General features: G+C 66.8%; 53 protein-coding genes and 2 pseudogenes (2 of these 55 only partly in view). 22 read left to right on the top strand and 33 right to left on the bottom strand.

Annotated elements, in window-relative coordinates; all coding sequences use genetic code 11:
* The 3 genes in view from ACSLGO_RS13820 to ACSLGO_RS13830 are tightly spaced (at most 8 nt apart) and all read left to right on the top strand, a layout consistent with a single transcriptional unit that may run on beyond the window.
* Positions 1 to 725 carry the 3' portion of a carbohydrate kinase family protein gene (locus ACSLGO_RS13820; RefSeq protein ID WP_436401307.1) on the top strand. Its footprint begins 217 nt before the window's first position, so 725 of the gene's 942 nt are visible here — the last part of the coding sequence; its start codon lies beyond the left edge, outside the window; its stop codon occupies positions 723 to 725.
* Positions 726 to 733: 8 nt separating this feature from the next.
* On the top strand, positions 734 to 1,777 hold the full coding sequence (locus tag ACSLGO_RS13825) for an amidohydrolase family protein (protein ID WP_436401308.1): 1,044 nt from the start codon (positions 734 to 736) through the stop codon (positions 1,775 to 1,777).
* Positions 1,778 to 1,779: 2 nt separating this feature from the next.
* Entirely contained in the window at positions 1,780 to 2,541 is a 762-nt protein-coding gene (locus ACSLGO_RS13830; RefSeq protein ID WP_436401362.1) for a glucosamine-6-phosphate deaminase, read from the top strand.
* Positions 2,542 to 2,583: 42 nt separating this feature from the next.
* On the opposite strand, the gene ACSLGO_RS13835 is transcribed toward ACSLGO_RS13830, so the two are convergent.
* Entirely contained in the window at positions 2,584 to 2,961 is a 378-nt protein-coding gene (locus ACSLGO_RS13835; RefSeq protein ID WP_436401309.1) for a VOC family protein, read from the bottom strand.
* Between the two features lie 116 nt (positions 2,962 to 3,077).
* Here ACSLGO_RS13835 and ACSLGO_RS13840 point away from each other — a divergent pair, with 116 nt between their 5' ends.
* Genes ACSLGO_RS13840 through ACSLGO_RS13850 form a run of 3 tightly spaced genes read left to right on the top strand, consistent with a single transcriptional unit; the run spans position 3,078 to position 5,554 of the window.
* A complete protein-coding gene (locus ACSLGO_RS13840; protein WP_377956093.1) occupies positions 3,078 to 3,944 on the top strand; it encodes an aldo/keto reductase in 867 nt (288 codons plus the stop codon).
* 45 nt (positions 3,945 to 3,989) lie between these two features.
* A complete protein-coding gene (locus ACSLGO_RS13845) occupies positions 3,990 to 4,691 on the top strand; it encodes a type 1 glutamine amidotransferase domain-containing protein (RefSeq protein WP_091607185.1) in 702 nt (233 codons plus the stop codon).
* Positions 4,692 to 4,711: 20 nt separating this feature from the next.
* The gene (locus ACSLGO_RS13850) at positions 4,712 to 5,554 is read left to right on the top strand and encodes an SDR family oxidoreductase (protein WP_400504378.1); all 843 of its coding nucleotides are present in this window, start codon (positions 4,712 to 4,714) and stop codon (positions 5,552 to 5,554) included.
* A gap of 26 nt (positions 5,555 to 5,580) precedes the next feature.
* On the opposite strand, the gene ACSLGO_RS13855 is transcribed toward ACSLGO_RS13850, so the two are convergent.
* The 5 genes from ACSLGO_RS13855 to ACSLGO_RS13875 all read right to left on the bottom strand — a co-directional run bounded on the left by ACSLGO_RS13855 (position 5,581) and on the right by ACSLGO_RS13875 (position 11,768).
* Positions 5,581 to 7,053 (bottom strand): amidase, encoded by a 1,473-nt coding sequence (locus tag ACSLGO_RS13855; RefSeq protein WP_436401310.1) that lies wholly within the window; start codon positions 7,051 to 7,053, stop codon positions 5,581 to 5,583.
* The gene (locus ACSLGO_RS13860) at positions 7,050 to 8,309 is read right to left on the bottom strand and encodes a M20 family metallo-hydrolase (protein WP_386886655.1); all 1,260 of its coding nucleotides are present in this window, start codon (positions 8,307 to 8,309) and stop codon (positions 7,050 to 7,052) included. The genes ACSLGO_RS13855 and ACSLGO_RS13860 overlap by 4 nt, the downstream gene beginning before the upstream one ends.
* 53 nt (positions 8,310 to 8,362) lie before the next feature.
* On the bottom strand, positions 8,363 to 9,706 hold the full coding sequence (locus ACSLGO_RS13865) for an MFS transporter (protein WP_091607196.1): 1,344 nt from the start codon (positions 9,704 to 9,706) through the stop codon (positions 8,363 to 8,365).
* A 330-nt stretch (positions 9,707 to 10,036) separates the two neighbouring features.
* The gene (locus ACSLGO_RS13870) at positions 10,037 to 10,951 is read right to left on the bottom strand and encodes a LysR family transcriptional regulator (RefSeq protein WP_152274846.1); all 915 of its coding nucleotides are present in this window, start codon (positions 10,949 to 10,951) and stop codon (positions 10,037 to 10,039) included.
* A 130-nt stretch (positions 10,952 to 11,081) separates the two neighbouring features.
* Complete coding sequence (locus ACSLGO_RS13875) at positions 11,082 to 11,768, bottom strand: DUF2848 domain-containing protein (RefSeq protein WP_263128445.1); 687 nt, start codon at positions 11,766 to 11,768, stop codon at positions 11,082 to 11,084.
* Between the two features lie 139 nt (positions 11,769 to 11,907).
* On the opposite strand from ACSLGO_RS13875, the gene ACSLGO_RS13880 reads away from it, so the two are divergent.
* A complete protein-coding gene (locus tag ACSLGO_RS13880) occupies positions 11,908 to 13,266 on the top strand; it encodes an MFS transporter (RefSeq protein WP_226802511.1) in 1,359 nt (452 codons plus the stop codon).
* Here ACSLGO_RS13880 and ACSLGO_RS13885 read toward each other — a convergent pair.
* Positions 13,263 to 13,919: a GntR family transcriptional regulator gene (locus ACSLGO_RS13885; protein ID WP_091607206.1), complete on the bottom strand. Its 657-nt coding sequence runs from the start codon at positions 13,917 to 13,919 to the stop codon at positions 13,263 to 13,265. The two genes, ACSLGO_RS13880 and ACSLGO_RS13885, sit on opposite strands and share 4 nt — an antisense overlap.
* 33 nt (positions 13,920 to 13,952) lie before the next feature.
* On the opposite strand from ACSLGO_RS13885, the gene ACSLGO_RS13890 reads away from it, so the two are divergent.
* Positions 13,953 to 14,756, top strand: a complete 804-nt coding sequence (locus ACSLGO_RS13890) for a carbon-nitrogen hydrolase family protein (protein ID WP_091607209.1) — start codon at positions 13,953 to 13,955, stop codon at positions 14,754 to 14,756.
* 67 nt (positions 14,757 to 14,823) lie between these two features.
* Here the strand turns inward: ACSLGO_RS13890 and ACSLGO_RS13895 are convergent, their stop codons facing one another.
* Entirely contained in the window at positions 14,824 to 15,279 is a 456-nt protein-coding gene (locus ACSLGO_RS13895) for a DUF3817 domain-containing protein (RefSeq protein WP_091607211.1), read from the bottom strand.
* A gap of 93 nt (positions 15,280 to 15,372) precedes the next feature.
* A complete protein-coding gene (locus ACSLGO_RS13900) occupies positions 15,373 to 16,293 on the bottom strand; it encodes a DUF5996 family protein (RefSeq protein WP_387005470.1) in 921 nt (306 codons plus the stop codon).
* A 227-nt stretch (positions 16,294 to 16,520) separates the two neighbouring features.
* Here ACSLGO_RS13900 and ACSLGO_RS13905 point away from each other — a divergent pair, with 227 nt between their 5' ends.
* From ACSLGO_RS13905 to ACSLGO_RS13920, 4 genes and pseudogenes are all read left to right on the top strand, one after another.
* Positions 16,521 to 17,804: a multidrug effflux MFS transporter gene (locus ACSLGO_RS13905; RefSeq protein ID WP_387005473.1), complete on the top strand. Its 1,284-nt coding sequence runs from the start codon at positions 16,521 to 16,523 to the stop codon at positions 17,802 to 17,804.
* Between the two features lie 201 nt (positions 17,805 to 18,005).
* Positions 18,006 to 18,053: pseudogene (locus ACSLGO_RS13910) on the top strand (chloramphenicol resistance leader peptide); the annotation flags it as partial.
* Positions 18,054 to 18,081: 28 nt separating this feature from the next.
* Positions 18,082 to 19,257: a Cmx/CmrA family chloramphenicol efflux MFS transporter gene (locus ACSLGO_RS13915; protein ID WP_436401311.1), complete on the top strand. Its 1,176-nt coding sequence runs from the start codon at positions 18,082 to 18,084 to the stop codon at positions 19,255 to 19,257.
* Positions 19,257 to 19,491, top strand: a pseudogene (locus tag ACSLGO_RS13920) (IS481 family transposase); the annotation flags it as partial. The gene ACSLGO_RS13915 and the pseudogene ACSLGO_RS13920, both read left to right, overlap by 1 nt.
* 345 nt (positions 19,492 to 19,836) lie before the next feature.
* Here ACSLGO_RS13920 and ACSLGO_RS13925 read toward each other — a convergent pair.
* A complete protein-coding gene (locus tag ACSLGO_RS13925; protein WP_436401312.1) occupies positions 19,837 to 20,865 on the bottom strand; it encodes a LacI family DNA-binding transcriptional regulator in 1,029 nt (342 codons plus the stop codon).
* Positions 20,866 to 21,029: 164 nt separating this feature from the next.
* Here ACSLGO_RS13925 and ACSLGO_RS13930 point away from each other — a divergent pair, with 164 nt between their 5' ends.
* Genes ACSLGO_RS13930 through ACSLGO_RS13950 form a run of 5 tightly spaced genes read left to right on the top strand, consistent with a single transcriptional unit; the run spans position 21,030 to position 27,571 of the window.
* Complete coding sequence (locus ACSLGO_RS13930) at positions 21,030 to 22,340, top strand: ABC transporter substrate-binding protein (RefSeq protein WP_325786905.1); 1,311 nt, start codon at positions 21,030 to 21,032, stop codon at positions 22,338 to 22,340.
* A gap of 12 nt (positions 22,341 to 22,352) precedes the next feature.
* Positions 22,353 to 23,306, top strand: coding sequence for a carbohydrate ABC transporter permease (locus ACSLGO_RS13935; protein WP_325786904.1), 954 nt, complete (start codon positions 22,353 to 22,355; stop codon positions 23,304 to 23,306).
* Positions 23,307 to 24,125: a carbohydrate ABC transporter permease gene (locus ACSLGO_RS13940; RefSeq protein ID WP_152274853.1), complete on the top strand. Its 819-nt coding sequence runs from the start codon at positions 23,307 to 23,309 to the stop codon at positions 24,123 to 24,125.
* Between the two features lie 3 nt (positions 24,126 to 24,128).
* Positions 24,129 to 26,528, top strand: a complete 2,400-nt coding sequence (locus tag ACSLGO_RS13945) for a beta-glucosidase family protein (protein ID WP_436401313.1) — start codon at positions 24,129 to 24,131, stop codon at positions 26,526 to 26,528.
* Positions 26,529 to 26,539: 11 nt separating this feature from the next.
* Positions 26,540 to 27,571, top strand: coding sequence for an acetylxylan esterase (locus ACSLGO_RS13950; protein WP_386916931.1), 1,032 nt, complete (start codon positions 26,540 to 26,542; stop codon positions 27,569 to 27,571).
* On the opposite strand, the gene ACSLGO_RS13955 is transcribed toward ACSLGO_RS13950, so the two are convergent.
* The 10 genes from ACSLGO_RS13955 to xylA all read right to left on the bottom strand — a co-directional run bounded on the left by ACSLGO_RS13955 (position 27,520) and on the right by xylA (position 36,938).
* Positions 27,520 to 27,960, bottom strand: coding sequence for a hypothetical protein (locus ACSLGO_RS13955; protein WP_386916929.1), 441 nt, complete (start codon positions 27,958 to 27,960; stop codon positions 27,520 to 27,522). The two genes, ACSLGO_RS13950 and ACSLGO_RS13955, sit on opposite strands and share 52 nt — an antisense overlap.
* Positions 27,957 to 29,060, bottom strand: coding sequence for a serine hydrolase domain-containing protein (locus ACSLGO_RS13960; RefSeq protein WP_436401314.1), 1,104 nt, complete (start codon positions 29,058 to 29,060; stop codon positions 27,957 to 27,959). The genes ACSLGO_RS13955 and ACSLGO_RS13960 overlap by 4 nt, the downstream gene beginning before the upstream one ends.
* A gap of 1 nt (position 29,061) precedes the next feature.
* Positions 29,062 to 29,571 (bottom strand): ArsR/SmtB family transcription factor, encoded by a 510-nt coding sequence (locus ACSLGO_RS13965; RefSeq protein ID WP_152274858.1) that lies wholly within the window; start codon positions 29,569 to 29,571, stop codon positions 29,062 to 29,064.
* A gap of 47 nt (positions 29,572 to 29,618) precedes the next feature.
* Positions 29,619 to 29,915, bottom strand: a complete 297-nt coding sequence (locus ACSLGO_RS13970; protein ID WP_152274859.1) for a cytoplasmic protein — start codon at positions 29,913 to 29,915, stop codon at positions 29,619 to 29,621.
* A 98-nt stretch (positions 29,916 to 30,013) separates the two neighbouring features.
* Complete coding sequence (locus ACSLGO_RS13975) at positions 30,014 to 30,634, bottom strand: GNAT family N-acetyltransferase (RefSeq protein ID WP_436401315.1); 621 nt, start codon at positions 30,632 to 30,634, stop codon at positions 30,014 to 30,016.
* 110 nt (positions 30,635 to 30,744) lie between these two features.
* Positions 30,745 to 32,142, bottom strand: a complete 1,398-nt coding sequence (locus tag ACSLGO_RS13980) for an ABC transporter substrate-binding protein (protein WP_226802514.1) — start codon at positions 32,140 to 32,142, stop codon at positions 30,745 to 30,747.
* Positions 32,143 to 32,209: 67 nt separating this feature from the next.
* Positions 32,210 to 33,112, bottom strand: coding sequence for a carbohydrate ABC transporter permease (locus ACSLGO_RS13985; protein ID WP_436401316.1), 903 nt, complete (start codon positions 33,110 to 33,112; stop codon positions 32,210 to 32,212).
* Positions 33,109 to 34,050, bottom strand: coding sequence for a carbohydrate ABC transporter permease (locus tag ACSLGO_RS13990; protein ID WP_091607246.1), 942 nt, complete (start codon positions 34,048 to 34,050; stop codon positions 33,109 to 33,111). Before ACSLGO_RS13990 ends, ACSLGO_RS13985 begins: the two co-directional genes overlap by 4 nt.
* A 224-nt stretch (positions 34,051 to 34,274) precedes the next feature.
* A complete protein-coding gene (locus tag ACSLGO_RS13995) occupies positions 34,275 to 35,687 on the bottom strand; it encodes a xylulokinase (protein ID WP_377956073.1) in 1,413 nt (470 codons plus the stop codon).
* A 63-nt stretch (positions 35,688 to 35,750) separates the two neighbouring features.
* A complete protein-coding gene (xylA, locus tag ACSLGO_RS14000) occupies positions 35,751 to 36,938 on the bottom strand; it encodes a xylose isomerase (protein WP_263128425.1) in 1,188 nt (395 codons plus the stop codon).
* 174 nt (positions 36,939 to 37,112) lie between these two features.
* Between xylA and ACSLGO_RS14005 the strand changes: the two genes are divergently transcribed.
* The gene (locus ACSLGO_RS14005) at positions 37,113 to 38,321 is read left to right on the top strand and encodes an ROK family transcriptional regulator (RefSeq protein ID WP_436401317.1); all 1,209 of its coding nucleotides are present in this window, start codon (positions 37,113 to 37,115) and stop codon (positions 38,319 to 38,321) included.
* A gap of 78 nt (positions 38,322 to 38,399) precedes the next feature.
* Here ACSLGO_RS14005 and ACSLGO_RS14010 read toward each other — a convergent pair whose 3' ends face one another.
* The 4 genes from ACSLGO_RS14010 to ACSLGO_RS14025 all read right to left on the bottom strand — a co-directional run bounded on the left by ACSLGO_RS14010 (position 38,400) and on the right by ACSLGO_RS14025 (position 44,738).
* The gene (locus ACSLGO_RS14010) at positions 38,400 to 39,470 is read right to left on the bottom strand and encodes an NAD(P)-dependent alcohol dehydrogenase (RefSeq protein WP_433123068.1); all 1,071 of its coding nucleotides are present in this window, start codon (positions 39,468 to 39,470) and stop codon (positions 38,400 to 38,402) included.
* Between the two features lie 72 nt (positions 39,471 to 39,542).
* On the bottom strand, positions 39,543 to 40,817 hold the full coding sequence (locus tag ACSLGO_RS14015; RefSeq protein WP_436401318.1) for an ion channel protein: 1,275 nt from the start codon (positions 40,815 to 40,817) through the stop codon (positions 39,543 to 39,545).
* A 154-nt stretch (positions 40,818 to 40,971) separates the two neighbouring features.
* Positions 40,972 to 42,870, bottom strand: coding sequence for an FAD-binding monooxygenase (locus tag ACSLGO_RS14020; RefSeq protein WP_419243008.1), 1,899 nt, complete (start codon positions 42,868 to 42,870; stop codon positions 40,972 to 40,974).
* Between the two features lie 212 nt (positions 42,871 to 43,082).
* A complete protein-coding gene (locus tag ACSLGO_RS14025; RefSeq protein ID WP_436401319.1) occupies positions 43,083 to 44,738 on the bottom strand; it encodes a bifunctional metallophosphatase/5'-nucleotidase in 1,656 nt (551 codons plus the stop codon).
* A gap of 505 nt (positions 44,739 to 45,243) precedes the next feature.
* Between ACSLGO_RS14025 and ACSLGO_RS14030 the strand changes: the two genes are divergently transcribed.
* Positions 45,244 to 46,173 carry an EamA family transporter gene (locus ACSLGO_RS14030; RefSeq protein WP_436401320.1) on the top strand — a complete coding sequence of 310 codons (930 nt, stop codon included), beginning with the start codon at positions 45,244 to 45,246 and terminating at the stop codon, positions 46,171 to 46,173.
* Here ACSLGO_RS14030 and ACSLGO_RS14035 read toward each other — a convergent pair.
* The 4 genes from ACSLGO_RS14035 to ACSLGO_RS14050 all read right to left on the bottom strand — a co-directional run bounded on the left by ACSLGO_RS14035 (position 46,136) and on the right by ACSLGO_RS14050 (position 48,764).
* A complete protein-coding gene (locus ACSLGO_RS14035; protein ID WP_436401321.1) occupies positions 46,136 to 47,011 on the bottom strand; it encodes a hypothetical protein in 876 nt (291 codons plus the stop codon). The genes ACSLGO_RS14030 and ACSLGO_RS14035 overlap by 38 nt on opposite strands.
* A gap of 158 nt (positions 47,012 to 47,169) precedes the next feature.
* Positions 47,170 to 47,661 (bottom strand): hypothetical protein, encoded by a 492-nt coding sequence (locus tag ACSLGO_RS14040; protein ID WP_436401322.1) that lies wholly within the window; start codon positions 47,659 to 47,661, stop codon positions 47,170 to 47,172.
* Between the two features lie 41 nt (positions 47,662 to 47,702).
* A complete protein-coding gene (locus ACSLGO_RS14045) occupies positions 47,703 to 48,308 on the bottom strand; it encodes a hypothetical protein (protein WP_436401323.1) in 606 nt (201 codons plus the stop codon).
* Positions 48,309 to 48,353: 45 nt separating this feature from the next.
* A complete protein-coding gene (locus ACSLGO_RS14050) occupies positions 48,354 to 48,764 on the bottom strand; it encodes a RidA family protein (RefSeq protein ID WP_377956068.1) in 411 nt (136 codons plus the stop codon).
* A 107-nt stretch (positions 48,765 to 48,871) separates the two neighbouring features.
* Between ACSLGO_RS14050 and ACSLGO_RS14055 the strand changes: the two genes are divergently transcribed.
* From ACSLGO_RS14055 to ACSLGO_RS14065, 3 genes are all read left to right on the top strand, one after another.
* Complete coding sequence (locus tag ACSLGO_RS14055) at positions 48,872 to 49,477, top strand: TetR/AcrR family transcriptional regulator (protein ID WP_377956067.1); 606 nt, start codon at positions 48,872 to 48,874, stop codon at positions 49,475 to 49,477.
* A 157-nt stretch (positions 49,478 to 49,634) separates the two neighbouring features.
* Positions 49,635 to 50,681 (top strand): agmatine deiminase family protein, encoded by a 1,047-nt coding sequence (locus ACSLGO_RS14060; RefSeq protein ID WP_436401324.1) that lies wholly within the window; start codon positions 49,635 to 49,637, stop codon positions 50,679 to 50,681.
* Entirely contained in the window at positions 50,681 to 52,390 is a 1,710-nt protein-coding gene (locus tag ACSLGO_RS14065; protein WP_436401325.1) for an amidase, read from the top strand. The genes ACSLGO_RS14060 and ACSLGO_RS14065 overlap by 1 nt, the downstream gene beginning before the upstream one ends.
* Before the next feature lie 804 nt (positions 52,391 to 53,194).
* Here the strand turns inward: ACSLGO_RS14065 and ACSLGO_RS14070 are convergent.
* The 5 genes from ACSLGO_RS14070 to ACSLGO_RS14090 all read right to left on the bottom strand — a co-directional run.
* On the bottom strand, positions 53,195 to 53,641 hold the full coding sequence (locus tag ACSLGO_RS14070) for a hypothetical protein (RefSeq protein WP_436401326.1): 447 nt from the start codon (positions 53,639 to 53,641) through the stop codon (positions 53,195 to 53,197).
* Complete coding sequence (locus ACSLGO_RS14075) at positions 53,632 to 54,213, bottom strand: hypothetical protein (protein WP_386916916.1); 582 nt, start codon at positions 54,211 to 54,213, stop codon at positions 53,632 to 53,634. Before ACSLGO_RS14075 ends, ACSLGO_RS14070 begins: the two co-directional genes overlap by 10 nt.
* Positions 54,164 to 55,156 (bottom strand): hypothetical protein, encoded by a 993-nt coding sequence (locus ACSLGO_RS14080; protein WP_436401327.1) that lies wholly within the window; start codon positions 55,154 to 55,156, stop codon positions 54,164 to 54,166. The genes ACSLGO_RS14075 and ACSLGO_RS14080 overlap by 50 nt, the downstream gene beginning before the upstream one ends.
* Complete coding sequence (locus ACSLGO_RS14085) at positions 55,153 to 55,653, bottom strand: hypothetical protein (RefSeq protein ID WP_436401328.1); 501 nt, start codon at positions 55,651 to 55,653, stop codon at positions 55,153 to 55,155. Before ACSLGO_RS14085 ends, ACSLGO_RS14080 begins: the two co-directional genes overlap by 4 nt.
* Before the next feature lie 162 nt (positions 55,654 to 55,815).
* Positions 55,816 to 55,952 carry the 3' portion of a hypothetical protein gene (locus ACSLGO_RS14090; RefSeq protein WP_433123052.1) on the bottom strand. The gene runs 475 nt beyond the window's last position, so the window shows 137 of its 612 coding nt (coding positions 476-612); its start codon lies off the right edge, out of view; its stop codon occupies positions 55,816 to 55,818.

The following is a 55,952-nucleotide window of genomic DNA, read 5'->3' on the forward strand; positions in this document are numbered from 1 at the left end:
GCCTGGTGGAACAGGAGCTGGCCCTGCCCGGACTCTGGGCAGAGCTGGTGCGTGACGCCGGGCTGCCCAGCGGCATCACCGTCGCCGTGGAGGCACCCGGGCGGGACCGGGCGTTCATTTCCTCCCTCGGAGCCATGGCGGAGCTGACCCCGCAGGACGTTCCTACCTCCGCCTTGGGGGCCGGGACCGTGGTGCTGGCCGGCTATTTCCTGCTGCCCAAACTGCGCGGGAACGCCGCCGTTGAGCTCTTCGCCGCAGCACACGCCAACGGGGCCCTCACGGTGCTGGACACCGGCTGGCCTGCCGAAGGCTGGACCGGGGACGTCCGCACGGAGGTCCACAGCGTGCTCGGCTCCGTTGACCTGTTCCTGCCGAACAGCGACGAGCTGGCCGGCCTGACCGGAAACCCGGATCCGCAGGACGCCGCCCTGCAGCTGGCACAGCAGACGTCCACGCTGGTGGCCGCGAAACTCGGAGCCGACGGCGCCGGGCTGGCACTTCCGGACGGAACCTGGCTTCACTCCGCGGCCCGACCGGTGACCCCGGTGGACAGCACCGGAGCCGGAGACGGATTCAACGCCGCGTTCCTGGCCTGCCTCGCCCGCCGGGACACGCCTGCCCAGGCCCTGGCCGCCGCGGTCAGCTACGCCACCGAGCTGGTGGCTACCGCTCCCGAACGCCGCAGCGCCGTCGTACTCCCCGAACCCCAGCCGCTGTCCCTGTAGGAGGAACCGTGCACGTCTCCCGGATCGGGAACCGCCCTGTGGTGCAGGGCCTGTCAATCATCGACTTCCATCTGCATTTCCGGATGCCGTTCGATCCACTGACCCGGCAGCTCTCCGGCGGCCAGTTCGCATGCGAGGAATCCAGCCCCGCCGCCGCGGAGCGGGCCGCCAAGGTGGCCGGTATGTCCGCGCAGTGGCGGCGCAGCTGGGACTTTGCGGACCCGGAAAGCGCCGCCCAGGACACCGGGTGGGAAGCGGAAGCCGAGCGCTGGACCGCTGAACTGGACCAGCACCACATTGAACACGCGGCATTTGTCACCGCCGGCGGGAATCGGGAAATGGCTGCCCTGGTGGAACGTGGTGCCGGGCGTTTCCTGGGCCTGGCCGCCATGGCCGATCCCTTCGCGCCGGGTGCAGTGGAGGAATTCCGCCGGGCGGTCCGCGACGACGGTCTGCGCGGCCTGAAGCTCTTCGCTCCGCTGATGTCCTCCCGGGTCGACGATCCCGCTGCGGATCCGCTCTGGCGTGTTGCGGCGGAGTACCAGGTGCCCGTGCTGATCCACTTTGGGCACTGCGGCTCCGCCGGCGGGATTGCGCACAACGCGATGATTGAACCCGCGTGGCTGGAGGCTGTGGCCAAACGGCATCCGGACGTGACGTTCGTGGTGCCGCACTTCGGCATCCAGCACGTGCAGCAGGTGCTGTTCCTGATGTGGGCCTGCCCCAACGTACTGGTTGACACTTCCGGCTCAAACCAGTGGGTCCGGTTCATGGCCCAGAAGCTCACCCTCGAGGACCTTTTCCGCCGGTTCTACGAGACTCATGGGCCGGAACGGATAGTCTTCGGCACCGACTCGTCCTGGTTCCCGCGCGGCTACGCCCGGCGCTACCTGGTGGACCAGCTGCGGATCTGCTGGGAAATGGGCATGCCCGCAGCTGACGTGCAAAAGATCTTCGGGGCCAACGCCGCCGGTCTGCTGGGCCTGGCGGACTGGGCGCCGGCTGACCCGGAGCTGGCACGCTCCCTTTCCCGGGAAGGAACCCGGGCATGAGCGTGCAGGTCCTGGTTGCCGCCTCCGCCCTGGACCAGGGCGTGGCCGCTGCGGATGCCGTCCTGGAACGGCTGGCTGCACGTGCCCGTCCAGTCCTCGGCATTGCCACCGGTTCCTCCCCGCTGCCGCTGTATGAGCAGCTGGCCCGGCGGGCACGGGAGCTGCCGCAGCTGCGTGGATTCGCGCTGGACGAATACCTCGGCCTGCCCACGGGCCACCCGCAGAGCTACCGCGAGGTGGTGCGCCGGGAAGTCGTTGAGCCGCTGGGCCTGGACCCGGCCCGGATCCACGTGCCGGACGGCGGCGCCCCTGACCCGGAGCACGCAGCAGCCGCCTACGAGGAACTGATCCGCGCTGCGGGCGGCATTGACGTGCAGGTCCTGGGCATCGGCGGAAACGGGCACCTGGCCTTCAACGAACCCGGCTCGGCACTGGATTCCCGCACGCGCGTGGTCGAGCTGACAGCCGGCACCCGGAAAGCCAACGCCCGCTTCTTCCCCTCACCCGGTGACGTTCCGACGCATGCGCTGACGCAAGGACTGGGCACCATCCGGGAAGCACGGTCCCTGGTGCTGCTGGCCTCCGGTCCGCAGAAAGCGGACGCGATTGCCGCCGCGCTGAGCGGTCCGGTAACGCCGAAGATGCCGGCGTCTCTCCTGCAGCTGCACCCGGATGTGACCGTGCTCCTTACCGGCGGGGCCGAGGCCGGGCTGGACCCGGAGAGTTACCGCCGGGTGCGGGAAAACAGTACCGCCGGACGCTGACCGCTCCACTTCCGGTGCCCTGCTGCTTCCGGCCCTGCGCCCCTACGCTGCGGGCCGGGCCGGAGGCTCCTGCAGTGACCACTGGTTGCCGTCCGGGTCGCTGAAGTAGACAAAGGTTCCCCATTCAAGCGGCGTCACCTCGCTGACCCCTGCCACGCCGCCCTCGAGCAGGTGCCGGCGGGCTTCGACGGCACTGGGCACCACTATCTGGATCCGCTGGGTGCCGGGAACCATGTCCGTAGTCCCCTCACCGATCACCACGGAACAGGCCGAACCCGGCGGTGTGAGCTGCACGAACCGCAGGGATTCATCCACTCGCTGGTCATGGTCGGCTGCAAAACCGACCTGGTTCACGTAGAAGTGTTTCGCGGCGTCGACGTCGGACACCGGCACGGGAACAAGCTCTATTTTCCAGTCCATGCGCAGGAACATACGCCCCGGCGCGAACCCAAAAAAACACCTGCCCGGACAGCTTCGGTCCGCATTTGCCACGCAAAAAAGGAATAAGCCTGCTTAGTATTGGGTTGTACCCCGACATGACTGAGCAGAGGAACAACACCTTGTCCGCAACCATCGACTTGAAGGACCTGGGCACCGTGAACCGGCTTGGCTTCGGTGCCATGCGCATCGTCGGCCCCGGCGTCTGGGGCGAGCCCGAAAGCCGCGGCACCGCCGTCGAGGTGGTGCGCCGCGCCGTCGAACTCGGCGTCGACTTCATCGACACCGCAGACTCCTACGGCCCCAACATCAGCGAAGAAATCATTGCCGAAGCGCTCTACCCCTATCCGGACGGACTGAAGATCGGCACCAAAGCCGGGTTCGTGCGCACCGGCCCGGACGAATGGATTCCGCTGGGACGCCCCGAGTACCTCCGCCAGCAGGCCGAGCTGAGCCTGCGCAAGCTGAAGGTGGATTCCCTGGACCTGCTGCAGCTGCACCGCATCGACCCGACTGTGGACGCCGAGGAGCAGTTCGGCGTCCTGGCCGACCTGCAGAAGGAAGGCAAAGTGAAGGCGCTGGGACTGTCCCAGGTCAGCGTTGAACAGCTGGAAGCAGCCGGCAGGCATTTCACCGTCTCCACCGTGCAGAACCGCTACAACCTCACGGACCGCTCTTCCGAGGACGTGCTTGAGTACGCCACTGCCAACGGAATCGGGTTCATCCCCTGGGCCCCTATTTCGGCCGGCGAACTGGCCCAGCCGGGAGGAGTGCTGGACGACGCCGCCCGGAAGCTCGGTGCCAGCACTTCCCAGGTAGCCCTGGCGTGGCTCCTGAAGCGCTCACCGGTCATGATGCCCATTCCCGGCACCGGATCGGTGGCCCACCTCGAAGAGAACCTGGGCGCCCGGGACCTGGTGCTGGACGACGAGACCTTCGAAGCGATCGACGCCGCGGCCCGCTAGCTCCGCCTCCCCAGCGCTATCCCATCCCCAAAGGAAGGACCCCCCATGAACAACATCCTGATGGTTGTCTCCGCCGCTGATTCCCTCACCATGAAGGACGGCTCCGAACACCCCACCGGCTTCTGGGCCGAGGAACTGGTCGAAGCCCACCGCACCCTGGCTGAAGCCGGCCACCGCATCACCTTCGCCACCCCCGGTGCCAAGGCTCCCACAGTAGATGCGATCAGCCTGCAGCCGGACCAGGCAGGCGGAGAGGAAAAGGCGGCCCGCCTGAAGTCCTATCTGGAGGAGCTGCGTCCGGAACTGGAGGCGCCCATGGCACTCGCCGACGTCGCACCCCTTGAATACGACGCCGTCGTCATCCCGGGTGGCCACGGTCCCATGGCGGACCTGGCCACCGACTGGGACATGGGACGGATCCTGATTGCAGCGAATGACGCCGGCATGCTCATCGCCCCGTTCTGCCACGGCCCGGCAGCGCTGCTCAGCGCCGAAACCCCGGAAACCGGGTTCGCGTTCTCCGGCCGCCGGCTCACCGTCTTCACCAACGAAGAGGAGCTGAACGGCGGCACCGGGGAGAACACTCCCTGGATGGTCGCTGACGCGCTGGCCGAGAAGGGCGCACTTGTGGAGTCCGGGCCTGCGTGGGAAAGCTTCGTGGTCACCGACGGCAACCTGGTCACCGGGCAGAACCCGCAGTCCAGCGTCGACGTGGCCCGCCAGGTCCTCGCCTCACTGCCCGACTAGATCTTTGGCAGACTAAAGCCATGACTGTCCTGATTGCCGGCTGCGGTGACCTGGGCACGGAAGCCGGCCTGCGGTTCGCCGCGGCCGGCTTTTCCGTGTTGGGCTGGCGCCGTTCCGCCGAGAAGATTCCCGCTCCCCTGACTGGCCAGGCCGCCGACCTGACCGGCTCGCTGCCGACCATCCCGGCGGATACCGAAGTCGTCGTGATTTCAACGGCGGCCCGGGAACGCTCCGAAGCCGCGTACCGCTCCGCCTACGTGGACGGGACCGCCAATGTGCTGGACGCCCTGGACCGGGACGGCGTGCATCCGCGCCGGATCCTCTTCGTGTCCTCCACCGCGGTCTACGGCGACGCCGGCGGCGGTTGGCTGGATGAAGACTCCCCCACCGCCCCGGCGTCAGTGACCGGCGCCGTCATCCGCGAAGCCGAGGACCTGCTCCATGCCCGCCGGCCGGATGCCATAGTGCTGCGCCTGGCCGGGATCTACGGCCCGGGGCGCACCCGGCTGATCGACCAGGTCCGGTCCGGAACGGCGGATCCCGGGCAGGGACAGCTGACCAACCGGATCCACCGCGATGACGCCGCCGCGGCGATCGTGCACCTGACCACCGCCGTTGCTGACCCCGCGCCCCTCTATCTCGGGGTGGACAACGAACCCGTGGAGAAGCGGGAGGTACTCCGCTTCCTGGCCGCTGAGCTGGGTACGGAACTGGGGCCGGAAGAGCCGTCGAACTCCTCGCGCGGCGGCAACCGGCGCCTGTCCAACACCCGGCTGCTTTCCACCGGATTCGAGTTCAGCTACCCCACCTTCCGGGAAGGCTACCGCGCGGTGCTTGCCGGGGACGGCGTGCGGCACGGCTGAACTTGTGGGGCGGGTCCGGCGCCGCGCTACAGCTCCGGGTACCGCCCCGCCCAGGGACGCAGCACCTCGATGGCAGCACCGAGGCGGAACACGGATTCCTCCGCAAACGGGTGGCCCACCACCTGCACACCGGTAGGGACGCCGTCGGCACCGAATCCGGACGGCACGGCCAGGACCGGACAGCGGTTGGTGATGTTGAACGGAGCCGTCAGGTGGCCTTCCCAGTAGTGCTGCAGCGTCCGCCCGGCCACCGAAATGCCGTCCAGGTAGTCCCCTTCCGCAGCCAGTGAACCGGCTCCCGAGGTGGGGCAGAGCAGCACATCGAAACCGGCCATTGCCGTTGCCAGCTCCGCCTGAATCCTGGCCTCGGCAGCGAGTCCCTCAACCAGGGTTGTTCGTTCCGCGGCGGCGCGGGCATCCGCCATGAACCGGCGCGTGTAGGAGGCCAGCTGCTCCTGGTCCCCGGCGGTGGCCTCCTCCATGGCAGGTCCCAGGATGTGGCCAAAGTGGGTGAAGATGGTCTCCCGGATACCGGCAGTGGTCCACGGCAGCTCAACTTCTTCCACCACGGCACCGGCCCCCTGCAGCGCTGCGGCAACGGCCCGGGTGTTGGCTTCGACCGCGGCATCCAGCGGATAGTCGCCCAGCCGCAGGCACAGTGCCACGCGCACCCCGGCCAGCTCGCCGGCGTCGGGATAGCGCAGCGGCAGCATGCCCGGACCGCCGAAGGAGGCGTGGTCCGCCGGGTGGCGGCCGGACATCACGTTGGCCAGCAGGGCAGTGTCCGCAACCGTGCGTGCCATGGGTCCGTCGCCCCGGTACCAATCGGCGGAGAGCGGAGCCTGTCCGGGGATCCTGCCGTAGGGCGCCTTGTATCCAACAGTTCCGGTGAACGCCGCCGGCAGGCGGGTGGATCCCGCGATGTCTGACGCCGTTGCCAGCGGCGCCAGGCCCGCGGCCAGGGCCGCTCCCGCACCGCCGGATGAGCCGCCGGGTGAGCGGTCCAGGTTCCAGGGATTGCGGGTAACGCCCCACATGGGACTGTGCGTCACGGTGGCGCAGCTGAACTCCGGAGACGTGGTGCGGGCGTGCACTATACCGCCGGCAGCCCGGATGCGCGCCACCACGGGATGGTCCGCCGCGGCTACAGTACCGGCATGGGCGAGCAGGCCCTGCGAGAGGCTGCGCCCGGCCAGGGCGTGCTTCTCCTTGGTCGCCACGGGCAACCCCAGCAGCGGACGCTCCCCTGTGTCACCGCTGCGGTACGCCGCTTCGGCTTCCCGCGCCTGCACCATGGCGTCGTCGAACAGGGTTTCCGTCAGGGCATTCACGGCCGGATTCGCGGTCTCCGTCCGCTCCGCGACCGCCGTCAGCAGTTCAACGGGCGAGAGGGTCCCGGAACGGAACAGCTCCAGCGCGGAAACAGCGTCCAGATAGTGCAGCGGCGCGTTCCCTGCGGCACGTGCAGCGAGGTCTTCGCCGGTCACCGGCGTGCTCATGCTGCCGGACCCGTGGCCTGGTCCGTCAGGGCACCGTGGATCAGCTTCCAACCCAGTTCGGTGAGGGCGTCCAGGCCGGCAACCATGTCCTCGTCCGTGGTGAACTCCCGTTCGCAGTGGGACACTCCGTCAACGGAGGGAATGAACATCATCACCGTGGGGGCGATGCGGTTCAGCGCCACGGAGTCGTGGCCGGCCATGGTCTGGATCCGGCGGATGCCGAGGCCCAGCTCCGCTGCCACCTTCTCGGCCAGCTCCAGCCCCTCCTCCGGGTAGTACTGGATGCCGCGGATGTCGAAGTCGTTCACGTTGATGGTGATGTCGTGTTCGCGGGCAATGGCGTCGATGTCAGCGAGGAGGGACGCTCGCGCTTCGGCCACGATCTCCGGTGAGGCCGAGCGCAGGTCCGCCACCAGATGGACGCGGCGCGCAACGACGATCGGCGAGTTCGGCTCCAGGGTCATCCGCCCCACCGAGGACACCAGTGCTTCATCTGCGAACTTCTTCGTCACGTCGTGGACGAGCAGCACCACCTTGGAGGCTGCCACCAGGGCATCGTGCCGGTCCGCCATGGCCGTGGCTCCGGTGTGCGACTGTTCGCCAAGCACCTCAATGTCCAGTTTCTGGGTGTACCAGGAATAGTCGACGGCACCCAGCGGCAGCTGCTCGCGTTCCAGGATGCGGCCCTGCTCAATGTGGATTTCCGCGTAGCTGGCCACCTCCGGCCGTGGATCAGTGCCGAGGTACCCGATTCCGGACAGGGCCTCCCGGACAGAAATCCCGGTGAGGTCACGGACCTCCAGCATGGCTTCTTCATCCATGAGCCCCGCGAACACGGAGCTGCCCATGATGGACGGCGCGAACCGCCCGCCTTCCTCGTTGAACCAGTTCACGACAGCCAGGTTGAAAACCGGCGTGCCGCCTCCGGCCTGCAGGCGTTCGGTGATCCGGGAGGCGGCGTGCAGGCCGGCAATCACTCCGTACGCGCCGTCGAACCGCCCGCCCAGCGGCTGGCTGTCCAGGTGCGAGCCGACCAGGACGTACGGTGCGCCGGGAACCAGCTCGATCAGCGCAAACATGTTGCCGATGCTGTCCACCCGCACCTCCCAGCCGCGGGTCTCGGCATAGGCGGCAAACCATTCCCTGGTCTGCTTGTCTTCAGCGGTGGCTGCTTGCCGGTCGACGCCGTTGGCTGCGGTGGCGCCGATGGCGGCGACGTCGTGGAAGTCCTTCAGGAAGGCCTGGGGTGAAGTCATGGTTCTTTCCTTTGAGTCAGGCGGGCTGGTCCGTGCGGCTGTGCCGGACGGTGCTAGCCCATGCGGCCGCGGGTTTCCGGCACTTTGGTGAGGGTGAGCAGCAGCAGCACGATCACGGCTGCGGCACTCATGTAGAAGCCCGGTGAGTACGCCACGTCCGTCGCTGCCACCAGTGCGGTGCCCACGAACGGTGCGGTGCCGCCGAAGATGGCATAGGCAACGTTGTAGCTGATGGCTGCGGAAGTGAAGCGGGTCTTGGTGGTGAAGATTTCCACGAAGAAGGTGTAGCAGCCGCCGCCGTAGATGCAGAGCGGAATGACGAAGAGCAGCTGGCCCAGGATGGCCAGCCCCAGCACGCCGCTGGTCACCAGCATGAAGCAGGGAACCGCGAAGACGGCCAGCGCGGCCGAGCCGGCAATCAGCATGGGCTTGCGGCCAACCTTGTCGCCGATGATTCCGCCCAGCGGCAGCAGGATGGCGTAGAACGCCATGGCCGCGGCGTTGGCCAGCAGTGACTGGTCGCGGCTGAGGTTGCCGGTGGTCTGGACGTAGGAGACGAAGTAGCCGGAGAGGAAGTAGAACCCCATGGCGGTCAGGCCCATCACGAAGATGACCTGCAGCATGCGGACCTTGTTGGTGCGGAAGGTCTCACGGATGGGGCTGTATTCCTTGGTCTGGTTCTTGGCCAGGACTGCCTTGAAGACTTCGCTTTCCTCGGTCTTGGCGCGGATCCACAGGCCGAAGAGGGACAGCGGCAGTGCCAGCAGGAACGGGATGCGCCAGCCCCAGCTCTGGAAGTCGGCGTCGCTCATGGACTGGCTGAGGATCAGGATCAGCGTTCCGGCCACCACGGAGGGCAGCGCGGTGGCAGCGAGGGTGATGTTGAGCCAGAAGCCGCGGCGGTTCGCCGGCGCGTGTTCGAAGACGAACGACGGCGCGCCCACCGATTCGCCGCCGGCCGAGAAGCCCTGCACCAGCCGGCACAGCACCAGCAGGGCCGGTGCCAGCGCGCCGATGGTTGCATAGGTTGGGAGCAGGCCGATTGCGGCCGTTGCGGCACCAATTGAAACCAGCGTGATGTACAGGACGCGGCGCCGGCCGATCCGGTCTCCCAGCGCGCCGAAGAACAGTCCGCCCAGCGGCCGGATGAGGAAGGCGACGCCAAAGGTTGCAAAGGTGGAGAGCAGGCCAATGAAGGCGCTTTCGCTGGGGAAAAAGAGCTGGGACAGCACGACGGCGGAGAGGCCGTAAAGCGCGAAGTCGTAGAACTCGATGAACTGGCCAACGCTGCCGCCGGCAAGGACACGCTTCTGCATGCCTGTGATGCGGGGCTTGGCACCTTCCGCCGGAGCGGACTGGACACTGGTGTCGTGCGGAGTCACTTCGTTCGTAGTCATGGGAGCCACCGTACGCACACCGGGTTTTGGCCCCGTTGCCCGCCGTTTCGGGCACGTAACGGCTGCTGAGGACTTGTGTCGGCAGCGTTTCCCGCGGCCCGTCCGTGGCCCGCAGGCTGCTTAACGCCGCGGAAACGTGATTCTGAACTGTTCAACTGCACTCCTGGGGGATTCAGTACCGGCTCGGGCCGGCATCTCCGCGACGCTGCGGGGATCCACCGGCCTGCCACCGGCGGGGCAGAGATGATGATGGGTCAACTCTGGTGACCTGCGTCACAGATGTCCAGTTGATGTTTCTGAAGGCTCTCATCGATTTTGACGATGCGAAGACTAGCTGCCCGCTCCGTACAGGCGTCCGCAGACGGCTTCGAAGGCGAGGGCGCGGCGGGTTGGGCGGACTCCGGCCGGGCGGACGAGCATGACTTCGATTCCGGGCAGGTCATCGGTCAGCCGAAGGGGAACCACTCGACCCCCGGCGTACGTCTGGTCATGGTGCAGCCGCTGGTTCAGCACCGAGTAGCCGTGTCCCCGGGCGACGAAGGAACGCACCGTCTCGTAGCCGGAAGCGCGGTGGCGGATCTTGGGGCGCACTCCGGCGGCCGCAAAGAGGCTCATGAAATATTCGCGGGTGTGCGGCAGGTCCAGCAGGATCAGCGGTTCGTCTTCGAACTGGGCCAGGGACACTTCGCCGTCCGGACTGGCGGCCAGGGGATGGTCTTCCGCGACGATCACGTGGGCGGAGATCCGCTCCACGACCTTCGTGGTGAAGCCTTCGTCCAGTCCGAGGCCGTACATCAGGGCGAGTTCGCATTCGCCTTCCAGCAGCGAACGGCGCAGGTATTCCTGGTCTCCCTCGAGGAATGAAAGCTGCACCCCGGGGTGGGCGGTTTCGAAGGCCTGCAGGATTACCGGGGCCCGGAAAGGTGCCAGCGGAGCAAAGACTCCCACGCGCAGTTCACCCGTGAGTGCATCCGAGTAGCCGCGGGCAGCTTCGTAGAGCGCGTCGGCTTCTTCGAGGAAGGGCGCCAGGTCCTTCGCGAACTGCCTGCCCGCCGCGGTCAGCTGCATTCCCCGCTGCCGTCCGCGGATAAAGAGCTGCACGTCGAGGTCCTTCTCCAGCTGTGAGACCGCGGCGGAGAGCGCCGATTGGGTGACATTGAGTTCGCGTGATGCGGCAGTCATGCTCTCCGCTGCTGCCACGGCCGAGAAGTAGCGCAGCTGCACCAGGGTAAACGGTTTGGCCATGTGCCCATCCTGCCAGTCCAGCTGCGCGCGGCGCCGTGCATGACGCCGCCAGATGACATCTGCGCTCCGGCGCCGGCGGGCAGGGCATGGCCGGCAGCCGCAGCTGCCCGCCATGCCCCGCTGGCGGCAATTAGCCGATCGGTTCAGCCATCTGACGCACGCCGTAGCCCAGCGAAAGGGTTTCGCCGGTGACCGGGTCAGACATCTCGACCTTCCAGCTGCGGGAGAACTGATCCACTCCGTGCAGCATGGCAACGGTCCCGGAAATCAGGACGGTCCCGGGCTTGTCCAGCCCGCGCTCGGCGAGGATGTCCAGCCAGTAGTCGGGGGTCAGCAGGGCTGCGAGCGAGCTGTCCTGGATCAGCGTGTCCGGTACCTCGCCGGCACCAACCCATGCCTTCAGCGTGATGTCGTCCAGGTGGCCGCGGACGTCATCCAGCCGCCAGGCCCGGCGGCCCAGGACGTCGGGGCTGGCATTCTTGCTCCAGGCCACGCCGTGGACTTCCAGCTCACGGTCCGTGTGGTCGCACGCCACGGTCAGCAGCGTTCCGGCGTCGCTGATGACCAGCGCCCATTCCGCTTCACCGGAGGTCTTGCCGTGCTGCACGCTGACTTCGTCAACCTGCTGGGCCAGGTAGGGGGACACTGGGTAAAGGGCCGGAGTCACGGACGGGCCCGGGACACCCAGCTCCGCAAGTTCCTGAATGTGCGCCTGCACTTCATCCTGTTCACGGCCTGCGTAACCGGCGTTGAGCAGGTGCTGTACGTCTACGGCAACTTCGGTGCCGTCCGGAAGCTCGAATGTCAGCGTTGTCATGTTTTGGCCCTTCGGAAGAGAGATTTTACAAACCGGAAATGGAAACCCTCGCCAATCTACATCAAGTATGCGTAATGTATACATCGTTCACACAAGTGGCTTGCATCACTCCCGTCCATACCCCGGAGGTCCTACAACCGTGACAACCACCCCCACTCCCGGCGCCAGCCAGCCGCCGCAGACGTCCTCGCCGGATAGACCAGCCGGCCTCTACAAGGCCTTTGCGGCCAGCCTCACGGGCACCGCTCTCGAGTGGTACGACTTCGCGGTCTACTCGGCTGCAGCCGCCGTCGTTTTCCCCATCATCTTCTTCCCGTCATCGGATCCGCTGACGGGAACCATCCTGGCGTTCTCCACCTACGCCGTGGGCTACGTTTCCCGCCCGGTCGGCGGAATCATCTTCGGCCGGCTGGGTGACCGGATCGGTCGGAAAAAGGTCCTGGTTGCCACGCTGATGATCATTGGCGTGGCCACGGTGCTCATCGGAATCCTTCCCGGCTACGCCACCATCGGCATCGCTGCACCGCTCATCCTCGTCCTGCTGCGGTTTGCCCAGGGCGTGGGCGTGGGCGGGGAATGGGGCGGCGCCGTCCTGCTCTCGAGCGAATACGGAGACCCCAAGAAGCGCGGGTTCTGGGCTTCCGCCGCCCAGGTTGGTCCGCCGGCCGGCAACCTGATGGCAAACGGCGCCCTGGCTATCCTCACGGTTGCCATGACTGAGGACGCCTTCATCAGCTACGGCTGGCGCATTGCCTTCCTGTTCTCCGCCGTCCTGGTGGGCTTCGGACTCTGGATCCGCCTCAAGCTGGAGGACACCCCCGTCTTCAAGGCAATCGAAGCCCACGGCGACCGCCCGCAGGCCCCGGTCAAGGAAGTCCTGACCACCCAGCTGCGGCCCCTCATCGCGGCGATCCTGAGCCGTGTTGGACCCGATGTGCTCTATGCGCTCTTCACCGTCTTTACCCTGACGTACGGCATCCAGTTCCTCGGTTACGAGCGCAACCAGGTACTCACTGCCGTCCTGGTCGGTTCTGCCTTCCAGCTCATCACCATTCCGCTGGCGGGAGCCGTTTCGGACCGCATCAACCGCCGGGTGGTCTACGCGGCAGCGGCGATCCTCGGCGCTGCGTGGACCTTCATCTTCTTCGGCATCCTGGGCAGCAATAACCAGGCAATCCTGGTTATCGGCATCGTCCTAGGCCTGACCTGCCACTCATTCATGTACGGCCCGCAGGCCGCGTTCGTCGTCGAGCAGTTCTCCCCGCGGCTCCGTTCCACGGGCAGCTCGCTGGCCTACACGTTTGCCGGCGTCATCGGCGGCGCCATTGCCCCGCTGATGTTCACGCTCCTGCTCAGTGAGTTCGGCAGCTGGGTACCCGTTGCCGCCTATGTTGGCGTAGCAGGCATCCTGACCCTGATCGGCCTCGCACTCGGACGCGACCCGCACAACACCGAGGACGAGGAATACCGGACCATGCTGGAGACAGAAAAGATCTAGCCGCGGAGCAGGAGGCCCAGCGTCACGTCCAGGTGGCGGCTGATGGCCTCCTGCGCAGCGTCGGCGTTCCCTGCGGCCAGCGCGTCGAGGATCTCCTGGTGCTCGCCGCACACCTGCCGCCTGCGGCCGGAGGTCCGGAAGAGCGCTTCAACGCCAACGAGGATCTGCCGGACCTGCAGCTTGGCGTAGGTGCCGGATATCAGCTCATTGCCTACCGCATCCACGAGCAGCTGGTGGAAGGCCGCATCAAGGCGGATGAACTCGCGGGCACTGGCCGCGTCCAGCAGATCCGGGAGGCCGGCCTGCTGCTCGAGCGTAGCCCGCATCGCCTCCTCCGGAACGGTGCCCGCACCAATGGTGTGGACTGCAGCATGGCGTTCCAGCACGCCGCGCAGCTCCATCAGCTCGGAAATCTGCCTGCCGGTGACCGCGGGGACATAAGCTCCGCGCTGCGGGATCAGCTCCACCAGGCCGTCCGCCACAAGCAGGAGCAGCGCTTCACGCACGGGCGTCCGTGAGACACCGATTTCAGCCGCCAGCTCCTGCTCATTGAGGAACGTACCCTGGCGTGCAGGGTCCACCAGGATGTTCTCCCGGAGGTAGGAAAAGGCTTTTTCGCGGCTGGACGCAGCGGTCCCCGTGGTTTTAGGCATACATTATGTATACAACAAGGAAAGGGGAATCCCATGCGCATCGCGCTTGCCCAAGTTATCAGCAGTTCAGATCCATCCTCCAACCTTGACCTCGTCCGCGACTACGCGGGCCGGGCGAAGGCGGCCGGTGCCGAGCTGGTTGTCTTCCCCGAAGCTGCCATGTGCGCATTCGGGAATCCCCTCGGGTCCGTCGCGGAGCCGCTGGACGGACCCTGGGCTTCCACGGTCCGGCAGATTGCCGCGGATCTCGGCATCACCATTGTGGCCGGCATGTTCACCCCCGGCAGCGGCGGCCGGGTCCGCAACACCCTGCTGGTCACGGGTCCGGGGACCGAGACTTCCTACGACAAGATCCACCTCTTCGACGCCTTCGGCTTCGCCGAGTCCGACGCCGTGGACGGCGGGGACGCGCCGGTAACCTTCAGCCTCGGCGGCATGACCTTCGGACTGGCAACCTGCTACGACGTCCGTTTCCCGGCCCTGTTTACCGCCAATGCGCGCGCCGGTGCTGACGTAAACATTGTGTGCGCCTCATGGGGCGCCGGGCCGGGAAAGACGGAGCAGTGGGACCTGCTCGTCCGGGCACGCGCCCTGGACAGCACCACTTACGTGCTTGCCTGCGGACAGGGCGACCCGGCCTCCCTCGGCCGGCCCCTGGAAGGAACCGCACCCACCGGCGTCGGGCACAGCGCCGTCGTGTCACCGCTGGGTGAGGAACTGGCCGCGCTCGGCGAGGCGCCTGGACTGGCTGTCCTCGACCTGGATCCGGAGCTTGTAGCCCAGGTCCGCGAGCGCCTTCCGGTGCTGGCCAATGCGAAGGATTTCGCCGCGGCCTAGCGTATGCAAAAAAACGCACCGGTGGCTCCCCCCATGGGAGCCACCGGTGCGTTTTCTTTTACCGCTCTTAGCCCTTCGGGATGGGCGGGCCCAGGTAAAGAAGGATCGAAAAGACGACGGCGACTCCGGCGACGGCAACAAGGGCAGCTGCCGCGGGACGGCGCAGCACCAGGGCCTGGACCTTGTCCACGAAGTTCTTCGGCTCCTCGCCGCCCGGACCAAGGCGCCAGCCGCCGTCGAGCAGTCCACGCTTATCCAGTGACTTCTCGAACGGAATGGTGGCCCAGGGAACGACCGCGAGCGCAACGCCCAGCACACCGGTGGCTGCGGACCACTTCTGGTTGACCCATACGAATACGGTCACTGCGGCGTAGGAGAGGAAGACGAAGCCGTGCAGTCCGCCGGCAACGGGAGTGAACACTTCGTTGCCGAAGGCGTACTTGGCCACCAGGGCCGCGATCAGGAGAGTCCACGTCACGGCTTCGGCGAACGCCAGGGTGGTGAACAGTTTGCGTGGAGTCATGGAACAGGGCCGCCTTCCGAAGGGGGTTTGCCAACATTATGTCAGCGTGCCCGCGGACGGCCCTAATCGGGGAAGCGGGGTTCAGGGCTCGGCCTACCGCTGAGCCGACGCCGGGTAAGTCAGCGGTTCGATAATCCATTCCAGGTCCGCCCAGCGGTCCATGCGCTGCACAATTTCGAAGCTCGACTGGCACATGTCCACCACCGCCTGTTCCGGATCCGGATAGGAGAAGGCATCCTCCAGGGTGAGGATGAACTCGCTCATCTGCGGCCGGAACTCCGCGCGGTCCGGCTTCAGCATTGATGCGTAGCTTTCGATGCCGGAGAAGAACGGATACGGCATGCCGAAGAACGCGGGCTGGGACATCTTCACGTCCCCGGGCCAGAAGCCGTACTCCACGAACTTTTCATCGAAGCAGTTCACGCCCACCACATCGGTGCCGCTGTAAGGTGCGGCCTGTCCGGCGAACACCGAACCGGAGAGGTCCATGGTGCCGAACCAGAACTCCGGCATATCCACCTTGCCGCGGAACGGCGAGAGGAACCGGGACAGGCAGCGGTAGGCGAAGTGCAGGTTCTCCAGGTAGGCCTCAACCGCATGCCGGTCCCAGGAGTGGTGCTTGGTGTCCTCATCGAACGGCGTCTGGTCGTAGAACTCCTGCGGCGTGGTGTTGATCTCCGTTGGCGCCCCGATGTAGTCCAGTGCGGCCATGAGCTGCGAGTGGAACTCGGCCACGCTCAATCCGTCGCCGAGCGGGATCCGTGACTTGCCGCCGTCGGTATTCTGCACATCCACGTGGTGCCGGCGCAGGTTGAAGTAGATCTCGAAGCTGAACGCGCCGGCCGGAATGATTCCGGTGCCGATTCCGTCGATGCTCAGCGGCAGCCGGACATGGGCCCACCCCGGCCGCTTGTTGCTGCGTTCAACCTTCACCTTGCCGGCCATCTGCAGGAAGAGGTGCAGGGTGTCTGCCGTGTCCTGCCAGTCGGTGTAATCCAGGATCCGTTTTTCCATGCGTATCGCCTCAGCTCGGGTGGCAGCCAACGGGGGACTCAACAGGGCGGAATGTTCCTCCAGTGTGAAACTCCGCCCTTCCCCGGTCAACGCTTCCCGCCCCCTTCCCGCCGAAAGGGCAGTTACGGCTCCTTTGAGCGTTGAAACGAGCCGTAACTGGCCTTTCGGCGGGACTATACTGGCCGAGGCCCACCGTCTTCATAATCCTGCTTAGGAGCACTTCCCCGGTGTCCAAAACCTCCCCCGCACGCACCTCCTCCCGCTCCCGCAGCCTGAAGTACATCCTGATGCTCGGTGCCCTCGCCGCGCTGCCCGCCGTGACCACCGACATGTACCTTCCGGCGCTGCCGGAGGTCGCCTCGGACCTGGCGACGACGACGACGGCGGCACAGTTCACGCTCTCCGGCACCCTGCTGGGAACCGCCGTTGGCCAGCTGGTCATCGGTCCGCTGTCCGACCGCTTCGGCCGGCGGCTGCCGCTGCTGATCGGTATCTCGATGCACGTGGTGACCTCCCTCCTCTGTGCGATCGCGCCGAACATTGGCCTGCTGATCGGCCTGCGCATCATGCAGGGCTTCTTCAACGCTGCTGCCTCCGTGGTGGCCATCGCGGTGATCCGGGACCGGTTCACCGGATCCGATGCCGCGCGCCTGCTGTCCCGGTTGATGCTGATGATCGGCCTCGCGCCACTGCTGGCACCCACGCTGGGCCAGGCTGTTGCCGGTATCTGGGCCTGGCGGGCTGTGTTCTACGCGCTGGCGCTGATCGGGGTGATCCTGGTGGTCATCGTCTGGCGCTGGATGCCCGAAACGCTTCCCCCCGAACGCCGCCTGGCCAAGGCGAAGAAGGGCACCCCGAAGTCCGGCAAGCCCGGTGGCTACCGGATCCTGCTGCGCGACCGCCGCTTCCTGGCGTTCGCCGTCATTCCCGGCCTGTCCATGGGCATCATCATGAGCTACGTGGTCGGTTCACCGTTCGTGATGCAGGAAGAGTACGGCCTCTCCCCCGCCACCTTCGCGCTGGTCTTCGCCATCAACGGTGTCGCCATGGTGGTGTCCTCGCAGGTCAATGCGTCCCTGCTGAACCGGTTCCCGTCAGCCGGGATCCTGCGCATCGCCGCACCGGTGCTGCTCCTGCTGGCGCTGATCCTGCCGGTCATCATCGCCACCGGGTTCGGCGGTGTGGTGGGCCTGGTTGCCGGACTTTGGGTGACGCTGGGCATGCTCGGCTTCATCTTCTCCAACGCCACATCCCTGGCACTGGACGGCTACGGCCACATGGCCGGAACAGCCGCCGCCCTGCTGGGCTGTCTCCAGGTTGGACTTGCCGGCCTCATCAGCCCGCTGGTTGGAGTCTTCGGCGGATCGGCACTGTCGATGGCCGGGGTGATCATCGGCTGCGCGCTCATGATCAATCTCGTACTGGCGACGACGCCGGCCTACCGCCGCGGCGGGCGACGGCTGGGTGCCGCTCCGCAGCCAGACGGCATCGGCACGCCTGACCAGGCCTAGAAGTGATGTCCAGGGATGTTGTCCTGTCCCGGCGCGCAATGACACCGTGCCGATTCAAGAAGTATCTATCCCGACAGCACACCATTGAAGGCATGTAGAGTTTGGGACATGTCGAGTCCCGAATCAGACAGGTCAGGGGTTGCCGGTCACACCGCCAGCCCCTTGAACCACTAGTTACGACGCCCCGATCTGTGTGGGCGTTTGTCTGGCCCACCCGGGGCACTGGCCGTGGTGACAAGAAGAACCATTTTCTTGATCTCACACCTCGGAGTACTCGTTGCCTTTTCCTCTCTACATGCTCGCCGTGGCGGTCTTCGTCATGGGCACTTCAGAATTCATGCTCGCCGGATTGCTCCCCGCGATCGCGACCGAACTTGACGTCTCGGTTGGTACTGCGGGCCTGCTGACCTCCGCGTTCGCGATCGGCATGGTCGTCGGCGCGCCAGTGATGGCGGCATTCGCTCGCCGTTGGCCACCGCGCCTCGCATTGCTAGTCTGCCTTCTCGTGTTCGCGGGAAGCCACGTCATCGGAGCGATGACACCAGTGTTCTCCCTCCTGCTCATCACCCGGGTACTCAGCGCATTCGCAAACGCAGGATTCCTCGCCGTAGCACTGAGCACGGCCACTACCCTCGTGCCAGCGAACCAGACGGGACGTGCACTGTCGATCCTGCTCTCCGGCACAACGATCGCAACCGTCGTGGGCGTCCCCGCCGGAGCCTTGCTCGGCACAGCGCTGGGCTGGCGAACGACATTCTGGGCGATCGCCATCCTCTGTATTCCCGCGGCCGTTGGAGTCCTTCGCGGCGTCACGAACAGCGTTGGCAGGAGTGCGACTAGTGAGGCCTCACCTAGGCTCCGTGTCGAGCTCCGCCAGTTGGCGGCGCCGCGCCTCATCCTGGCAATGGCACTCGGAGCGCTGATCAACGGAGGGACCTTTGCTGCATTCACCTTCCTGGCACCGGTGGTGACTGAGACCGCGGGCTTGGCCGAAGCGTGGGTGTCTGTCGCGCTGGTGATGTTCGGCATCGGATCGTTTCTTGGAGTCACGGTCGCAGGACGACTTTCAGATCAGCGGCCTGGCCTAGTGCTCGCGGTCGGCGGACCGTTACTGCTGATTGGCTGGATCGTGTTGGCAGTGGCCGCATCTCATCCCGTTGCGCTTATCGCCCTCGTCCTCGTTCAGGGCTTCCTGTCGTTCAGCGTCGGCAGCACTTTGATCACGCGTGTGCTGCATGCAGCATCGGGTGCGCCAACGATGGGCGGTTCGTACGCAACCGCAGCATTGAATATCGGAGCTGCCGCTGGGCCCGTGCTTGCTGCGTTCGGGCTCGCGACCGGGCCGGGGCTGCTCGCGCCGGTTTGGGTCGCCTCGGTGCTGACAGCGATCGCTCTCGCCATCATGCTTCTCACCGGACGCGAGCTCACGAAGACTGCGGCCAGGGCCATTTGATGACCCATCCGAACGCCCTTCTCACTCCTCGTGCACGTCTCCGGTTAGGCCGACTGATTGTCGAAGACTGCCAGCCGGCCACAACCGCCGTAGAGATGTTCATGCCCCCCCCTAATCTCTTCCCGAAAATCGGGCGGCCGCTACCGGGAGGAGGGCGGGTTTGGGACGCGGGACGGCTCCAGTAAGCCGCACCGGATCCTTGGCAGGACGCCGGAGCATCCCAGGACGAAGATCGCAACGAGCGGGCTGCTCCTGCTGGCGCCACATCCTGTGTTCCGATAACGCTGCTTGGCACCAACCCTGTTCATCCTGTGCTGCAGAAACGCCCCTCTCAACCTTTCAGACCAGCGTTATTGCGACACAGGATCCACGCCCCTGGCTCAAAGCGACTGCAATGCGACTCAGGACGCGGACCCCGGACAGAGCCCCACCATGGAGCCCGGCCCCGAAGAGAGCACCGGAAAACCCCGCGCCGGAGCTACCGCCGCTCCACCTTCGCGGGGACGCAGGACCCTCCTCTCAGCGAGGCCCTGCCCCGTGCCAGCACCGGCGTCCGCCTGCAACACTCCTGGCCAGAGGCTAGTTGACCCCGTCCGGCGGAGCACCAGTGCTCTGCCGGACCACCAGGGACGTGGACAGGTCCAGCCGCGTGTTCTTGGGCTGCTCCCCGTCCCGCAGCATCAGCACCATGCGGGTGGCCTCCTCGGCCATCTCGATCAGCGGCTGGTGCACAGTGGTGAGGGCCGGCGAGGACCAGCGGGCCACCTGCAGATCGTCATAACCCACCACGGACAGCTGCTCCGGAACCGAAATTCCCAGCTGCCGGGCGGCGTCCAGCACCCCAAGTGCCTGCAGGTCGCTGCCGGCAAAAATGGCGGTGGGCCGTTCAGGTTGGGCCAGCAGGTCCAGCGCGTGGTCGCGTCCGCCGTCGACGTGGAAGTTCCCGTACCGCACCAGCCCCGGATCGAAGTCCAGTCCAGCTGTATTGAGCGCTGACCGGTAACCGTCAATCCGGGCCAGGGAACACATCAGGTCCTCCGGCCCGGTGATCGCCGCAATCCGCCGGTGCCCCAGGTCAATGAGGTGGCGGGTCGCCATCATTCCGCCGGCCCAATTCGCCGATCCCACCGAGGGAACATCCGGCGCCGGGTCCCCCGCCGGGTCAATGATCACGAACGGTATGCCGCGGGATTCGAGCAGCCGGCGGGACTCCTGCGCCAGGTCGGCAAAGACCAGCACGACGCCGGCCGGCCGCCTGGCGATCACACCCTCCACCCATTCGGGCCCGGGTGAATGCCGGGTGCCGCTCTCGGTGAGCACCACGCTCAGTCCGTGTTCCCTGGCCACGTTCTCCACGCCGCGGATAATTTCCAGTGCCCACGCACTTTCCAGCTCATGGAACACCAGTTCCAGTAGCCCGGATTTGGTGCCGCGGCTCGCTCGCCGTTGGTAGCCGTGCCCGTCCAGGAGGGCTTCAACTTTCGTTCGGGTTTTTCGCGAAACATCAGACCGCCCGTTGAGAACTTTCGAAATCGTGGACAGCGAGACCTCCGCTTCAGCGGCAAGCTCAGCCAGGGTAACGCGCCCAGCCGCAGGCGTTTCTGCCATGTGTTTCTCCTCCGTGCGAAAGTACCCGGCGCGAAGACGCAGCCAAAAAGTGTTGCGCATCACATCCCTGCATTCTAAGCTAGCCGCATTCCAGAACTTTCGGCAAGTGTTTCGAAACTTTCGGAACCCGCTTCCCGGAAGAACTTCCAGTGAGGAGCAGTTCAATGAGGAACAACCGCAGCTGGCTGAAACCAGCTACCGCAGCCGCGGGTGCGCTGGCACTCGGCATGTCCCTGGCCGCCTGTTCGAACAGCGGGGAATCCGCTGCCAGCAACCGGCCGGAAAATGAGGTCCACGTCCTGGTCTACGGCGACGCCGCCAACGACGTCGAGCGGGCCATGGTGGACAAGTTCAACGAAACTTCGGACGTGAAGGTCGTCCTGGACACCATCCCCGGGGCCGACTACCAGCAGAAACTGCAAACCGTCATCGACACGGACTCTGCCCCGGACATCTTCTTCAACTGGGGCGGCGGATCCATCACGGACTATGTGGACGCCGGTCTGCTGATGCCGCTGGATGACTTCATTGAGGAGGACCCCCAGCTCAAGGATGCCTTCCTCCCCTCGGTCTTTGACACAGCCGTCGTGGACGGGCAGGCGTACGGCATTCCCATGCGCGGAACCCAGCCGGTGATGCTCTTCAGCAACGAAGAGGTCCTGGCCAGTGCCGGCGTCGACGGCGCTCCGGAAACGTGGGACGAGCTGCTGGACGCAGTGGAGAAGCTCAAGGCCGCCGGCGTCACCCCCATTGCGCTCGGCGGTGCCGACGAGTGGCCCACCCTCATGTGGGTGGAGTATGTGTATGACCGCGTCGCCGGACCCGAACTCTTTGAAAGCGCCCTCGCCGGGGACACCGAAGTCTGGGACTCCGAGGAAAGCCGGGAAGCCCTGGGCATGCTGCGCGAACTGGTTGACTCCGGTGCCTTCGGCACCAACTTCCAGTCCGTGAAGTTCACCGACGGCGGCTCCGCATCGCTGCTCTCCAGCGGCCAGGCAGGCTTTGAGCTGATGGGCTCCTGGGCCTACTCAACGCACCAGGACGCGGCTCCCGAATTCGTGGAGTCCGGCGCCCTGGGCTACAGCGAGTTCCCCACGATCGACGGCGGCAAGGGAGACCCCGCCAACCTGGTCGGCAACACCAACAACTTCTACTCAGTCCTGGCGAACACCCGGTACCCGGACACTGTCCGCGACTTCCTCAAGCTGATGTACTCGGATGACTTCGTCCAGGAGCAGGTGGCCATCGGCAACCTGCCCACCACCACCAACACCGAGCAGTTCCTGGACGCATCCGCTGACCCGGACTACGCCCGCTTCCAGTACGGACTGGTGGAACAGGCACCGGCCTTCCAGCTTTCCTGGGACCAGGCCTACCCGCCCTCGGCAACCCCTGCCATCCACGGCGCCATGTCCGATTTCTTCAGCGGACGGATCGACGAGGACGGTTTCATCGCCGCCATGCAGGGCCTCTAGGAACTCCATCTGATGACTGCACTGCTTCCTCCCAAGCCGCCGGCGCTGCCGGACGGATCCGAACGGGTCCGTCCGGCAGCCGCCGGCCGCTCGGCCCGCTCAACCCGTCCCGGGCTGGCCTGGACCCTGCCGGCCACCGTGTTCTTCCTGCTCTTCGCCGTGATCCCGCTGATCGCCGTCGTCGTCCTGTCCTTCATGAGCTGGCGCGGCATCGGCGAGCCCAAGTTCGTCGGCATGGAGAACTGGCAGGAACTCGCCGGGGACCCGGTGATGCTCAAGAGCCTCTGGCTGTCCCTGCTCTTCATCGTCCTCGGTGTTGCCACGCAGACGCCGGTGAGCATGCTGCTGGGCGTGTGGGCTGCCGGACCGCAGCGCAACCGCGCTGTCCTCAGCGCCATCTACTTCGTGCCGCTGCTGCTCTCCTCGGCCGCCATCTCGGTGCTGTGGCGGGCGCTGCTGGATCCCAACTTCGGCGTGCCCTCCCAGTTCCGCTGGCTGTTCGGGGACGGAAACCTGTTCGGGCACCAGGCAACTGCAGTCGGCGTCATCATCTTTGTGAGCATGTGGCAGTTCACGCCGTTCCATACGCTGATCTACCAGGGCGCGGCACGGGCCATTCCGCAGGTGCTCTACCAGGCCGCGGAGATCGACGGCGCCGGGCGGGCACGGACCTTCTTCAGCATCACACTCCCCCAGCTTCGCAACTCCATCATCACGTCCGTAATCCTGATGGTGGTGGGCGGACTGACCACCTTCGAGACGGTGCTGATCCTCACCAACGGCGGGCCGGGAACGGACACCACCATCACGGCCTTCTACATGTTTGAACAGGCCTTCCGCCGCTTCGACTTCGGCATCGGAGCCGCCGTGGCCCTGGTACTCGTGATCGTAGCCACCACCATCTCGCTGATCATGGTCAAGGTCTCCGGCTACGACAAGATGCGCAGCACGCTGGAAGGGGTCTAGATGCGCACGCGCCCCAATTACATTGCCGGAGCCGCCGCCGTCGTCTGGCTCCTGATAGTTGCCCTGCCGCTGTACGTGATGATTGCGGCCAGCGTCCAGACCCGCAGCGACTTCAGCGCCGGCGGACCGCTCTCCTTTCCCACCAGCTTCACGCTGGAGAACTACGCCGGTGTGTTCCAGAGCGGGTTCGGGCTGTACTTCCTGAACACCCTGATTGTCACCGGCGGAGTGGTGGGAATCGTGCTGCTGGTGGTGCCGCCGCTGGCCTACGCCATTGTGCGCAACCAGTCCCGCACCACCACGCTCATCTTCCGGTTCTTCCTGCTGGGCCTGGCCATTCCGGTGCAGGCGGTGATCGTTCCAATGTTCTACCTGATCAACACGGTGGGACTCTATGACACCCTGCTGGGCATCATCCTGCCCACCGCGGCGTTCGCCCTGCCGATCTGCACGCTGATCCTTTCCGGAACCATGCGGGACATCACCCCGGAGCTCTACGAGGCGATGGCCGTGGACGGCGCCGGAACCTGGCGGACCTTCCTCCGGCTGGTGCTGCCGCTGTCCAAGCCGGGGATCTCCACGATCGCCGTGTTCGCCGCCCTGCAGGGGTGGAACGGTTTTCTGCTTCCGCTGATCCTGACCCAGTCGGAGTCCACCCGGGTCATCACGCTTGGCCTCTTCAACTTCCAGACCCAGTACGGCATCAACGTTCCCGGCATCCTCGCCGCGGTGATGCTTTCAATGATTCCCGTGCTGCTGGTTTACCTCTTCGCGCGCCGCGCACTAGTCCAGGGCCTCATGGGCGCTGGCGGAAAGTGACTCATGTCGAACACCACCACCAAGCGCGTCCCCTGGCGGGATGCCTCCCTTCCCCCCGCCGAACGCGCGGATGCCCTGCTCGCCCAAATGACCCTGGAGGAGAAGACCGCCCAGCTGATCGGCGTGTGGGTCGGCGCATCAGCCGACGGCGCCGAGGTGGCACCGCACCAGCATGAGATGAACGAGCCGCCGGACCTTGAGTCGCTGCTGCCTGCCGGGCTGGGCCAGCTGACCCGCCCGTTCGGCACCAAACCGGTCGACGCCGGCGCCGGTGCCCTGTCCCTGATGCGCACCCAGGAGCGGATCGCCGCCTCCAACCGGTTCGGCATCCCCGCGATGGCGCACGAAGAGTGCCTGGCCGGGTTCGCGGCCTGGGGCGCGACGGCGTATCCGGTTCCGCTGGCGTGGGGCGCCACCTTCAATCCTCAGCTGGTCCGCCGCATGGCCGGAGCGATTGGGGAGGACCTGCGCCGGGTGGGCGTCCACCAGGGACTGGCACCGGTGCTGGACGTTGTCCGGGACGCCCGCTGGGGCCGGGTGGAAGAGACCATCGGCGAGGACCCGTACCTGGTGGGCAGCATTGCCACGGCTTACATCCAGGGCCTGGAGCAGGCCGGAGTGGTGGCCACGCTGAAGCACTTCGCCGGTTACGCTGCCTCCCGCGCCGGCCGGAACCTCGCGCCGGTCTCCATGGGGCCGAGAGAATTCGCCGACGTCGTCCTGCCGCCGTTCGAAATGGCGGTCCGGGAGTCGGGCGTGCGCTCGGTAATGCATGCCTACACAGATACCGACGGCGTTCCCTCCGCTGCCGACCATTCGCTGCTGACCGGGCTGCTGCGGGACACCTGGGGATTCGACGGCACCGTGGTGGCCGACTACTTCGGCATCGGGTTCCTGCAGGACCTGCACGGTGTGGCGGGAAGCCGCGGCGAGGCGGCCGGCGCAGCGCTGGCCGCCGGAGTCGACGTGGAGCTGCCAACGGTCGACGCCTACGGGGAGCACCTGCTCGAAGAACTGAAAGCCGGCCGGGTTAATCCGGCCCTGGTGGACGCAGCCGCGCGCCGCGTCCTGCTGCAGAAGATCGGCCTTGGCCTCCTGGATGAGGACTGGACCCCGGCCCCGGAGGCGCTTCCCGCCGGGGCCGCTGACCTCGAAGCCGTCCAGTCCACGGTGGACCTGGATCCGCCCGGAAACCGGGAGCTGGCCCGGGAACTGGCAGAGGAGTCGATTGTCCTGCTCAGCAACAACGGAATCCTGCCGCTGCAGGCGCCGGCGCGCATCGCCGTCGTTGGCCCCAATGCGGAGAACCCGATGGCGTTCCTGGGCTGCTATTCCTTCCCGGCACACGTCGGCTCGCAGTTCCCGGAAACCGCCGCGGGAATCGACCTGCCCACGGTGGCCGCCTCGCTGCGAAACCAGTTCCCGGAGCGCAGCATCGAGTACGTGGCCGGCTGCGGAATCGATGATCCTGACGCGTCCGGAATAGCCGCCGCCGTGGCAGCGGCCCGGAACGCCGACGTCGTGATTGCGGCACTCGGTGACCGCGCCGGGCTTTTTGGCCGCGGCACCAGCGGCGAGGGATGCGACGTCGAATCGCTGGTGCTGCCCGGTGTGCAGCAGCAGCTCCTGGATGCGCTGCTGGACTCCGGAACCCCGGTGGTGGCCGTGCTGCTGACCGGCCGCCCCTATGCGCTGGGAACCGCGGTGAGCCGGGCCGCCGCCGTCGTGCAGGCCTTTTTCCCGGGCGAGGAAGGCGGGCCCGCCGTCGCGCGTGTGCTCAGCGGGGCGGTCAACCCGTCCGGGAGGCTGCCGGTCAGCGTTCCGGCGACGCCGGGCAGCCAGCCCGCCACGTATCTGGCAGCGCCGCTGGCCGGACCCACGGACGTCTCCAGCATCGACCCGACGCCGGCGTTCGGGTTCGGTCACGGGCTCAGCTACACGGAGTTCGCCTGGGACTCTCTCTCCGTGGAGGATGCGGAGATCGGCACCGCCGGTGAAGCCGTTGCCTCCCTGACCGTAACGAACACGGGACAGCGCGACGGCGTGGAGGTGGTCCAGCTGTACCTGCACGATCCGGTGGCGTCAGTGGTGCGGCCCGTGCAGCGGCTGATCGGCTATGCCCGGGTGCCGCTGCAGGCGGGCGGATCGTCCCGGATCCGGTTCACGGTTCCGGCGGACCTGGCGTCCTTTACCGGGGTGGACGGGAAGCGGCGGGTGGAGCCGGGAGAACTGGAGCTGCGGTTTGGGGCCTCCAGCACCGACATCCGCCTGAGTGCAGGGATTGCGCTCAGTGGACCGGTACGCTCGGTGGACCACAACCGGCGGCTGCACTGTGAAGTTCGCGTTGAGGAAGTTCACAGTGAGGCAGTGGATTCAGTGCCGGTGGACGTCACGGCCCCCTAGGAGGAATCTACGTGTATACGGATCTGCCCGCTGACCAGCTGGCCGCCTATCTGGGCAGCCAGCAGGACCCGGAGGACTTTGACGCTTTCTGGGCGCAGACCCTGGCGGAGGCACAGGCCCATCCGCTGGACGTCAGGCTGGAACGCGTCAATACGGTGCTGTCCACCGTGGATGTTTGGGACGTAACCTTCAACGGCTACGGCGGCGAACCCATCCGGGCGTGGCTCCGGGTGCCGGCGGGCGCATCCGGGCCGCTGCCCGGCGTCGTCCAGTTTGTGGGCTACGGCGGAGGGCGCGGCGACGCATCCGAAAACCTCTTCTGGGCCTCGGCTGGCTTCGCACACCTGCAGATGGATACGCGGGGCCAGGGTGCAGGCTGGAGTAAGGGAGCGACGCCGGATGCTTCCGGGAGTGCCGGCCCGCAGGTCCCGGGGGTGATGACGCGCGGCATTGCGGATCCGCAGTCCTATTACTACCGGCGGCTGTTCACCGATGCCGTGCGGGCAGTCGCTGCGCTGCAGTCCCTGGACGTCGTGGATCCCGCCCGCTGTGCAGCGGTAGGCGGCAGCCAGGGCGGTGCATCGGCGGTGGCCGCCGCAGCGCTGGCTCCCGGGCTGGCAGCCGTCTGCGCCTACGTCCCGTTCCTCTCGGACCTGCCGCGGGCCGTGCAGGTGACTGACGCGTATCCGTACCGGGAAGTCCGAGATTACCTTTCTGTTCACCGGACGCAGGCGGAGCGGGCTCTGGGCACACTCTCGTACTTCGACGCCGTCAACTTCGCGCGCCGCGCCACGGTGCCGGCGCTGTTTTCGGTAGCGCTTATGGATGAGGTGACTCCCCCCTCCACGGTGTACGCCGCCTATAACAACTATGCCGGGACTAAGGAGCTGCTTGTCTGGCCGTATAACGGCCATGAGGGCGGAGGCATCGAGGATGAGGTAGCCGCTGCCAGGTTCCTGCAGGGTTTGCTGGCGGTGAGTGAGCCGGCCAGTCAGCCGATGGCCGCAGAAACAGCCACCGCAGCAGCCAGCACCAGCGCGTAGCTGCCGAGCGTTATTGTCCCCGGTTCCCGGGACTGCCCGCCGCGTCGACCGCGCGTGGACTCCGCCCGGGCGGCTGCCGGGTCCGCCCCGGATGCCGAGTCTGCGACGGACGCAGTCCTTGGCAGCGAATCCCAGCGAATCACGGTTCCGGCCGTACCCGCAGCCAATGCTGCGACGGACAACACCCAAAGCCAGATGGTGACCGGCGACCATTCGACCACGAGCCGCATAAAAACCGCCACAGACGCGGTCTCCAGCAGGGCGGCCAGCAGTCGCCGCCGGCTGCGCGCTGCTGCGGGACCGCTGCTCGTCCAGGCGGAAGCCGCCACCCAGCTGCAGGAGAGCAGCAGCACCAGCGGAAGGACCCAGCCGATAATCGCGGGGATCACTCGGGTCCTCCTGCCAACAGCTCGAACACTGCTCGTTCCTGTCCGGCAGAGACGTTGGAGAGCATCACCACGGCGCGTCCGGCGTCGCGGTCCAGGGCAACCATGGACCAGAATCCACCGGTCTGCCCGTTGTGCCAGGTGATTTCCCGGTCCCCTTGCTCCTCAACCACCCAGGCCAGGCCGTACCTGCCGCCGCTTCCGTCGTCCCACTGCGGTTCCAGCGCCGCAGCGCCCGGGGCCGTTCCGTCCAGCTGGGTCCGGGCGTAGAGCACCAGGTCAGCGGCGGTGGACCGGATTCCGCCCGCAGGCGCCGTGCCGTTGGCTGTCCAGGCCCGTTCCGCACGGCCGGCAGCGCTGCGGCCGGTGGGAGCGCCGTCGGGTAGGTTCTCCACGGTGACCGGGGCGAAGGTCTCCTCCAGCGCCAGCGGGGCCAGCACCCGCTCAGCCAGGAGTTCTTCCCAGCTGGTGCCCGCGGCTTTGGCCAGCAGCTGGCCGAGGAAGGCGTAGCCCAGGTTCGAGTAGGTGGCCGTTCCGCGGCCGTCCAGGCGGGAGGCCTGCGCCTGTTCCAGGACCTGGTCCGGTGAGGCGGTATAGGGATCCCGGTTCAGCAGCTGTCCGGCCAGGAGGGAGGGCAGGGTCTCGAGACCCGCCGCCAGCCGAGGCAGACCGGAACGGTGGCTCGCCAGCTCGGCCAGGGTCACGGTGCCAATTTCAGCATCCGGATCCAGGAGGTCCTCCCCCAGAATGTCCGCAACCGTGGTCTCCAGCGTGAGCTCACCCCGGTCCACGGCATCGGCGAGCAGCGAGGCGGTGAAGGTCTTGCTGACGGAACCGATCTCGTACTGGGTATGTTCATCCGCTCCGAAGCCCGCGTACCGGATGTCCTCCCCATCGATGTACGCGACGCTGACCTGGTCCGCCGGCGCAGTCAGCAGCGGCCGGACGCGTTCGGCCAGTGCTGAATCGCCGGTGACGTTCCCGGAAAGCCTCGGCGGCCACGGCGCTGCGGCGAGGCCGCACAGCAGGACGACGGCGGCCGCGGCACCTCCGGCGATCAGGCGGGGCGTCAGTTTCCTGGCGCGGATAACGGTTTCAGGCATGTCAGTTCCCTCCAGCGGCGGCGGTCAGGATTGCCAGCAGCGGAATGACCCGGGCCCCCGGTACGCGGTAGCGGGAACGTGCGTGGGCCGCGAGCCATCCCTGGGCGCTGAGCTGGTTCACGTGGTGGTAGATCTGCCCGGCTGTCCCGGCTCCCAGCTCCTCGGCCAGGCCGGCCACGGTCTCGGTTCCGCCCAGAACTGCGCGCAGGATCGCCAGCCGCACCGGGTTGCCCAGGGCGGCGAGCGAGTCGGCGAAGGGTGCCCAGTCGGCGTCGAGCAGGTGACCTGTTTCGAGGCCGTACTGGTACTCGTACCGTTCGCCGCCCGGTGTGCTGGCGGTACCGGCGAACAGAACCGCCCCCGGCGCCGGGTAACGCTCCCGGATACCGTTCAGCGCCCAGAAGACATCATCAGTTGCCGGGTTGCCCTCCGGCGGGGAGGCTGTGAGCCGTTCTTCCAGGGCGGCAACACGTTCTTCAAGTGCCTGCAGCCGGTCGTCTTGCAAAGTCATGTTTTCAAGAGTTACGTAACTCTTGAAATAGGTCAAGGATTCTTGAATTACTCCTTGAGTTCGACGAAGAACACGTGGGTGTCCGTCTCGCCGATGTTTTCACCGACGTGTTCCTGGGCTGGCAGCCATTGGACCGTACCGGCGGGCAGCTCAACCTCCCGCTCGTGGTCGCCGGAGATTAGCCTGCGGCGGAAGGAACTCGCGGTGACCATCACGCTGTCCGGGTGCCGGTGGACAACGGTCCGGTGTCCGGGGGTATCCCGGTATTCAAGCACCCGGACGCGGTCATTCTCGAAGACCACCGAGTAGTTGCCGGGGTTCGACTGGACTGGATCCTGCGTCATACCCCGAAGGGTAGGCCTGCGGGCGCCTCCACTGAAGGGGTCCTGCCAATCAGCACCCGAACGCTGGCCGGAGGTGACGGCCCCGCAGGCTGGCACTTTCAGAGCTGGCCGGGTAGCCACAGCTTCTGCTTCGGCGGGAAGCGGGCGTCGAACGCGTCCACGTCCTCGTCACTCGCCACATAGCCGGGCGGGTCCCGGTAAACCCAGGGGCCGCCGGCCAGGTAGCCCTCCCGCAGTTCAAGCGCCTGCAGGTAGGGTGTGGGCTCGTCACGGGGAACGCCGTCGTAAGAGATTCCCAGTGTCTTCGCCTCCGCAAACCCGAACCTGCGGTAATACTCCGGGCTGCCGGTAATAACGACGGCGCCGAAGCCGGCTTCGGCGGCTTCGGCCAGTGTGTGCCCGATGAGCGCCGCGCCGTAGCCGCGCTGCTGGTATTCCGGCAGGACGGAGACTGGTCCGAAGACCAGGATGGGCAGCACAGCTCCGTCCTCCCGGTGAAGTTCGGCACGGCTGTACAGAATGTGGCCGGCGATCCTGCCTTCCGCTCCCAGGACCTGGCTGAGCTCCGGAACGAAGTCCGGCAGGGAGCGGTAGCGGTGCAGCAGGAAGTGCTCCACCGCCCCCGGCCGGTACACGTTCCAGAACGCTTCGCGGGTCAGGTTCTCCACTGCGGCGTAGTCTGCGGGGGTTTCCGGCCGGATGACGTAGTTAGTGCCCATGCCGGGACACTACCCCGGAACACACGCTTCGAGATGACAGAAACTGCCCGTATGAGCGCTCATACGGGCAGTTTCTGTCATCTCGAAAGGGTCAGCTGGTGCTGACGGGGTTACTGGACTGAGTTGTTGTAGTTCTCGATTTCAGTCTTGAGCGCGTCAACGGACTTGGTCAGCTCCGTCTTGCTGTCTCCGCCGAGCAGCGCGCCTTCCAGTGCGTCCTCAGCGGCCTTGCGGGCCTGCGGCATCGAGCCGGCGGCGCAGCCCTGGGTGGCGGCTGTCAGTTCGGTCGCCTCGAGCTGCTGCACGGCGACGTCGAACTGCGGGTACTGCTCGCGCCAGGCGACGTCCTCCGGCTCATCCAGCGCGGCCTTGGAGATGGGGAAGTAACCGGTTCCGGTGTGCCAGGTGGCCTGGGTGGCCGGCTCGGCGAGGAACTGCATGAACTGCCAGGTGGCTTCCTTCTCCGCATCGGAGTGGCCCTCGCCGGAGATCCAGAGCGAGGCACCGCCAATGATGGGACCGGAGTCGTTCTGCTCAATCTTCGGGTAGAAGCCGACTCCCAGTTCGAAGCCCTGCTCCTCGGCAGCCTTCTGCATGCCGCCCAGCGCGCCCGTTGATTCAAGGGTCATGCCAATGGTGCCGCTCTTGAAGGCGTTCTGTGCGTCTGCGGTGGCACGGCCGGTGTTGCCGGCAACCCCGTCAGCCACCAGGCCCTTCCACCAGTCCACGAACTCGACGGCGGTGTCATTGTTGAAGCTGTAGTCTGAGGCGCGTTCTCCGGAGCGGCCGTTGTCCGGGCTGCAGTAGAGGGCGCCGTTGGCGGCGATTTCCTGCTCCAGGAGCCAGCCGTAGATGGCCGCGTTGAAGCCGAACTCCGCCGGGCCGCCGTTCTTCTTGGACAGCGCGGCGGCTGCTTCGCCAACCTCGTCCAGGGTTTCGGGCGCGGTTTCCGGGTCCAGCCCGGCTGCTTCGAAGAGGGTCTTGTTGTAGTACAGCACCGGCATCGAGGTGTTGAACGGCATGGACCAGAGGTCCTCGTCGATCGTGTAGTAGCCGGCGATGTTGGGCTGCAGGTCCGAGACGTCGTATTCGTCCCGGTCGATGAAGGCCTGGGTGGGCAGCACTGCGCCGGAGTCGATCATGAACTGGGTGCCGATGTCATAGATCTGCACCATGCTGGGCGTGCTGTTGGACTGGACCGCGGCCTTGTACTTGGTGATGGTGGAGTCGTAGTCGCCCTGGTAAACGCCCTTGACCTCAATCTTGCCTTCATTGGCAGCATTGAATTCGTCAATGAGCTTGCCCAGGGTCTCACCGTTGGTGCCGTCCATCGAGTGCCAGAAATTGACGGTGGTGACGCCGTCGGCCGACTCAAGTGCATCCGCGGCGGGCGCTTCGCCGGCCCCGCCCGTGCTGCTGCCGCCGCCGCAGGCGGACAGTACCAGGGCAAGCCCCGCAGCACCGGCGGCCATCATTGGCAGCCGGCGTCCTCTGGTTGTAGTTCGCAATGGATATCCCTTCAGGATTGGCCGGAGCCGGAGCTCCGGATAGCCGTGGTGTTTGGCCGGGGTGCGTTTATTTGATGGAACCCGCGGTCAGGCCGCGGACGATGAAGCGCTGACCGAAGATGACCAGCAGCAGGGTGGGAATGATGGCCAGGACCGTTCCGGCCAGGACAAGCCCGGCGTTGAAGTTGTCCGCGGAGCGCAGCTGGGTGATGCCAATCTGGATGGTCTGCATCTCCGGGGTCTGGGTTACCAGCAGCGGCCAGAAGTACATGTTCCAGGCCGAGAGGAAGGCCCAGATTCCCAGTGCCGCCAGGGTGGGCTTGGACAGCGGAACCAGCACCGAGATCAGGAACCGGAAGTGCCCGGCGCCGTCGATCTTGGCTGCTTCCCAGAGTTCCGTCGGGAAGGACAGGAACGCCTGCCGAAGCAGGAAGATGCCGAATCCGTGTGCCAGGAAGGGCAGGGTCAGCGCCGGAATCGTATTGATCAGTCCGGCGGAGGACATGGTCAGGTAGTTCGGGATGATGATGGCTTCGGCCGGCACCATCATGCTGCACAGGAACAGGGCGAACCAGAAGGCCCGGCCCCGCACTTTCAGGAAGACCAGCGCGTAGGCCGCCAGCAGGGAGGTCACCAGCTGGCCCAGCGTGATCAGGCCTGCCATGACAACGGAGTTCACGTACTGCCGTCCGAGCGGGATCGAGTTCAGCGCACCGGCGAAGTTCTCCACCCGGAATCCGTTGAACGGCCACAGCGACGCCGGATAGGCGTTGATGTCTGCCGGGCCCATGAAGGAGCCGACGAAACCGAAGTAGACGGGAAAGAGGACGATGACGGCGCCGACGCTCAGCGCGGCGTAGGTCAGGAGCCTGCCGGGCGTCAGGGGACGGCGCTGGCTCTTCTTCAGGTCCCGGGGACGGCCCGCTGCCGCAGGCGGCTTCGCGGGCGCGGGGGGTGCTGTGCGGCTCATCGGTAGAAGACCTTCCGTTCCAGGACACCGAATTGGATGGCGGACACCACTACCACGATGATCAGAAGCACCACGGCCTGCGCGGACGCGTAGCCGAAGTTTGAGTTGTTGTTGGCGAATGCCTGCTCGTAGATGGAGTACACGAGCGTGGTGGTGCTGTCCTGTGGTCCGCCCTTGGTGAGGATGTGGATCTGCCCGAAGCTCTGCAGGGCGTGGATGGTTCCGGTGACCAGCAGGAAGAACATCTGCGGGGTGAGCAGCGGCATGATGATTGACCGCTGCATCCGCCAGCCGTGGGCACCGTCCAGCCGGGCTGCCTCCACCACGTCTTCGGAGACCGCGCCGAGTCCGGCGGAGAGCACGAGCAGGTTGTAGCCGAGCTGCATCCACACCGTGGCCAGGGATACCGATACCAGGGCCCAGGCCGGGTCCGTGAGCCAGCCGACCCGGTCAAACCCGAAAAAGCCGAGCATGCCGTTCAGCACGCCGGTGGCCTGGTTGAACATCACGCCGAAGATGACCGACGCGGTGGCCACGGAGTAGGCGAACGGAAGGGCGAAGGCCGTCCGGAAGAACCGGATGCCCTTGATCTTCTGGTGCAGCAGCAGCGCAAGCGCCAGTGCGATGCCGATGGACGGAATCACGGTCAGCACCGTGAATCCGAGGGTTACGCCCATGACGGTCCAGAAGCCGCTGTCCGTGAACATGCGGATGTACTGGTCAAATCCGACGAATCCGGAGGGGCGGCCAAAGAGGTCGCTGCCCTGGAAGGAGAGGAAGACGGACCGGCCCAGCGGGTAGAAGAGGAACAGCGCGAAGACCACCAGCGCGGGAACGAGGTACCACAGGGCCCGGATGCTGCCGCGGTCCGTGACGCGCTCGGGCGCGGTTTTCGGTGATTCCTGCTGGGGTGCGGTGGCCGGTTTAAGGGCGCTCATGCCCGGGTGCCCGGTGCGGGCCTGCCGGGATGGGAATACGGCCAGCGGACGGTTCCATCCGGCTGCAGCGGTTCACTGCAGGTAGCTTTCATTGCTTTATTCCGTCCATAATTCTGCGGCGCTCCAGTGCGCCGGATACCGGTGTTACGCCCGTCACAGTACCCATTAGTTTTTATCCATGGCAAACAGGCTTGCCGTTGCCGCAGGTATTGCTTCGGCGCAGGTCAGCTGGCGGAACCGTGCATACGCTGCGCCGCGGACCGGTAACGTTCCAGCACCTGCGGCGCCGCGGGGGCGGATACCGTCAGCGAGTCCTGGGTTTTCCACTCCGGCCAGGCCCCCGAGAGCACCGCGGCCGCCTGGCGGGCAGCGCCGTCGGCCACGTATTCCCCGGGCTCCGGCACGTCCACCGGCATCCCCAGCACGGAGGAAAGCGTCTGCTGCATGGCAGCCGAGCGCGCCCCTCCGCCCACCAGGATGACTCGCCGCGCCTCGATCCCAAGGCCGGTTACGGCGCGGAAGGCGTCAGCCAGCGAGCAGGCCACGCCTTCGAAGGCAGCACGGGCCAGGTTGGCAGGAGTGTAGTTGGCGAGGGTCATGCCGTGCAGGCTGGCCTGCGCCTCGGGAAGGTTGGGCGTGCGCTCCCCCTCAAAGTAGGGAACCAGTGAAAGTCCTCCGGCGCCGGGTTCGGCGGCCAGGGCCAGTTCGGTGAGGGCTGGAAGATCGACGCCGAGCACACCTGCCGTCGCATCCAGGACCCGGGAGGCGTTCAGCGTGGCGGCCAGCGGAAGGAAGTTGCCGGTGGCGTCCGCGAACCCGGCCACCAGGCCCGTGACGTCCGCCGTGGGATCCTCGGTCACCGCAAAGACCGTCCCGGAGGTTCCCACGGACACTACTACGTCACCCACCGTGGCGCCGACGCCGAGCGCGGCACCGGCGTTGTCCCCCGTTCCGGGGCCGATTACGGTACCCGCCGGCGTCTGCAGCCCGGGTTCCAGCGGGCCGAGGACCACTGGGAGCGCAGGAACGTGCCCGAGCGTCGCATCCAGGACTTCCGGCAGGTACTGGCCGGTTGCCGGAGACCAGTAGCCGGTCCCGGAAGCGTCGGAGCGGTCCGTGCGGAGGGCGGCCAGCCCGCCGCTTCCCGGGCCGTGCCCGGCCAGCCGCCAGGACAGCCAGTCATGGGGCAGGCACACTGCGGCGGTCCGGGCGGCGTTTTCGGGTTCGTTCTCCGCCAGCCATTTGAGTTTCGCTGCCGTTATGGAGGCAACCGGCACCGTCCCGGTGGTTTCCGCCCAGTAGGCCGCGCCGTCGGGCCCGGCATCCTCAATCAGTTGCCGGGCCGCGGCGGCGGACCGTGTGTCGTTCCAGAGCAGCGCGTCCCGCACCACTGCCCCGTCTGCGTCCAGGCAGACCATGCCGTGCTGCTGTCCGGAGACTGCCACTGCGGCAACGTCGTCCAGGCCGCCGGCGGCCGCGGCGGCCTCCAGCAGTGCCCGCCACCAGGTTTCCGGATCCACCTCGGTCCCGGGCGCGTGCCGGGCTGTTCCCTGACGGTGCAGGGCCCCGGTTTCGGCGTCGCGGATAACGACCTTGCAGGACTGCGTGGAGCTGTCCACTCCTGCGACAAGCGGCATAACGGACCTTTCAACAGGTGGAGCGGGCTTCAGTGCCCGGAACCATGGATGCTAGCAAACCCCCTAGCGGGAGCCGAGCAGGTGCTCCATGGCGAGCTGGTTGAGCCGGATGAAGCCGAAGGAGCGCTGGGCGGCGGCATCGGCGTCGAACTCGTCGAACGCCGCGGTGTCCGCAAGGAGGTCAGCGGTGCTCTCCCCCGCTGCCAGCGTGGGTTCGGCCAGTTCTCCGACGCCGGACGCGGCCAGGGCTTCCTGGACCTCCGGATCGGCGCGGAAGGCCTGGGCGCGTTCCTTCAGCAGCAGGTACATGGACATGTTCGCCGCTGCCGATTCCCACACGCCGTCATACCCGTCGGTGCGGGAGGGCTTGTAGTCGAAGTGCCGCGGGCCGTCGTAGACCGGGCCGCCGTTCGGGAAGCCGTTCTCCAGCAGGTCCACGGTGAAGAACGCGCTGGTCAGGTCACCGTGGCCGAAGACGAGGTCCTGGTCATACTTGATGGACTTCTGGCCGTTGAGGTCAATGTGGAAGAGCTTGCCGGCCCAGAGCGCCTGCGCAATGCCGTGCGTGTAGTTCAGCCCGGCCATCTGCTCGTGCCCGGTTTCCGGGTTCAGGCCCACGATGTCCTGGTGTTCCAGCTGGGCGATGAATCCCAGGGCGTGGCCAACGGTGGGCAGCAGGATGTCTCCGCGCGGTTCGTTGGGCTTGGGCTCCAGAGCGATCCGCAGGTCATAGCCCTGGTCCTTGATGTATCCGGCGGCGGTGTCCACGCCTTCGCGCATGCGGTCCAGCGCCGCGGAGATGTCCTTGGAGCCGTCATACTCCGCGCCTTCGCGCCCGCCCCACATGACGAAGGTCTTGGCCCCCAGTTCGGCGGCGAGGTCCAGGTTGCGCAGGACCTTGCGGAGGGCGAAGCGCCGCACCGAACGGTCATTGGAGGAGAAGCCGCCGTCCTTGAAGACCGGGTGGCTGAACAGGTTGGTGGTGACCATGGGAACCTGCAGGCCGGTGTCCGCCAGCGCGGCGCGGAAGCGCTTGAGGATCAGGTCCCGTTCCTGGGAAGAGGAACCGAAGGGCACCAGGTCATCATCGTGGAAGGTGACGCCGTAGGCGCCCAGGTCGGCCAGCTTGTGGATTGCCTCCACGGGGTCCAGGTCTGCACGGGTCGCGGTGCCGAACGGGTCATTGCCCGTCCACCCCACGGTCCAGAGTCCAAAGGTAAAGCGGTCGGCAGGTGTTGGCGTCTTTGTCATGGTGCTCTGCTCCAGAATGTGGGTCCGCTGAATTAGTTGTGGTCAACAACATATGCAGGGCCCAAGCCGCTGTCAATGGGTTCCCGGCTGAGCTTTCCGGCCGCAACGTGGTGTTGTAAATGGTGTTCCGTGCAACAATCAAGCGTTCAGTTCTCTCCGCAAAGGACCCAGCGCATGCCGAGCAAACCGGCCACAGACAGCATCCGCGTACAGAACCTGTCCCGGGTGCTGTCCCTGCTGCACCGCCGCGGAGCGTTGTCCCGGGCCGAGCTGACCCGCCTCACCGGATTCAACCGTTCCACCGTCGGAGCACTTGGCGCCGAGCTGTCCCGCCTGGGACTCGCGTATGAGACCGAGCCCGCCGCTGCCGGCCGCGCCGGTCGGCCCAGCCCCCTGGTCCACCCCAACGAACGTGTGGCTGCGCTGGCAGTGCATCCCGACGTCGACGCCGTGACGGTGGGCCTGGTGGGCCTGGGCGGGAGGGTGCACCGCCGGGTCCGGTACGACGCCGCCGCCGTGCCGGGAGTTGCGGAAACCCTGAGCATCACCCGGGCGGTGGTGGAAGGCATGGCAGCTGAGCTGGCCACGATGGACCGGATAGTGGGAGTGGGCGCAGCGGTGCCCGGGCTGGTGGACAGCGCGGACGGATCCGTGCGTTTGGCACCGCACCTCGGCTGGACGGATGAACCATTCGCGCAGGCGCTGTCCCGGGCGCTGGGACTCCCGGCGTTCGCGGGCAACGACGCCACCCTCGGCACCCTCGCCGAGTCGGTTTTCGGGGCCGGTGTGGGGCAGACAGACGTGGTTTACCTCAACGGAAGTGCCAGCGGCATCGGCGGCGGCGCCGTCGTTGGCGGTGTGCCGCTGGGCGGGCAGGCGGGTTTCGCGGGGGAACTGGGCCACACGCTGGTCCGCTCGGACGGGCTGGCCTGTTTCTGCGGCCGGCGCGGCTGCCTTGAAACCGAGGTGAACCTGGGCGGGCTGCTGGCACCGCTGGGACTCGAGCACGCAGACCTCGAGGAACTGGAAGCCGCCATGTCCGGCCGCCGGACGCCGGAGTTCGACGCCGTGGCAGCCCGCCAGCTGGATCTGCTGGCCGAGGCACTGGTCAACTTCGTGAACATCTTCAATCCGCGCACCATCCTGCTGGGAGGCTTCCTCGGAGTCCTGTTTTCCTTCGACCCGGAACGGCTGCAGGATGCCGTAGCCCAGGGTGGAATCGGCGGCCTGGGCCGGCAGGTGGAGATTCGCCGGGCGGCGCTCGGCGCGGACCTGCTGCTGGTTGGTGCCGCCGAGCTGGCGTTCTCCGAACTGCTGGCGGCGCCGGCGGCCGCACCGGCCGCGGCTTCGGTGCCTGCGGCCCAGGCGGCTGCCCGGTCCTAGCTCCTGCGCACCGTCAGGAATCCCAGCCCAAGCGCAACCGTTCAGGGTGAAACGGCTCCATCACGGCGTTCCGCTGACTCACGGGTTTGGCACCAGGATGGCCCGGCCGGTGAGTTTGCCGGCGTCGAGATCATGCAGCGCCTGCACCGCATCGAGGAGGTCATAGGTGGTGGTGTGCAGGGTAATCTCGCCCTGGGAGTTCAGCGTCATCAGTTCCGCCAGGTCCTGGTAGGTGCCCACCAGGTTTCCCACCACACTGATTTCCCGGGATATCAAGTCGATGGTTGGCAGCGCCACGGTGCCGCCGTAGCCGATGGCGTAGTAGCTGCCGCGGTTACGGAGCATCGCCGGGCCGGTGATCTCGGTGCCGTGCTCGCCCACAAAGTCGAAGACGACGTGCGCTCCCCCGCAGGTGATGTCCAGGACGGCAAGCACGACGGCGTCTGCCGGAGGTTCGCCGACGGCGCGGGCCGCGGGATGCAGGTCGTTGGGGTTCACGGTCGCGTCGGCACCGAGTTCCTTGGCCAGTGCGAGGGCCGCATCGGAGGTGTCCACCACGGTAATGTGCGCCCGGGTCAGTGCCTTCAGGGACTGCACGCCAATGTGTCCCAGCCCGCCGGCGCCGATCACCACGGCTTCTGAGCCGGGCGGCAGCAGGGGAACGGCCCTGCGCACCGCGTGGTAGGCGGTGAGTCCGGCGTCGGCGAGGGCAGCGACGTCCGCGGGCGCCACGGAGGAATCCAGCTTCACCACGGCGCGGGCGCTGGTCTTAAGCAGTTCGGCCATGCCGCCGTCGGCATTCAGGCCGGGAAAGCTCGATGCCTCGCAGTGCGAGTCCTCCCCTGCCCGGCACGGAGCGCAGAGCCCGCAGGCGACCAGCGGGTGGAGGATCACGGTGTCCCCGGGCTGCACATTCGTTACGGCTGAGCCGGTTTCAAGCACCCAGCCGGCGTTCTCGTGGCCCAGGATGTAGGGCAGTTCCGGCCGCTGGATTGCATCCCACTGCCCCTCCAGCACGTGCAGGTCCGTCCGGCAGACTCCGGCGGCGCCCACCTTCACCAGCACATCCCACGGTCCCGTGATTTCCGGCTCCGGCACGTCGTCAATGCGCGCGTCTTCCCCGTAGCGGTGCACTCGTACAGCTTTCATGCCTGCTCCTTTGCGATCGACTGTGGCCGGAATCGTATCCCGCGGTCCCGGCTGCCAACAGCCCCTCTCCGCTTACGCCGGCTGCGCACCGCCGTCGTCCTCCGCCACCATGTGGGGAGCGTGCGTCACCACCAGCCAGGCGGGCAGGATCGCCAGGCACAGCATGGCGGACACCGCCACGTCTCCGGTAATGACGACGGCGATGAACAGTGCCAGCCATCCGTCGCGTGCGATGGCGAGCACCACGCCCAGCACTGCGGCTGACACCGCGGCGTCCGCGCGGATGTCCGGCAGGAGGGCACCCGCGGCCAGGCCAAACGCGACCCCCACGAACACGGCCGGGAAGATCCGGCCGCCGCGGAACCCGGCGGCGGCTGCCACCACCAGCGCCGCCAGTTTCACCGCAGCCAGAACGGCCAGCGTTGAAAAGGACTCGCCCTGGCCGTGCAGCAGTTCCTCGGATTCTTCGGCGCCCTTGAACAGCGTGAGCGGACCGCCCAGGACACCCAGCAGGCCCAGCAGCGCTCCGCCGAGCGTGGTGAACAGGACGGGGCTGCGCAGGCGGCGGCGGAACTGCCGGTGCGCCCAGCGGAACGCGAGGACCCCGGCCAGTCCGAATGCTGCGGCGAGCGGGGCGATGGCCATGGCGGCCAGGACGTCCCAGCCGCCGGGGCTTCCCGCCTCCGGAATGCTGGCCGGCAGCATGGTCCCGCCCAGCGTGGTCATGACGGCCGCCCCCGCTCCGGCGGAGACCAGCGGCAGGAAGAGTTTGTCGAACAGGGCTCCGGGGCCCGCCATGGCGCCGGCCATCCCGGTAAAGAGCAGGGCTGCGGCCACCGGGGTGCCGAACAGCGCCCCGACCGTGCCGGCCATCGTCAGGCCCAGGACCAGCCGTGCCGGCACCCGGCGGAAGAACCTGGCCAGCAGCGCGGTCAGGACAGCCGTGTTGATGGCGATGATCGGATTCTCCGGGCCCAGGCTCACCCCGCCGGCCAGGCCCAGGACGGCGACCGCGGCCAGCGAGGGAACCACCTTCAGCGGGAGGGCTGAACCGCCCAGTTCCGCGGCGGCGGAGTCGGGTCCGGCGTGGCCCGGCAGATAGCGCACCATGAGGCCCACTGCCAGTCCGGTGGCGGTGAGCATCCCGAAGATCCACCAGCCGCCGTCGGGGTCTATCCCCACCGCATGCGGCAGGACGTCCCAGAGCAGGTCCTGGAGCTGCCGGCTCAGCTCGTCCAGGGCGAAGAGGATCAGCGCCGAGACGACGCCGATGAGGACCGCCGGGACCGAGAGCACGGCCAGCGTCCGGATGCGGTTTTGTCCCAGGCCTGGTTCGGGTTCGGTCATTGCTCACATCCTGGGCCGGCGGGAGCTGGAACACTGCTCAGCCCAGCGTACGGCGCACCGAAGATGTTCGGACAGGGTATGCGGAACTGCCGGACGTTAAACAGAGGACGACGGCGGCACCGGAAGTGCCGCCGTCGTCCTCTGTTTAGGTGTGCTAGTGCTGCGGCTGGTGTGCCGGCAACAGCGGCGCGAAGAACTCAGCCAGCTCGGCCGTGGCCGTCAGCGGCAGGACGTTCGCCACGTACTGGTCCGGACGGACCACCACCACGACGCCGGAGCGGTCCAGGCCGCGCGCCTCGAAGATGTCTTCCTCCGGGTTGGCGCCGTAGACCTTGTTGAGGTCGGTCAGGCGGAACGGGCCAACCTGCGGCTTGAAGACCTGCGGCACGGCATTGATGTCGATTGCGGTGTGGTCCTGCTGGTAGATCACCTTCACGTCGAACCACGCGTCGTCATCGCCGCCGGCCGGCTGCGCAGCGAGCGGGGATTCCGGCGCGTTCCGCAGCCACTCGGCCAGTTCGGTAACGCCGGACTGCGTGCCGGCGGGAGCTGCGTCAGCGAAGACGTAAATCCTCCAGCGGCCGTCCGCCTTGGCCTGGTGGCCCAGCTGCAGCGGGTTGGTGTCGCTGACCCGCAGCACCGGGGCGGACTTGAAGCGCTTGCCGATGGGAAAGCCGGTGGCCAGGTCCTGGTGCTTCGCCTCGCCGATCAGCATCGACGGAGTGTATTCGGTCATGAACCCGGCCGGGAATTCGGCGGTACGGACGTAGAAGTCCTCGAGGTCCGAAGGGTTCTCGAACTCCTCCGGCTTCTTGGCCATGAGGGTGGACCATTCCTTGTCGAAGTCGATCAGGTTCTTGGCCACCACCTGGCGCTCGGCGGAGTAGGTGGAGAGCAGGGATTCCGGCGCACGGCCGTCCAGCACGTGGCCGAGCTTCCAGGCGATATTGAAACCGTCCTGCATTGAAACGTTCATGCCCTGGCCTGCCTTGGCGCTGTGGGTGTGGCAGGCGTCGCCGGTAATGAAGACGCGCGGCGTGCGGGTGCCCACTTCCTCCGGCTTCACGTCGTCGAAGCGGTCGGTAAGCCGGTGCCCCACCTCGTAGACGCTGTGCCAGGCCACGTTCCGCACGTCCAGCGTGTAGGGGTGCAGGATCGCGTTGGCCTTGGCGATGATCTCGTCGATGCTGGTTTTGCGGACGGCGCCGTTGTCGCCTTCCGGAACTTCACCGAGGTCCACGTACATGCGGAAAAGGTGTCCGCCTTCGCGCGGGATGTGCAGGATCGAGCCGCCGTTGGAGGACTGGATGGCGCACTTGGTGCGGATATCCGGGAAGTCGGTGGAGGCCAGCACGTCCATGACGCCCCAGGCGTGGTTCGCGGCGTCGCCCGCCAGGGTGGAGCCGATCGACTGGCGGACCTTGCTGCGGGCGCCGTCGCAGCCCACCACATACTTGGCCCTGACCGTGCGCTCGGTGCCTTCGTCCTCGCCTGCAGTGCGGCGCAGGGTGACGGTGACCGGGTACTCGGCGTCGTCGTCGACCTCCAGGTCCACGAACTCGTAGCCGTAGTCCGGCTTCATGCGGGCCGGGGAGTTCGCCATGAACCGGGCGAAGTAGTCCAGGACGCGGGCCTGGTTGACGATCAGGTGCGGGAACTCGCTGATCCCGGCCGGGTCATCCAGCGCGCGGCCGGAGCGGACGATGTTCTCCGGGTTTTCCGGGTCCGGGCGCCAGAAGCACATCTCCGTGATGCGGTACGCCTCGGCGGTGATTTCCTCGGCGAAGCCGAACGCCTGGAAGGTCTCCACGCTCCGGGCCTGGATGCCGTCGGCCTGGCCGATCACCAGGCGGCCGGGGCGGCGCTCGACGATGCGGGTGGTGATGTTCGGGAACTGGGACAGCTGTGCCGCGGCGAGCATGCCTGCGGGACCGGAGCCCACGATCAGGACGTCGACTTCCTCGGGGAGCTCTTCGGGGCGGTCAAGGCCGACGCCGGCTGCCGGTTCGATGCGCGGATCGCCGGAAACGTAGCCGTGGTGGTGGAACTGCACAGTGTCCTCACTTCTCTGGTTCTTCGTGTTCGATATTTGAACAACTAGTTCAATATTCGAATCAAGCTCGGATTCACTGTACTGGAGGCATGACGCACGTCACAACAAGGTGCCGGGTTGTGACATGTTCGTTTCTGCTGCCACCTGGCACTTTTCCGGCCGGTTCCAGGCGGTCGAAAAAGTGCCAACCGGCAGCAGAAGAACCCGTCTGGTTACCCGAAGACGGGTACACCCTCCCGGACCAGCCGCCAGTTCTCTTCCGCGAAGCCGGCCGGGTTGATGCTCTGGTTCGCCACGACGTAGTCGATCAGCAGCTGCCGGATTTCGGTCTGCTGGTTCAGCAGCACCGGAGCCGTGGCGATGTGCGGGAAGTTCCCGCCGCCGGACTGGCGGTAGTTGTTGGTCGCGACGGCGAAGTGCTGCTCCGGATCCAGCGGAGCGCCGTCGTACGTCAGGTTGGCGATCCGCTCCCCCACCGGCGCACTGATGTCGATGTCGTAGCCGATGCCGGAGAACATGTCGTAGTTGTAGTCCGGCGTCCCATCGGAGTTGGTCAGGGTTTCCGGATCCACTGGGGCACCGGACGCCGTCTGGGTGAAGTACTTCGCCGAGTACTCCAGGTAGTCCTTGATCTGCGCTCCGGTCATGTCCACCGCGTAGAGCGTGTTCGGGAAGACGTAGAGCCCGGCCAAGTCGCGGATCGTCACCGGACCTTCAGGGATGGCGGCCGTGCGGCTGAAGGGGGCAGCGAGTGAGAGCACGGGGAGGTCGCCCGCGGGAGTGCCGGCGAGCGCGCGCTGGACGGCCTGGGCCTGCACCTCATTGACGAAGTCGATCACGGCGGTATCCCGGTACCGCGATTCCGCGGCGGACATGGTCTCCGTCGCCGTGCCAACCGGCGTGTTCACGTAGTCGATCACCCGCTGATGCGCATCCCGGACCAGGTCCGAGACCACGGGGTCCGCCTCGACGGTGTTGGCATTGAGCAGGGAGGCCGACGCCGATGTCACGTCCCACTTGCCGCGCACCTTGGCCAGTTCAAAGTCCAGAACGGACAGCCGCATGCCCCAGTTCAGCGGTTCGGTCAGCAGCACCTGTTCCCCGGTGGCCTTGTTGGTGACGAAGTGCTCCGGGATTTCCTGGTGCGCGTGGCCCACCAGGATCGCGTCGATCCCGGGGACTTCCTCGGCCACCTGCGTCGCGGCGTTCTCCAGCGGCAGGTCATCGCCGTAGGAAGACGTGCCGGAGGTGCCGGAGTGAGCACTGACCACAACGACGTCGGCTCCCGCTGCTTTCATCTGCGGCACATATTCAGCGGCCGTTTCCACCAGCCCCGGGAAGCGGAGCTTTCCTTCCACGTTGCCCTTGTCCCAGATGGCGATGCCGGGGTTGGTCAGGCCCAGGATGCCCACCTTGATGGGCTTGCCGCCCTTCGGCTTGACCGTCTTGATGATGTACGGAGCGAAGGCTGGCTGGCCGGTGGCTTCATCCACCGCGTTGGCGGCGAGCAGCGGGAAGTCCAGCTGCCCTTCGAAGCGGGCGAGCAGGTCGGTGCCGTAGTTGAATTCATGGTTGCCCAGGGCTGCGGCGTCGTAATCCATGGCGTTCATGGCCGCGGCCATTGGGTGGAGCTCGCCGGTCTCGGTGATGGGTTCAACGTTGGCGAAGTAGTCGGTGAGCGATGTGCCCTGGATGGTGTCGCCGGCGTCGATCAGCAGCGTATTGTCCACGCCGCGGTCGGCGCGGACCTGGTTGACCAGGCCGGAGATCTTGGCGAGGCCAACATCGTTGCCGGCGGCGTCGTCGTACTCCGTGTTCTTGAAGTAGTCCCAGTTTTCGATGTAGCCGTGCAGGTCGGACGTGCCCATGACCGTGATGCTCGCAGTGTTCTCGCCACCCGGTTTACCGGGCTTGTCCGGCTTTCCCGGATGTGCCGGTTTGCCTGGATGTCCCGGCTTGCTGCCGTGCCCTGGCGTGCTCCCGGATCCATGGCCAGGTCCGTGACCCTGTCCGTGGCCGGGACCCGGCGAGGCGACTGCAGCAGGCATAACAACCAGGCTAGCCGCGCACACGGCGGCGAGTACGGCGGCAACGCGCGTGCGCGGCCGGTGCGAGGGAAAGAACACGTGGAACCAGCTCCTTGGGACCTGCGGAAATGGGGATACTTAGGCAGCCTTTCCTGCTGCACTACAGGAGCGGAAGGCACCGAGCCCGTTTCGGCATCCAATCACCGCAATGTCACGTCCGGTTTGTCAGGCGTTTCCCCCATCGAGATGGCAGAAACTGCCCGAATAAAGGGCCATACGTGCAGTTTCTGCCATCTCGATGTGGGCAGCTCTGGACTTTGCTAAGCGCTTAGGCAATTATGGCTAAGTGCTTAGCAAAATAAACCTGCTCCTCCTGACCGCCCTTGCGCCTGCCGTCTGGGGCACCACCTATCTGGTGACCACCGAGTTGCTGCCGCCGGACCGGCCCCTGCTCGCCGCCGTCTTACGTTCCCTGCCCGCCGGACTGGTACTGCTGCTCCTGCTCCGCCGCCTCCCTGCCGGCTCCTGGTGGTGGAAGTCCGCCGTGCTGGGGCTGCTCAACTTCGGTGCCTTCTTTGCACTGCTGTTCATCGCCGCCTACCGCCTGCCGGGTGGCGTCGCGGCGATGGTCGGGGCGGTACAGCCGCTGCTCGTCACAGTCCTGGCTGCGCGGGTACTCGGCGAGCGCCTGGGTCCGGTGAAGCTCGGTGCCGGCATGGCGGGAATCGCCGGGGTGGGCCTGCTGGTCCTCTCCGCGGACGCCAGGCTCGACGCCGCCGGGGTGCTGGCGGCGTTGGGCGGGGCCGCTTCGATGGCAGCGGGCATCGTGCTGACCAAGCGCTGGCAGCCACCGGCCGGGCCGCTGACATCCACGGCGTGGCAGCTGGTGGCAGGAGGAGTGTTCCTGGTGCCGGTCATGCTCGCCGTCGAAGGGCCCGCCCTGCCCGCCTTCACCGGCGCAAACCTTGCCGGCTACCTCTACCTGGCACTGGTGGGAACCGTACTGGCCTACTGGCTGTGGTTCCGCGGAATTGGCCGGCTGCCGGCGACGGGCGTCAGTTTCCTGTCCCTGCTCAGCCCAGTAGTCGCTGCGGTGGCCGGCGCCGCAGTGCTGGGCGAGGCTTTCTCTCCCGGGCAGCTGGCCGGCCTCGCCCTCATTCTCGGAGCACTGGTGGCGTCCAATGCGTCGGCGCTTGATGTCGGTTCGCGCTGGCCGGGAAGGGCACGACGCCGCGACGTTACTCGGTCCGCCAGCTCGCCTCGGTCGGTTCCGTAAGTCCGAAGGTCTCCTCGACCAGCACGCGCTGGCCGGGAAGCGCCGCGGCAGGAACGTCCATGCAGACCTCGTACTGGGCCGCGCCGCCTTTTTCGAGTGTCGGCACCGAGGTGCCGTCCAGGTCCAGGGTGGCGGTGCACGTCGACTCGTCATACTGGCGGCTGTCAGAACCTACGAAGGCCGGCGTGAGGTCCAGCCACGGGTCGCCCTCCTCGTAGCCGTTGTAGACGACGTCGAGGGTGAGCAGCACATACTGCCCCTGGGGTGCCTCGTTGAATTCATTGAAGCCCAGGATCGCGTCGGTCGCGTCAAGCTGGACGCTGGAAACCGTGACGGTGTAGTCGCCCACCTCCGCCGCTGTACCTACTGGGAGCAGTTCGGTGCTGGCCGACCCGGACGTGGAGGCGGAAGGACTGGACGTGGACGCGGAAGGACCGGCCGTGGACCGCGGTGCGCTTGTGGAGGAGGAGTTGCTGTTCACCTCGTCCTGTACTGCACTGAACAGCGCACCCCAGAACGCGGTGACCAGGATGGCGGCAAGCAGCGCGACGGCGGATACCACCACCGCGGCGATGGACAGCCCCTTGGCCGATGTCCGCTCGCGGACGGCGATCACCAGCGCTGCGATGCCCAACCCCAGGCCGACAAGCGCCAGCACCAGCGCCACCCAGCTGATGATCGGAATCCAGAACAGGAACAGCGCCACGATCCCCAGGATCAGTCCTGCCAGCGCCATGCCCCTGCCCTTGTTGGACTGCACCAGCCCCGGCGGAGGCGGATACCCCTGATACCCCTGCCCGCCATAGCCGTACATAGGATCGTTTGGCCCAGTACCCATGATCGCCTCGCTGAATTCGGACACCGCAGCTGGGGAACCCTGTTCCTGGCCCTCCCGGCAGCGGGTCGGTTTTTCGGGTCTTTCAACGGTAGGCGCGCCCGGGAAGCGCTACAAGGATGTGCGCTTTCCCCGCCACGCCCGCGCCGCATTCCCTGCATTCAGCGCGAGGCCGTCGCGCCGCTGGGGGGCGTCGCGGGAGCGGACGTCCCCGAGGTCCCGGTGGGCACAGACGACGACGCCGGTCCGCTGGGGCTGCCAGGCCCGGCGGATGACGACGGCGGGGCGGTGGCCGTACGGGTGGGCTCGGGCGAGGGAGTCACGGTGTTGCGCTCCATGGGCGTGAACAGTGACGCCCACATCACCGCGGCCAGAATGCTCAACACCAGCGCGGCGGCGGAAATGATGACTGCTGCAACGGAGAGTCCCTTCGCCGAGCTGCGGGCCCTCCCGGCGGCTACGAGTGCTCCGATCCCGAGGCCAAGCCCGATGATGGCGAGCGCCATCGCCAGAAGGTTGAGGGCGGGAAACCAGACCAGCAGCAGTGCGGCGATGCCGGCGATCAGGCCGGCGGCTGCCAGTCCCCGGCCGTCTTTCCGATTCGGCGGCGGATACCCCTGATAGCCCCGGGAGTCGTGCGGCTGGGAGCCCATAGTTGCCTCGCTGGTCCGGTCCCGGCAGGCAAGCCTGCGGGTCAGTGGTTTGGCGCTTCTCCCACGGTAGGTGCGCCAGGTGGACCCAGCAACACCGCGGACTCTTCCGTCCCGTCCCCTGCAAGCCTTTCCGCCTGTGCCCTCAGCTCGGATTCCAGCATCGACCCTGCCGCCGGTCCGGCCCGCGTCCGGAGCCTGCCCCGGAGCACCCGGGGACCGCCGTCGTCCGCCTCCGGAACCCGCTCCTCAGAAACCGGCGTGTCCTGAGCCCGCACCTCGGAAGCCCGCGGCGCCGGAACCCGCGGCGGGGGAAGACGAGCCTCGGGACCGGCACCCGACAGTTCTTCCCGCACCGCCGCCCCGATGAGCCGGAAGAGCTCCTGGTCCTCCCGGGTCGCCAGGGAGGAGCTCTTCAGGTGATTCAGCACGGCCAGCCCGGCCAGCGAACGGCGCGGATCGGCACTGAGTGAGGCATCGAGCGCCCACTGTGCCCGCACCCACCACTGAGCCCGGCGGTCAGCTTCAAGCTTCTGGCGGTAGGCAAAGTACGCCACCAGCGCCGTTGCAAGGATGCCCAGCGGACCCAGCACCGGTATCCACGTAATGGCCCAGTCCGTGACTGCCGGCCAGAATTCTCCCCAACCCATGCCCGGAGCCTAACCCCGGACACGGACACTGCGGGAGGCCGGACCTCAGTCCAGCACGGCCACTGCCTCGATCTCCACCAGCAGGCCGGGACCGGCCAGGGCTGCCACGCCAATGCCGGTGAACGGCGGAAGCGGTTCGGTGATTCCGAGCTTTGTGATGGCGCGGTCACGGCCTTCCATGAACAGCGGGAAATCTTCGGGCTTGTAGTCCACCAGGTAGCAGGTCAGCTTTGCGACGTCGGCAAAAGTGGCACCGGCTGCGTCCAGGGCCGCGGCCAGGTTCAGGTACACCTGTTCCACCTGTGCGGCGAGGTCCCCCTCCCCCACGAGACCACCCGAGGAGTCCACCGCCACCTGGCCGGCGAGGAAGACCATCTTCGAGCCGGAGGCAACGGCAACCTGGCGGTAAAGCGGCACCTCGGGCAGGGCTTCCGGGTTCATCAGTGTCACGGGCATGGCGGGCTCCTTACGGGTTGATACCACGGGTTGGTGCCGCCGGGCAGGGCTGCCGAGCGGCGTACTGGAGTTAACATAGCATTGCTATGCCATGTAATCTTGACGGCATGGCACGCCCCACTGATCCGGCGGTTCGACGACGCCTCCTGGAGCGCGCAGCACGCATGCTCCGCGACCGCGAACCCGTGACGCTCCGCTCCCTGGTCGCCGGCACGGGCGCCTCCACCATGGCCGTCTACACCCACTTCGGCAGCATGGAAGGAATGTGGCAGGCGCTGCGCCAGGAGGGGTTCACCGGGCTCGAGGACGCATTCGCAGGAATCCCCTCCACCGACGATCCGCTGCAGGATCTCACGGCCCTGGTGTGCGCCTACCTCCGGCACGGACTGGATCACCCGGACCTTTACCGGGTCATGTTCGACGCCAGCATCGAACTGGTGGACCTGCCCGCAGCCGATGCCACCCTGGACTATCTGGTTCGGGCCGCCGCGCGCGCCCGCGACGCCGGCCGCCTGCGCCCGGACACGGTAGCGCTCGACGTCGCCACCCAAAGCTGGGCTGTCGCCCACGGCTTGCTCTCCCTCGTGGCCGGCGGCCCGCTTCCCCGCGAAAACCTCCAGCACACCGTTCCAATCCTCAGCGCACTCTTCGCCGGCGCCGGGGACGATCCCGAGCGGGCGCGCCGTTCCGTCCGGGCAGGCTGGAGCCTCTAGGCCTGGAACCCCGCCGCGTTGCAACACCTGCGGCCAGCGGCTCCTCCACCACAGCCCGCCTAGCCAGCGGCGTGTTACTGACCGTTAACGGCGGTGAAACGTTCTTCGATGCCGCGGCCGCTACCCTGAGCTAAACGACCCGTAAGGACCCACCGATATGTCTTCGAGCATCACATCCATGCCCGCCGAATGGGCACGCCACGAGCGCACCTGGATGGCGTTTCCGCCGTCGAACGAGACCTTTGGCGAGCCGGGCAGCAGCACACTGGACCGTGCGCGCGCTGCCTGGTCCGCCGTCGCGCGCACCATCGCCCGCTACGAGCCGGTCACGGTCCTGGCCGACCCGGCAGACCTGGACGCCGCCCGAGAATACCTCGGTGACGGCATCAAAGTCCTCGCCGCTGACCTGGACGATGCGTGGCTGCGGGACTCCGGGCCCACCTTCGTCCACACGGCGGAGGGTTCCGTGGCGGCCGTGGACTGGATCTTCAACGGCTGGGGTGCCCAGGACTGGGCGGCCTGGGATCAGGACAAGCACCTGGGCCGGTTCGTCGCCGCCCAGGCCGGCGTACCGGTGCACTCCAGCAGGCTGGTCAATGAAGGCGGCGGGTTCCATACCGACGGCGAGGGCACGGTGCTGCTCACCGAAACCGTGCAGCTGGATCCGGGCCGCAACCCCGGCGCCACCCGCGAATCCGTCGAAGCCGAAATCCACGCCCGGCTCGGCACTTCCAAGGCCATCTGGCTGCCGCGCGGCCTGACCCGCGACTACGACGAATTCGGCACCCGCGGCCACGTGGACATCGTTGCGTGTTTTGCCTCCCCGGGCACGGTTCTGCTGCACCGGCAGGACAACCCGGCGCACCCGGACCACGGGGTCATGCAGGAAATCCGCGCCGTCCTCGCAGCCGCAACGGACGCCCGCGGCCGGAAACTGGAGCTCATCGATGTTCCCGCCCCCACGGTTATCGATGCCGGGGACGGGTACGTGGACTACTCCTACATCAACCACTACGTCGCCAATGGGGCGGTGATCCTCTGCGGGTTCAATGACGCGAACGACGCCGCCGCCGCGGACATCCTGTCCCGCGCCTACCCGAGCCGCGCCATCGAACTCGTGGATGCACGGGACATCTTCGAATTCGGCGGCGGCATCCACTGCATTACCCAGCAGCAGCCGGCTCCCCGGACCCCGGGCGCCTGATGTTCGACGTCGTTGAAGCCGGCATTGCCGAACTGCGGGATGCGCTGGAGTCCGGGAAAACCACCAGCGAGGAACTGGTCACTGCCTACCTGGCGCGAATCGAGGCCTATGACCGGTCCGGGCCGCGGCTGAACTCGGTCATCGTGGAGAACCCCGGAGTGTTTGAGGAGGCCCGCGCCTCCGATGCCCGGCGTGCCCGCGGAGAGACCTTGGGCCCGCTGGACGGTATTCCGTATACGTCGAAGAACAGTTTCAAGGTCCGGGGGCTGACCGTCGCCGCCGGCTCCCCCGCCTTTGCGGACCTGGTGGCGCAGCAGGATGCCTTCACCATCGGGCGGCTCCGCGATGCGGGGGCTGTGCTGATCGGCCTGACGAACATGCCGCCCATGGCCAACGGCGGCATGCAGCGTGGGCTCTACGGCCGCGCGGAAAGTCCGTACAACGCGGCGTACCTGACGTCGGCATTCGCGTCCGGTTCCTCCAACGGGTCCGGGACGGCGACGGCGGCCAGCTTCGCCGCGTTCGGACTCGGCGAGGAGAGCTGGTCCTCCGGCCGGGCACCGGCGTCGTGCAATGCACTCTGCGCCTACACGCCCTCCCGCGGCGTGATCTCCATCCGCGGCAACTGGCCGCTGGTGCCCACCATGGACGTGGTGGTTCCGCATGCCCGCACCATGGCGGACCTGCTGGAGGTCCTGGACGTCATTGTGGCGGACGACGCCGAGACGCGCGGCGATTTCTGGCGCGCCCAGCCGTGGGTGAAGGTGCCTGCAGCGTCCGACGTGCGTCCGCCGTCGTACCCGTCCCTGGCCGTGGGCACCGCCGCCGCGCGCAGAGTCCTGTCCGGAACGCGCTTCGGCGTGCCGAAGATGTACATCAATGAGGACCCCGACGCCGGAACGGCGGACTCCCCCGGCATCGGCGGGCCGACGGGTCAGCGGATCGAAACCCGGGACACCGTGATCGAGCTGTGGCGGGCTGCCCGCCGTGATCTGGAAGCTGCCGGTGCCGAGGTGGTGGAGGTGGACTTTCCGGTGGTCTCCAACTACGAGGGTGACCGGCCCGGCACTCCGTCCGTCGCCACCCGCGGGCTGGTCAGCCCGGAGTTCCTGCACCGGGAAATCGTGGACCTGTCTGCGTGGGCGTGGGAAGACTTTCTGGCGGCCAACGGGGATCCGAAGCTGATGTCACTGGCCGACGTCGACGCCGCCGCCATCTTCCCGCATCCCGAGGGTGCGCTGCCGGACCGGTACACCGGGTTCGACGACGACATCGCCATGTACCCGCAGCATGTGCGGGAACATCCGGTGGAGTCCTTCACGGACATTCCACATCTGGCGGGCGGCGTGCGCGGGCTGGAGGAAATCCGGCGGATCGACCTGGAAGTGTGGATGGATTCGCTGGGACTGGATGCCGTGGTGTTCCCTGCCGTGGCGGACATTGCCCCAGCTGACGCCGATGTGAACCCGGAGTCTGCTGATCTTGCCTGGCGCAACGGCGTCTGGGTGGCCAACGGCAACCTCGTGCCGAGGCATCTTGGCATCCCAACGGTCACCGTGCCGATGGGCACCCTGCCGGATATCGGTATGCCGGTGGGGCTGACCTTCGCCGGGCGCGGCTGGGATGACAACGCGCTGCTCCGGTTTGGTGCTGCGTTTGAGGCAACCGGTTCCCGACGCACCGAGCCTCCCCGGACGCCTCGGCTGTAGTGGGGGTTGCGCGGGCGTGGGGCGGGAAGGTCCTTTTGGTCCCGTTCGGCCCAGGACCCGGGTGGTCTCCTGAGCGGAGGTGCCCGGTCGGGTAGGCGGGGGGGCGGGTGCCGGGCGGGCTGGCCGGGCACCGGGTGCCGGGCGGGCTGGGGGTCGAGCGGAGCGGGGCCGGCACGGGGCTGCGCGAAGATTCCCACCCGCTGTGAAACCTGCTTCCTTCTGGGACCACACCCGACTCACCAGCAACGAAGGGTGGGAACGCCTGCACGACCGAGCGGCGGACGGCCCGTTTTGTCCCGTTCGCCCCAGGTCCCGGGTGGACTCTGAACGGAGGTGCCTGCTCGGCTGAAGCACGCACGGCCGGGGCAGCGCGGAGATTCCCACCCGCCGTGAAAACTGCCTCCTCCTGAGGTCACACCTGCCTCACCAGTAACGAAGGACGGGAACGTCGGGACCCGCAAACCCAAACCGCCACAATCCCGGAGACAGCAAAAGCCAGCGAATCGACTTCGCTGGCTTTCACCCGCAATCTCCGCTGCACCCCCACAGGCAGCGGATGTTGCCTAACCGTCCGGGCGTAGCTTCACCGGACGCGTCCCAAGAATGCGGACGGGGTGCGCGGCTTACGGGACTCAGCCCCAAGCCAGGGCTGCAGGCGTGATCCCCCAATCACATAATGCCTGCGGCTTCACCGTTCGGTGAGCGCATTCCCCGTCCGTCATTCTCGGTTTCACTCATGTTTCACACATGTGTGAGACATGAGTGAAACCATAGCAGCGCACCGCAGGACGGTCAAAAACGGCTCTATTCGGTTTCGTCGAGGATCTTGGCGATGGCACGCAGCGCCTCGGGGTCCACCGGACCCAGGGCCCGGGCCGCGAAGTTGCGGACCTCGGCCCGGCGCAGGCTGCGGATCAGCTCGAGTTCGGCTTCCACCCGCTCGGGCAGCTTGCCGCCCTCCTGGAGCAGGTACTCGGGATCGACGTCGAACACTGCGGCAATGGCGCGGAGGGCTTCGTCCGGCACCACCTGTTCCTTGCCGGATTTCAGCAGCGACCACCGGGTCCGGGACAGGTAATAACCGGCCTTCTGCGCACCATCACGGATCGCCGGGTAGTCGTAGGGTTTGCCGGATTCGGACATGATCACGTCCAGGAGCAGGTTGATCTTCCGGGCGAGCGTTTCCGCGCGCCGCAGTCCCGCCGCCCGCTCGGGGGGAAGATCCAGATTCTCCACGTAGTTCAGCTCCATGTCATAGCTATGAGGAAACAGCAGAAAGTAGCCGTTCCCAGTGCGGCGCCCGAAAAAGCCTCCGGCCACGTGTGCTCACGAAGAGAGACCCTGCTGAACATCATCAACGGCGATAATATCAACAGCCATGCCCACGCTCCCCCGAATATCGCCATAATCCACAGCGCGCCGAAGGTTATAACGGACACATGGGCGGACACGTTGAGCCAGCGGCGGAAGAACACCAGGCCGGCGTTTCCCACGAAGAGCGCCGCCACGGTCAGCGGAACCGGGAATCCCAGCGGCAGCAGGAAACAGGCGACGGCGCCGGCGAACGTGAACCCGGCCAGCAGCTGGATCCGCAGCCGGTCTGGAAATCCCCGCCGCTGGAAAGGCCGCTTCGCCAGCTTGTAGAGCAGGCCCGGCACACCGATGATCGCCGCCAGGAGCACGCCGGCGCCGAGCAGGCCCAGCCCGGCCTCGAGCCCGGCCAGGAGTACCAGGACAGCCAGCACCAGGGCCGGCGGCAGGACCCGGGAGAGGCTAGCGGCCAGCGCCAGCCGGGCGCTGGACCGGTGAACCGTTGTGCTCAATGCGTGTGCCTATCTCGTCAATAATTGTGGTTTCCTGCGGGGAGAGCAGCGTGGGATCCAGGACCCGGACGTCGCCAATGAAGATGAACCAGCGGTACAGCTGGTCCTTGGACGGACGGTCTCCCAGGAAAATCTTCGCGGCTCCAATGGAGCTGCGTCCCTGCGGCGTCTGCACCAGCCGGGCAACGATGGGCCGCAGCGCCGCAATGTCCTGCGCGCGCTGGCCGCGGACCCGGAAGGTTGCCTTGATCCGTTCCGAGGAAGGAAGGATGAAGCCTACGGCGAAGCTCATAATCATCAAAGCCAGCAGCACCTGGTAGGCCACGGCCTGAGGTCCCCCGGAATCGGTGATGCCGTTCAGTTCCATGCCTATCTGGATCATTTTAAGGACTGCGGCCGCGACGCCGGTAAAGCAGCCCAGCCCCAGCACATCGAAGCCGATCCGGAACGCCCGGGATTCCCCGCGGCGGTTCCGGCGCATCATCTCAACGGCGGTGTACCCGCAGATCATGGCGAACCAGGCAAAGAACATGGCCTGGTACCAGGCAATGGTGGGGATGTTGCCGAAGGTATCCGTGAAACTCGCGGCGGACCCCCGGGTGTCGGACACCGCGAGCAGCACGATCTGCGCTGCCCCGAGGACAAGCCCGACGGCGAGCAGAACCTTCACCCGCCGGCCCCGCCCGGTGACCTGCAGCAGCAGGCGGCTCAGGTCCGTCATGCCGGCACCCACCAGCAGGTGGATCACCAGGTTCAGCACGTTCCGGCCACCCAGTGCCTGGTCAACAGCCAGGTACACCGGGTCGATGTTTAGGGTTCCCGCGATCGCTACAGCGCTTACGGCGGGAAGCACCCCCGCCTTCCACCCGTACCGCAGTCCGAGCAGCCGGATGGCCACCACGGCCCATAGCACGAGGACGGGCGCAACCTGCAGGTACGTCATATAAACGTCCGCTCAAAGTCGCTGGAACTGCCGCGGTCTCCCAGCAGCGAGAGGGATAGCAGGTAGGCCACGTGCTCCGCAGCGCGTTCGGTCTCGTTCCAGTCCAGGGACCGGGCCAGCATGGTCTTGATGCCCCGGCGGCTGCCGACGTGCGCGAAGACGGACGGGGTTGCGGTTTCCACTCCCCCGCAGCTCCGGTGCTGCAGCAGGATGTGGCCGAACTCGTGGCACGCTGCATGGGTGCGGTGAAGGCGGTTGTCCCCGGCGGGCAGCAGGATGATGGACTTCTTTTCCTTTTCGATCCACAGGCCGGTGACAGCGGGAATGATTCCGTGGTCTATATCGTGCAGTTCAATGGGTTTGCCGTGGGCTGTGGACACGGCGGCCAGCAGGTCCTCGAAGCTGACGTGCTCGGCCAGATTCAGCGCCTCCACTACGGCCCTGGAAGCCGCGCGTTCCCGTTCACTGCCCGCTGACTTGGTAAAACGCAGTGCCATGAATTCCCCGTCCTTGTCCCACACCTGCAGCCGTGCCCCGAATGACCGGCACGGACCCTGCGACTTTATCCCACATCAGGAGCCCGACGCCGATGCCCCGGTGTCGGCGAAGGTGTCGGAGAAGGTGTCGGAGAAGGTGTCGGGAAAGCGGCGGGGACAAGGTCAGGGCAGCAACAGGGCGGCTGCGAAGGCAACGCAGCCGGCCAGATGACCGGCGAGCACCTGGGTGGGAGTGTGGTCGCCGAGCTTGATCCGGGACCAGCCGGTTGCCGAGGCCAGCATCAGTACCAGCGCGGGCC

Source organism: Arthrobacter sp. IK3, from assembly GCF_051337705.1.
GTDB lineage: Bacteria > Actinomycetota > Actinomycetes > Actinomycetales > Micrococcaceae > Arthrobacter_B > Arthrobacter_B koreensis.

Coding starts and splice junctions, on each gene's coding strand:
- ACSLGO_RS13835 (WP_436401309.1), bottom strand. CDS start 2,961: ATGGACTGGAAAATAGAGCTTGTTCCCGTGCCGGTGTCCGACGTCGAC.
- ACSLGO_RS13840 (WP_377956093.1), top strand. CDS start 3,078: ATGACTGAGCAGAGGAACAACACCTTGTCCGCAACCATCGACTTGAAG.
- ACSLGO_RS13845 (WP_091607185.1), top strand. CDS start 3,990: ATGAACAACATCCTGATGGTTGTCTCCGCCGCTGATTCCCTCACCATG.
- ACSLGO_RS13850 (WP_400504378.1), top strand. CDS start 4,712: ATGACTGTCCTGATTGCCGGCTGCGGTGACCTGGGCACGGAAGCCGGC.
- ACSLGO_RS13855 (WP_436401310.1), bottom strand. CDS start 7,053: ATGAGCACGCCGGTGACCGGCGAAGACCTCGCTGCACGTGCCGCAGGG.
- ACSLGO_RS13860 (WP_386886655.1), bottom strand. CDS start 8,309: ATGACTTCACCCCAGGCCTTCCTGAAGGACTTCCACGACGTCGCCGCC.
- ACSLGO_RS13865 (WP_091607196.1), bottom strand. CDS start 9,706: ATGACTACGAACGAAGTGACTCCGCACGACACCAGTGTCCAGTCCGCT.
- ACSLGO_RS13870 (WP_152274846.1), bottom strand. CDS start 10,951: ATGGCCAAACCGTTTACCCTGGTGCAGCTGCGCTACTTCTCGGCCGTG.
- ACSLGO_RS13875 (WP_263128445.1), bottom strand. CDS start 11,768: ATGACAACGCTGACATTCGAGCTTCCGGACGGCACCGAAGTTGCCGTA.
- ACSLGO_RS13885 (WP_091607206.1), bottom strand. CDS start 13,919: ATGCCTAAAACCACGGGGACCGCTGCGTCCAGCCGCGAAAAAGCCTTT.
- ACSLGO_RS13890 (WP_091607209.1), top strand. CDS start 13,953: ATGCGCATCGCGCTTGCCCAAGTTATCAGCAGTTCAGATCCATCCTCC.
- ACSLGO_RS13895 (WP_091607211.1), bottom strand. CDS start 15,279: ATGACTCCACGCAAACTGTTCACCACCCTGGCGTTCGCCGAAGCCGTG.
- ACSLGO_RS13900 (WP_387005470.1), bottom strand. CDS start 16,293: ATGGAAAAACGGATCCTGGATTACACCGACTGGCAGGACACGGCAGAC.
- ACSLGO_RS13925 (WP_436401312.1), bottom strand. CDS start 20,865: ATGGCAGAAACGCCTGCGGCTGGGCGCGTTACCCTGGCTGAGCTTGCC.
- ACSLGO_RS13930 (WP_325786905.1), top strand. CDS start 21,030: ATGAGGAACAACCGCAGCTGGCTGAAACCAGCTACCGCAGCCGCGGGT.
- ACSLGO_RS13935 (WP_325786904.1), top strand. CDS start 22,353: ATGACTGCACTGCTTCCTCCCAAGCCGCCGGCGCTGCCGGACGGATCC.
- ACSLGO_RS13940 (WP_152274853.1), top strand. CDS start 23,307: ATGCGCACGCGCCCCAATTACATTGCCGGAGCCGCCGCCGTCGTCTGG.
- ACSLGO_RS13945 (WP_436401313.1), top strand. CDS start 24,129: ATGTCGAACACCACCACCAAGCGCGTCCCCTGGCGGGATGCCTCCCTT.
- ACSLGO_RS13960 (WP_436401314.1), bottom strand. CDS start 29,060: ATGCCTGAAACCGTTATCCGCGCCAGGAAACTGACGCCCCGCCTGATC.
- ACSLGO_RS13965 (WP_152274858.1), bottom strand. CDS start 29,571: ATGACTTTGCAAGACGACCGGCTGCAGGCACTTGAAGAACGTGTTGCC.
- ACSLGO_RS13970 (WP_152274859.1), bottom strand. CDS start 29,915: ATGACGCAGGATCCAGTCCAGTCGAACCCCGGCAACTACTCGGTGGTC.
- ACSLGO_RS13975 (WP_436401315.1), bottom strand. CDS start 30,634: ATGGGCACTAACTACGTCATCCGGCCGGAAACCCCCGCAGACTACGCC.
- ACSLGO_RS13985 (WP_436401316.1), bottom strand. CDS start 33,112: ATGAGCCGCACAGCACCCCCCGCGCCCGCGAAGCCGCCTGCGGCAGCG.
- ACSLGO_RS13990 (WP_091607246.1), bottom strand. CDS start 34,050: ATGAGCGCCCTTAAACCGGCCACCGCACCCCAGCAGGAATCACCGAAA.
- ACSLGO_RS13995 (WP_377956073.1), bottom strand. CDS start 35,687: ATGCCGCTTGTCGCAGGAGTGGACAGCTCCACGCAGTCCTGCAAGGTC.
- xylA (WP_263128425.1), bottom strand. CDS start 36,938: ATGACAAAGACGCCAACACCTGCCGACCGCTTTACCTTTGGACTCTGG.
- ACSLGO_RS14005 (WP_436401317.1), top strand. CDS start 37,113: ATGCCGAGCAAACCGGCCACAGACAGCATCCGCGTACAGAACCTGTCC.
- ACSLGO_RS14010 (WP_433123068.1), bottom strand. CDS start 39,470: ATGAAAGCTGTACGAGTGCACCGCTACGGGGAAGACGCGCGCATTGAC.
- ACSLGO_RS14015 (WP_436401318.1), bottom strand. CDS start 40,817: ATGACCGAACCCGAACCAGGCCTGGGACAAAACCGCATCCGGACGCTG.
- ACSLGO_RS14025 (WP_436401319.1), bottom strand. CDS start 44,738: ATGGGCACGTCCGACCTGCACGGCTACATCGAAAACTGGGACTACTTC.
- ACSLGO_RS14035 (WP_436401321.1), bottom strand. CDS start 47,011: ATGGGTACTGGGCCAAACGATCCTATGTACGGCTATGGCGGGCAGGGG.
- ACSLGO_RS14040 (WP_436401322.1), bottom strand. CDS start 47,661: ATGGGCTCCCAGCCGCACGACTCCCGGGGCTATCAGGGGTATCCGCCG.
- ACSLGO_RS14045 (WP_436401323.1), bottom strand. CDS start 48,308: ATGGGTTGGGGAGAATTCTGGCCGGCAGTCACGGACTGGGCCATTACG.
- ACSLGO_RS14050 (WP_377956068.1), bottom strand. CDS start 48,764: ATGCCCGTGACACTGATGAACCCGGAAGCCCTGCCCGAGGTGCCGCTT.
- ACSLGO_RS14055 (WP_377956067.1), top strand. CDS start 48,872: ATGGCACGCCCCACTGATCCGGCGGTTCGACGACGCCTCCTGGAGCGC.
- ACSLGO_RS14060 (WP_436401324.1), top strand. CDS start 49,635: ATGTCTTCGAGCATCACATCCATGCCCGCCGAATGGGCACGCCACGAG.
- ACSLGO_RS14065 (WP_436401325.1), top strand. CDS start 50,681: ATGTTCGACGTCGTTGAAGCCGGCATTGCCGAACTGCGGGATGCGCTG.
- ACSLGO_RS14070 (WP_436401326.1), bottom strand. CDS start 53,641: ATGGAGCTGAACTACGTGGAGAATCTGGATCTTCCCCCCGAGCGGGCG.
- ACSLGO_RS14080 (WP_436401327.1), bottom strand. CDS start 55,156: ATGACGTACCTGCAGGTTGCGCCCGTCCTCGTGCTATGGGCCGTGGTG.
- ACSLGO_RS14085 (WP_436401328.1), bottom strand. CDS start 55,653: ATGGCACTGCGTTTTACCAAGTCAGCGGGCAGTGAACGGGAACGCGCG.